The 49,487-nt window shown below is 44.9% G+C and carries 50 protein-coding genes and 1 rRNA gene; 33 read left to right on the plus strand and 18 right to left on the minus strand.

All coding sequences use genetic code 11. From position 1 onward, the window contains the following. The first annotated feature begins 21 nt into the window (after nucleotides 1-21). The 5 genes from rrf (at nucleotide 22) to tsaD (ending at nucleotide 2,828) form a co-directional block, all read left to right on the plus strand. A 5S ribosomal RNA gene (gene rrf, locus ERX35_RS10430) occupies nucleotides 22-136 on the plus strand. 162 nt (nucleotides 137-298) lie between these two features. Further along, nucleotides 299-760: a tRNA (adenosine(37)-N6)-threonylcarbamoyltransferase complex ATPase subunit type 1 TsaE gene (gene tsaE / locus ERX35_RS10435; protein ID WP_149459837.1), complete on the plus strand. Its 462-nt coding sequence runs from the start codon at nucleotides 299-301 to the stop codon at nucleotides 758-760. Further along, nucleotides 741-1,397 (plus strand): tRNA (adenosine(37)-N6)-threonylcarbamoyltransferase complex dimerization subunit type 1 TsaB, encoded by a 657-nt coding sequence (gene tsaB / locus ERX35_RS10440; RefSeq protein WP_149459838.1) that lies wholly within the window; start codon nucleotides 741-743, stop codon nucleotides 1,395-1,397. Before tsaE ends, tsaB begins: the two co-directional genes overlap by 20 nt. A gap of 11 nt (nucleotides 1,398-1,408) precedes the next feature. Beyond that, on the plus strand, nucleotides 1,409-1,837 hold the full coding sequence (rimI, locus tag ERX35_RS10445; RefSeq protein ID WP_149459883.1) for a ribosomal protein S18-alanine N-acetyltransferase: 429 nt from the start codon (nucleotides 1,409-1,411) through the stop codon (nucleotides 1,835-1,837). Next, on the plus strand, nucleotides 1,830-2,828 hold the full coding sequence (gene tsaD, locus ERX35_RS10450; RefSeq protein WP_149459839.1) for a tRNA (adenosine(37)-N6)-threonylcarbamoyltransferase complex transferase subunit TsaD: 999 nt from the start codon (nucleotides 1,830-1,832) through the stop codon (nucleotides 2,826-2,828). Before rimI ends, tsaD begins: the two co-directional genes overlap by 8 nt. A gap of 245 nt (nucleotides 2,829-3,073) precedes the next feature. Here tsaD and ERX35_RS10455 read toward each other — a convergent pair whose 3' ends face one another. Then, a complete protein-coding gene (locus ERX35_RS10455) occupies nucleotides 3,074-4,996 on the minus strand; it encodes an ABC-F family ATP-binding cassette domain-containing protein (protein ID WP_149459840.1) in 1,923 nt (640 codons plus the stop codon). A 152-nt stretch (nucleotides 4,997-5,148) separates the two neighbouring features. Here ERX35_RS10455 and ERX35_RS10460 point away from each other — a divergent pair, with 152 nt between their 5' ends. The 5 genes from ERX35_RS10460 to ERX35_RS10480 all read left to right on the plus strand — a co-directional run bounded on the left by ERX35_RS10460 (nucleotide 5,149) and on the right by ERX35_RS10480 (nucleotide 9,239). Further along, a complete protein-coding gene (locus ERX35_RS10460) occupies nucleotides 5,149-5,781 on the plus strand; it encodes a redox-sensing transcriptional repressor Rex (RefSeq protein WP_149459841.1) in 633 nt (210 codons plus the stop codon). A gap of 11 nt (nucleotides 5,782-5,792) precedes the next feature. After that, a complete protein-coding gene (tatA, locus tag ERX35_RS10465) occupies nucleotides 5,793-5,990 on the plus strand; it encodes a twin-arginine translocase TatA/TatE family subunit (RefSeq protein ID WP_149459842.1) in 198 nt (65 codons plus the stop codon). Between the two features lie 53 nt (nucleotides 5,991-6,043). Beyond that, entirely contained in the window at nucleotides 6,044-6,802 is a 759-nt protein-coding gene (gene tatC, locus ERX35_RS10470; RefSeq protein ID WP_149459843.1) for a twin-arginine translocase subunit TatC, read from the plus strand. An 84-nt stretch (nucleotides 6,803-6,886) separates the two neighbouring features. Continuing rightward, nucleotides 6,887-8,356 carry a glycoside hydrolase family 32 protein gene (locus tag ERX35_RS10475; protein WP_149459844.1) on the plus strand — a complete coding sequence of 490 codons (1,470 nt, stop codon included), beginning with the start codon at nucleotides 6,887-6,889 and terminating at the stop codon, nucleotides 8,354-8,356. A 13-nt stretch (nucleotides 8,357-8,369) separates the two neighbouring features. Then, nucleotides 8,370-9,239, plus strand: a complete 870-nt coding sequence (locus ERX35_RS10480; RefSeq protein WP_170234615.1) for a MurR/RpiR family transcriptional regulator — start codon at nucleotides 8,370-8,372, stop codon at nucleotides 9,237-9,239. A gap of 85 nt (nucleotides 9,240-9,324) precedes the next feature. Here ERX35_RS10480 and ERX35_RS10485 read toward each other — a convergent pair whose 3' ends face one another. Together ERX35_RS10485 and ERX35_RS10490 are read right to left on the minus strand one after the other, a co-directional pair. Beyond that, nucleotides 9,325-9,960 carry a nitroreductase family protein gene (locus ERX35_RS10485; RefSeq protein ID WP_149459846.1) on the minus strand — a complete coding sequence of 212 codons (636 nt, stop codon included), beginning with the start codon at nucleotides 9,958-9,960 and terminating at the stop codon, nucleotides 9,325-9,327. A gap of 35 nt (nucleotides 9,961-9,995) precedes the next feature. Continuing rightward, on the minus strand, nucleotides 9,996-10,847 hold the full coding sequence (locus ERX35_RS10490) for a VOC family protein (protein ID WP_149459847.1): 852 nt from the start codon (nucleotides 10,845-10,847) through the stop codon (nucleotides 9,996-9,998). 235 nt (nucleotides 10,848-11,082) lie between these two features. Between ERX35_RS10490 and ERX35_RS10495 the strand changes: the two genes are divergently transcribed. Then, nucleotides 11,083-12,096: an LPXTG cell wall anchor domain-containing protein gene (locus ERX35_RS10495; protein WP_149459848.1), complete on the plus strand. Its 1,014-nt coding sequence runs from the start codon at nucleotides 11,083-11,085 to the stop codon at nucleotides 12,094-12,096. A 56-nt stretch (nucleotides 12,097-12,152) separates the two neighbouring features. Here the strand turns inward: ERX35_RS10495 and ERX35_RS10500 are convergent, their stop codons facing one another. Further along, on the minus strand, nucleotides 12,153-13,850 hold the full coding sequence (locus ERX35_RS10500; protein WP_149459849.1) for a M3 family oligoendopeptidase: 1,698 nt from the start codon (nucleotides 13,848-13,850) through the stop codon (nucleotides 12,153-12,155). Nucleotides 13,851-13,959: 109 nt separating this feature from the next. On the opposite strand from ERX35_RS10500, the gene ERX35_RS10505 reads away from it, so the two are divergent. Next, a complete protein-coding gene (locus ERX35_RS10505) occupies nucleotides 13,960-15,384 on the plus strand; it encodes a phosphate--AMP phosphotransferase (RefSeq protein WP_149459850.1) in 1,425 nt (474 codons plus the stop codon). 51 nt (nucleotides 15,385-15,435) lie between these two features. On the opposite strand, the gene mroQ is transcribed toward ERX35_RS10505, so the two are convergent. Continuing rightward, nucleotides 15,436-16,203, minus strand: a complete 768-nt coding sequence (gene mroQ, locus ERX35_RS10510; RefSeq protein ID WP_149459851.1) for an intramembrane glutamic endopeptidase MroQ — start codon at nucleotides 16,201-16,203, stop codon at nucleotides 15,436-15,438. A gap of 172 nt (nucleotides 16,204-16,375) precedes the next feature. On the opposite strand from mroQ, the gene groES reads away from it, so the two are divergent. Beyond that, nucleotides 16,376-16,660, plus strand: coding sequence for a co-chaperone GroES (gene groES, locus ERX35_RS10515; protein ID WP_149459852.1), 285 nt, complete (start codon nucleotides 16,376-16,378; stop codon nucleotides 16,658-16,660). Nucleotides 16,661-16,711: 51 nt separating this feature from the next. Continuing rightward, entirely contained in the window at nucleotides 16,712-18,331 is a 1,620-nt protein-coding gene (groL, locus tag ERX35_RS10520; protein ID WP_149459853.1) for a chaperonin GroEL, read from the plus strand. Between the two features lie 93 nt (nucleotides 18,332-18,424). Here the strand turns inward: groL and ERX35_RS10525 are convergent, their stop codons facing one another. The 3 genes from ERX35_RS10525 to pgaC are packed head-to-tail and all read right to left on the minus strand — an operon-like array spanning nucleotide 18,425 to nucleotide 21,791. Then, complete coding sequence (locus tag ERX35_RS10525; RefSeq protein WP_170234616.1) at nucleotides 18,425-19,468, minus strand: acyltransferase family protein; 1,044 nt, start codon at nucleotides 19,466-19,468, stop codon at nucleotides 18,425-18,427. Beyond that, nucleotides 19,465-20,640 carry an intercellular adhesin biosynthesis polysaccharide N-deacetylase gene (gene icaB, locus ERX35_RS10530; RefSeq protein WP_246143164.1) on the minus strand — a complete coding sequence of 392 codons (1,176 nt, stop codon included), beginning with the start codon at nucleotides 20,638-20,640 and terminating at the stop codon, nucleotides 19,465-19,467. The genes ERX35_RS10525 and icaB overlap by 4 nt, the downstream gene beginning before the upstream one ends. After that, nucleotides 20,592-21,791: a poly-beta-1,6-N-acetyl-D-glucosamine synthase gene (gene pgaC / locus ERX35_RS10535; RefSeq protein ID WP_246143165.1), complete on the minus strand. Its 1,200-nt coding sequence runs from the start codon at nucleotides 21,789-21,791 to the stop codon at nucleotides 20,592-20,594. The genes icaB and pgaC overlap by 49 nt, the downstream gene beginning before the upstream one ends. Nucleotides 21,792-22,198: 407 nt before the next feature. Here pgaC and ERX35_RS10540 point away from each other — a divergent pair, with 407 nt between their 5' ends. Together ERX35_RS10540 and ERX35_RS10545 are read left to right on the plus strand one after the other, a co-directional pair. Beyond that, nucleotides 22,199-23,809: an SgrR family transcriptional regulator gene (locus ERX35_RS10540; RefSeq protein WP_149459855.1), complete on the plus strand. Its 1,611-nt coding sequence runs from the start codon at nucleotides 22,199-22,201 to the stop codon at nucleotides 23,807-23,809. Between the two features lie 11 nt (nucleotides 23,810-23,820). Next, on the plus strand, nucleotides 23,821-25,425 hold the full coding sequence (locus ERX35_RS10545; protein ID WP_149459856.1) for an ABC transporter substrate-binding protein: 1,605 nt from the start codon (nucleotides 23,821-23,823) through the stop codon (nucleotides 25,423-25,425). 31 nt (nucleotides 25,426-25,456) lie between these two features. On the opposite strand, the gene ERX35_RS10550 is transcribed toward ERX35_RS10545, so the two are convergent. Both ERX35_RS10550 and ERX35_RS10555 read right to left on the minus strand, forming a co-directional pair. Continuing rightward, complete coding sequence (locus ERX35_RS10550; RefSeq protein ID WP_149459857.1) at nucleotides 25,457-26,767, minus strand: PepSY-associated TM helix domain-containing protein; 1,311 nt, start codon at nucleotides 26,765-26,767, stop codon at nucleotides 25,457-25,459. A 255-nt stretch (nucleotides 26,768-27,022) separates the two neighbouring features. Next, nucleotides 27,023-27,121, minus strand: coding sequence for a type I toxin-antitoxin system Fst family toxin (locus tag ERX35_RS10555; RefSeq protein WP_149459858.1), 99 nt, complete (start codon nucleotides 27,119-27,121; stop codon nucleotides 27,023-27,025). 126 nt (nucleotides 27,122-27,247) lie between these two features. Between ERX35_RS10555 and ERX35_RS10560 the strand changes: the two genes are divergently transcribed. Further along, entirely contained in the window at nucleotides 27,248-27,895 is a 648-nt protein-coding gene (locus ERX35_RS10560; RefSeq protein ID WP_149459859.1) for a metallophosphoesterase family protein, read from the plus strand. A gap of 13 nt (nucleotides 27,896-27,908) precedes the next feature. On the opposite strand, the gene ERX35_RS10565 is transcribed toward ERX35_RS10560, so the two are convergent. Then, on the minus strand, nucleotides 27,909-29,057 hold the full coding sequence (locus ERX35_RS10565; RefSeq protein WP_149459860.1) for a low temperature requirement protein A: 1,149 nt from the start codon (nucleotides 29,055-29,057) through the stop codon (nucleotides 27,909-27,911). A 38-nt stretch (nucleotides 29,058-29,095) separates the two neighbouring features. Beyond that, the gene (locus tag ERX35_RS10570; RefSeq protein ID WP_149459861.1) at nucleotides 29,096-29,326 is read right to left on the minus strand and encodes a hypothetical protein; all 231 of its coding nucleotides are present in this window, start codon (nucleotides 29,324-29,326) and stop codon (nucleotides 29,096-29,098) included. 160 nt (nucleotides 29,327-29,486) lie between these two features. On the opposite strand from ERX35_RS10570, the gene ERX35_RS10575 reads away from it, so the two are divergent. The 8 genes from ERX35_RS10575 to ERX35_RS10610 all read left to right on the plus strand — a co-directional run bounded on the left by ERX35_RS10575 (nucleotide 29,487) and on the right by ERX35_RS10610 (nucleotide 36,996). Further along, a complete protein-coding gene (locus ERX35_RS10575; RefSeq protein WP_149459862.1) occupies nucleotides 29,487-30,683 on the plus strand; it encodes an NAD(P)/FAD-dependent oxidoreductase in 1,197 nt (398 codons plus the stop codon). A gap of 152 nt (nucleotides 30,684-30,835) precedes the next feature. Next, the gene (locus ERX35_RS10580) at nucleotides 30,836-31,672 is read left to right on the plus strand and encodes a nuclease-related domain-containing protein (RefSeq protein WP_149459863.1); all 837 of its coding nucleotides are present in this window, start codon (nucleotides 30,836-30,838) and stop codon (nucleotides 31,670-31,672) included. A 140-nt stretch (nucleotides 31,673-31,812) separates the two neighbouring features. Continuing rightward, nucleotides 31,813-32,310 (plus strand): hypothetical protein, encoded by a 498-nt coding sequence (locus ERX35_RS10585; RefSeq protein WP_149459864.1) that lies wholly within the window; start codon nucleotides 31,813-31,815, stop codon nucleotides 32,308-32,310. 53 nt (nucleotides 32,311-32,363) lie between these two features. After that, on the plus strand, nucleotides 32,364-34,433 hold the full coding sequence (locus ERX35_RS10590; RefSeq protein ID WP_149459865.1) for a HelD family protein: 2,070 nt from the start codon (nucleotides 32,364-32,366) through the stop codon (nucleotides 34,431-34,433). Nucleotide 34,434: 1 nt separating this feature from the next. Next, nucleotides 34,435-34,911, plus strand: coding sequence for a DinB family protein (locus tag ERX35_RS10595; protein ID WP_149459866.1), 477 nt, complete (start codon nucleotides 34,435-34,437; stop codon nucleotides 34,909-34,911). 51 nt (nucleotides 34,912-34,962) lie between these two features. Then, nucleotides 34,963-35,574, plus strand: a complete 612-nt coding sequence (locus ERX35_RS10600; RefSeq protein ID WP_149459886.1) for a LysE/ArgO family amino acid transporter — start codon at nucleotides 34,963-34,965, stop codon at nucleotides 35,572-35,574. 13 nt (nucleotides 35,575-35,587) lie between these two features. Then, a complete protein-coding gene (locus tag ERX35_RS10605; RefSeq protein ID WP_149459867.1) occupies nucleotides 35,588-36,037 on the plus strand; it encodes a GNAT family N-acetyltransferase in 450 nt (149 codons plus the stop codon). Between the two features lie 59 nt (nucleotides 36,038-36,096). Beyond that, nucleotides 36,097-36,996, plus strand: a complete 900-nt coding sequence (locus ERX35_RS10610) for a nuclease-related domain-containing protein (protein WP_149459868.1) — start codon at nucleotides 36,097-36,099, stop codon at nucleotides 36,994-36,996. Between the two features lie 123 nt (nucleotides 36,997-37,119). Here ERX35_RS10610 and ERX35_RS10615 read toward each other — a convergent pair whose 3' ends face one another. Continuing rightward, nucleotides 37,120-37,674, minus strand: coding sequence for a thioredoxin family protein (locus tag ERX35_RS10615; protein WP_149459869.1), 555 nt, complete (start codon nucleotides 37,672-37,674; stop codon nucleotides 37,120-37,122). Nucleotides 37,675-37,926: 252 nt separating this feature from the next. Between ERX35_RS10615 and ERX35_RS10620 the strand changes: the two genes are divergently transcribed. Then, nucleotides 37,927-39,156: an aminopeptidase gene (locus ERX35_RS10620; RefSeq protein WP_149459870.1), complete on the plus strand. Its 1,230-nt coding sequence runs from the start codon at nucleotides 37,927-37,929 to the stop codon at nucleotides 39,154-39,156. Between the two features lie 44 nt (nucleotides 39,157-39,200). Here the strand turns inward: ERX35_RS10620 and ERX35_RS10625 are convergent, their stop codons facing one another. Further along, nucleotides 39,201-39,905: a PepSY domain-containing protein gene (locus ERX35_RS10625; RefSeq protein ID WP_170234617.1), complete on the minus strand. Its 705-nt coding sequence runs from the start codon at nucleotides 39,903-39,905 to the stop codon at nucleotides 39,201-39,203. Nucleotides 39,906-40,026: 121 nt separating this feature from the next. Between ERX35_RS10625 and ERX35_RS10630 the strand changes: the two genes are divergently transcribed. Further along, a complete protein-coding gene (locus ERX35_RS10630) occupies nucleotides 40,027-40,440 on the plus strand; it encodes a DUF2188 domain-containing protein (RefSeq protein WP_149459872.1) in 414 nt (137 codons plus the stop codon). Nucleotides 40,441-40,453: 13 nt separating this feature from the next. Here ERX35_RS10630 and ERX35_RS10635 read toward each other — a convergent pair whose 3' ends face one another. Together ERX35_RS10635 and ERX35_RS10640 are read right to left on the minus strand one after the other, a co-directional pair. Continuing rightward, nucleotides 40,454-41,104 (minus strand): HAD family hydrolase, encoded by a 651-nt coding sequence (locus ERX35_RS10635; RefSeq protein WP_149459873.1) that lies wholly within the window; start codon nucleotides 41,102-41,104, stop codon nucleotides 40,454-40,456. Nucleotides 41,105-41,108: 4 nt separating this feature from the next. After that, nucleotides 41,109-42,149 (minus strand): NADH:flavin oxidoreductase/NADH oxidase, encoded by a 1,041-nt coding sequence (locus ERX35_RS10640; protein WP_149459874.1) that lies wholly within the window; start codon nucleotides 42,147-42,149, stop codon nucleotides 41,109-41,111. Nucleotides 42,150-42,337: 188 nt separating this feature from the next. On the opposite strand from ERX35_RS10640, the gene ERX35_RS10645 reads away from it, so the two are divergent. From ERX35_RS10645 to ERX35_RS10655, 3 genes are all read left to right on the plus strand, one after another. After that, on the plus strand, nucleotides 42,338-42,712 hold the full coding sequence (locus tag ERX35_RS10645; protein ID WP_149459875.1) for a GntR family transcriptional regulator: 375 nt from the start codon (nucleotides 42,338-42,340) through the stop codon (nucleotides 42,710-42,712). Continuing rightward, the gene (locus ERX35_RS10650) at nucleotides 42,705-43,802 is read left to right on the plus strand and encodes a DUF1648 domain-containing protein (RefSeq protein WP_170234618.1); all 1,098 of its coding nucleotides are present in this window, start codon (nucleotides 42,705-42,707) and stop codon (nucleotides 43,800-43,802) included. Before ERX35_RS10645 ends, ERX35_RS10650 begins: the two co-directional genes overlap by 8 nt. Nucleotides 43,803-43,881: 79 nt before the next feature. Then, complete coding sequence (locus ERX35_RS10655) at nucleotides 43,882-44,640, plus strand: NUDIX hydrolase (RefSeq protein ID WP_149459877.1); 759 nt, start codon at nucleotides 43,882-43,884, stop codon at nucleotides 44,638-44,640. A gap of 474 nt (nucleotides 44,641-45,114) precedes the next feature. Here ERX35_RS10655 and ERX35_RS10660 read toward each other — a convergent pair whose 3' ends face one another. Then, nucleotides 45,115-46,152 carry a C45 family autoproteolytic acyltransferase/hydrolase gene (locus ERX35_RS10660; protein WP_149459878.1) on the minus strand — a complete coding sequence of 346 codons (1,038 nt, stop codon included), beginning with the start codon at nucleotides 46,150-46,152 and terminating at the stop codon, nucleotides 45,115-45,117. A 154-nt stretch (nucleotides 46,153-46,306) separates the two neighbouring features. Between ERX35_RS10660 and ERX35_RS10665 the strand changes: the two genes are divergently transcribed. The 3 genes from ERX35_RS10665 (at nucleotide 46,307) to ERX35_RS10675 (ending at nucleotide 47,801) form a co-directional block, all read left to right on the plus strand. Then, entirely contained in the window at nucleotides 46,307-46,510 is a 204-nt protein-coding gene (locus ERX35_RS10665) for a helix-turn-helix transcriptional regulator (RefSeq protein WP_149459879.1), read from the plus strand. Then, nucleotides 46,507-46,725, plus strand: a complete 219-nt coding sequence (locus ERX35_RS10670) for a hypothetical protein (RefSeq protein WP_149459880.1) — start codon at nucleotides 46,507-46,509, stop codon at nucleotides 46,723-46,725. Before ERX35_RS10665 ends, ERX35_RS10670 begins: the two co-directional genes overlap by 4 nt. A gap of 278 nt (nucleotides 46,726-47,003) precedes the next feature. Then, complete coding sequence (locus ERX35_RS10675) at nucleotides 47,004-47,801, plus strand: hypothetical protein (protein WP_149459881.1); 798 nt, start codon at nucleotides 47,004-47,006, stop codon at nucleotides 47,799-47,801. Between the two features lie 40 nt (nucleotides 47,802-47,841). On the opposite strand, the gene ERX35_RS10680 is transcribed toward ERX35_RS10675, so the two are convergent. Further along, a complete protein-coding gene (locus tag ERX35_RS10680; RefSeq protein WP_149459882.1) occupies nucleotides 47,842-49,362 on the minus strand; it encodes a M4 family metallopeptidase in 1,521 nt (506 codons plus the stop codon). Nucleotides 49,363-49,487: the final 125 nt, after the last annotated feature.

The raw sequence follows: 49,487 nt of genomic DNA on the forward strand, positions 1-49,487 counted from the left end.
GGGTATAATTCACCCCATCTGTCTGGTGACGATGGCAGAGAGGTCACACCTGTTCCCATACCGAACACAGAAGTTAAGCTCTCTAGCGCCGATGGTAGTTGGACTGACGTCCCGCGAGAGTAGGACGCTGCCGGGCAGAAATATGCGATGAGCCGCACCGAGACCGTTCAGGTCTCTTTTTTTTGTGTTCTTTTAATGTGTCCTGCTTCGCACACAGGAGAACGCCACCATAAAAGTGTTTTAATCATCATATTAGATGTTACAATAGATATTATTAATTAACGTAGGTGAATCATTGATGAAACTGATAATTAACTCTTTAGAAGAAATGAATATATTCGCAGCTCGCCTTGCTAAGCGTGCAGTGCCTAATGACGTCTATTTGTTAAAAGGTGACCTTGGAGCTGGTAAGACGACTTTCAGCCAGTTCTTCGGCAAAGCGCTCGGCGTAGCTAAAACGATCAGCTCGCCGACATTTACCATCATCAAATCATATGACGGCCGCATGCCATTTAACCATATGGACTGCTACAGACTGGAGAATAGTGACGAAGACCTTGGATTTGATGACTATTTTTACGGTGATGGTGTTACGCTGATCGAATGGCCGCAGATGATTGAAGAGTTTCTGCCGCCCGGCTACTTAACGATAACGATTGAACGAATTTCCGACGATTCCCGCCAGGTGACTGTGACAGCAGAGGGAGTACACTACAACAAATTACTGGAGGCACTGAACGATGAAGTTACTTCATATTGATACAGCGAATCAGCCCTTATCCGTGAGTGTGAGCGATGGCATCGAAGTGCTGGCTGAATTCAACAGCGCAAAGAAAATCAACCATTCTATCACGTTAATGCCGGCTGTTGATTATGTCATGAACTATGCGGGTTTAGAAATGAAAGATTTAGAAGGCATTGTCGTCAGTAAAGGACCGGGCTCATATACCGGGCTTCGCATCGGCGTGACTGCTGCTAAGACACTTGCTTATACATTGAATATACCGCTCTATGCGGTATCGTCATTAAAGGCGCTTGCGGCAACAGTGAGAATGCATGAATTTCTAGTGGTCCCTGTCATCGATGCGAGAAGAGATGCGGTTTATACAGGTATTTACCGCTATAAAGGTGTGACTATTGAAACGATTAAAGAAGACAGCTATATGACGATTGCTGAGCTGAATGGCTACTTGAAAGACCAGCATCTGCCGTATTTATTCGTCGGTATGGATGCTGTGAAGCTTGAGCAGCAGTTAAAAGGACCTGTCTTCTACTGCATTCCGCGGAGTGTGGAAATGCGCCGGTTGATTGGTGATGCAGTCGACGTTCATACATTTGAGCCGACTTACTTAAGAATATCGGAGGCTGAACGCAATTGGCTGAACAACCAGGGTTAACCATCAGAAAAATGACAGTTGGCGATGTCCCGGCAGTCTATGACATAGAACAGCAGAGCTTCCCGTCCGGTTCATGGACGATGGATGCATTTTACCATGAGCTTGAAAAAAATGAATTCGGTCATTATTTTGTTATGACATTAGACGACCAGGTGATCGGTTACCTTGGCCTCTGGATTGTCATTGACCAGGCACAGATTACGACGGTCGCTATAGCTGAGACGCTTCGAGGCTGTGGTTATGGTCAGCTGCTCCTTGAGTATGTCATGAACTACGCGCGGATGACGTGTGAGATGATGAGTCTTGAAGTGCGTGAGGAAAACGCTGCGGCAAGACATGTCTATGAAAAACTAGGATTTTCGTACGGCGGCCTGAGACGTGATTACTATGGTCCCGGCCAGGATGCGAAAGTGATGTGGGTGAGGTTAAAAAATGAATGATATAACAATTCTTGCAGTGGAAACGAGCTGTGATGAGACAGCAGTCAGTATCGTCAGAAACGGCCGTGATGTGCTCAGTAACAGTGTGAACAGTCAGATAGAGTCACATCAACGATTCGGTGGTGTTGTACCTGAAGTAGCAAGCCGTCATCATGTCGAGAACATTACAATGGTGATTGAAGATGCCTTGAAAGAAGCACAATTGACGATGGAGGAGATTGATGCAGTCGCTGTCACGGAAGGGCCCGGCCTGATCGGTGCCCTGCTTGTCGGCATCAACGCAGCGAAAGCTCTAGCCATCAGCCATAACAAGCCGCTTATTCCTGTACATCATATCGCCGGCCATATTTATGCCAATCATATCGTAGCACCGCTGAAGTTCCCGCTGCTTGCCCTTATTGTGTCAGGCGGTCATACGGAGCTTGTCGTGATGCGTGACCACTTAAACTTTGAAGTGATCGGCGAGACACGTGACGATGCAGTCGGAGAAGCTTACGATAAAGTGGCGCGGACGATCGACCTGCCGTATCCAGGCGGTCCTCTTGTCGATCGCTTAGCGGCAGAGGGAAAAGACACATTAAACTTCCCGAGACCCGTGCTGGAAGGTTATGATTTTAGTTTCAGCGGCCTGAAGAGTGCTGTCATTAATACGCTGCATAACAAAAAGCAGAAAGGTGAAACAGTGAAGCCTGAAGACGTGGCAGCAAGCTTCCAGGCAAGTGTGGTCGACGTGCTGAGCAAAAAGACATTTGAGGCACTTGAAGCTTATGATATTAAAGAACTGATTGTCTGCGGCGGCGTGGCAGCGAACAGTGGACTTAGGAAGCGATTAACAGCAGAAGCAGCAGCGCATCATGTTGAGCTTCATATTCCGCCGCTGAACTTATGTACGGATAATGCAGCCATGATCGGTGCCGCCGCTTATTTCCTATACCGGCAGCAGCATTTTGCAGATTACAGCCTGAACGGCAGAAGTTCACTTGATTTATAAGGCCAGGAATTAATTTTCTGGTCTTTTTTAGTATAAATTCTGGTGATTGAGTCAAATAGAACATACGTACCTGTACACAAGTTGTTAACATATTGTGGATAACTTTTGAAGGAATAACTATTTTACACGAAAGGATACGTATGAAATTTTCAGATTTCTGTGGATAACTAGAATAACTTTGTGGATGGCTGACAATATCGCATCTTTCCTGTGAATAACTTTGTGCACAAAAAAAGAACCGGCAATTACTCCGATTCTTCAAGCAGTGCTTCAAGTTCTGCCCACTGTTCTATCGCTTCTTCAAGAGTGGACTGGGCTGCGAGCAGCTGCTGATGAAGTTCGTAGCTCCGCTGGCTGTCATTGAACACTTCCGGCAGCGTCAGCGTATGCTCAATGTCTGCAATGAGCGTTTCCTGGGCCGCCACTGTTTCCTCCAGCTGCTGGAGAGCGCGCTCCATTTTGCGGCGTTCTTTCCGTGCCTGCTTGTTGTCTTCATAGCTTGATGTTTTCGGTGCAGCAGCCTGCTCTTGCTGGTCATATGCTTCATGAGCGGCACGTTCTTCTTCTTTCTCGATGAAATAAGTGTAATCCCCGAGGAATAATGCAGCGCCTTCAGCAGTGACATTGAGTACTTTCGTTGCGATACGGTTGATGAAGTACCGGTCGTGAGAGACAAACAGCACAGTGCCCGGGTAGTGAATCAATGCTTCTTCAAGTATTTCCTTGGCAGCGATATCCAGGTGGTTGGTCGGCTCATCGAGTATGAGGACATTGTTGTTCTCAAGACTCAGCTTCGCCAGCTGCAGCCGTGCTTTTTCGCCCCCGGATAAGTCGTTGATCGCTTTCTTCACATCGTCCTGCACAAACAGAAAGCGGCCGAGCACCGCACGGACATCTTTCTCCGGCATCGTCGGATAATACTGCCACAGTTCTTCCAGCACTGTGTTCGATGAACTGAACTCGGCCTGCTTCTGATCATAATAACCGATAGTGACGTTCGCACCGTATTTAATATGGCCGCTAATGGCCGGCAGCCGCTTCGCGATTGTCTTGATCAATGTCGTCTTGCCGATACCGTTCGGTCCGATGACAGCGATCGCGTCCTGTTTCTTGACGTCGAATGAAATCGGGGCTGTAATCGGTGTCTCATAGCCGACTTCCAGCTGCTCCGCGCTCAGCACATCATTGCCTGATTCACGGTCAATGTTGAAGTTCAAGTTGACGGAATGGTCATCGAGCTTCGGCGCTTCGATGCGTACCATCTTCTCCAGAACTTTCCGGCGGCTCTTCGCCATCCCTGATGTTGACGCACGTGTGATGTTCTTCTGGACGAATGTCTCCAGACGTTCAATCTCTGCCTGCTGCCGCTCATATTCTGCAGTCATCTTATCGTAGAATGCATCGCGTTCGATAATGAACTGCGAATAGTTGCCGACATATTTTGTGACACGTCCAAGTGCCACATCATAGACCGTCCCGACGACTTTATCGAGAAAGTAGCGGTCATGTGAAATCAGAATGATGGCGCCTTTATAAGTGAGCAAGTAGTTTTCGAGCCACGCCGTTGTCTCCATGTCCAGATGGTTCGTCGGTTCATCGAGCAGCAGAAGGTCTGGTTCCTGCAGCAGCATCTCAGCGAGTGCAAGACGCGTCTTCTGGCCGCCTGAGAAGTTATCAATCTTCTGATTGAAGTCTTCTTCTCTGAAATTCAGACCGGTCAGGACGGTCTTGATTTTATGGTCGTATTTATAGCCGTCCTCTGCTTCGAAAGCCGCCTGCAGCTTCTCATAGTCAGTGAGCTTCTCCTGATATTCGGCGGAGTCCGCCTTGTCGCTCTCATCACTTAAATATGCGGCTATGTCCTGAAGTTTCCGTTCCATGGCCACTAAGTGCAGAAACGGCTTCATCATCGCGTCATAAACTGTCCCGTCAGCATCAAGTGTCATCTGCTGGGTCAAGTAGCCCATCCGTATATTTTTGGCGAGCATGAGATGACCGCTGTCGTAGCTTTCGACGCCTGCCAGAATTTTCATCAATGTTGTTTTGCCGGCACCGTTTCTCCCGACAATAGCCACGCGGTCGTTAGATTTAATTTCAAATTTAACATCGGCAAACAATGTGTCGCCGGAAAATGATTTAGTGAGTTGACTTGCCTGTAAAAGAATCATGATTTCCACCTCTCATCCATTTTACATGAATAACGGATGAGTGGGAATCTGAAAGCGTGTCACATAATTTTCACTTAGTAAACAGGGGCATTACATGGTATAATAAATTGCTGTGAAGTATATCACAATACATTAGAAACTGGGTGATCGGGATGTCGAAAGAAGAGATAAAAATTCCTAAAGCCACCCTGAAACGATTACCGCTTTATTATCGATTCGTGGACACATTGTATAATTCCAATGTCGACCGCGTCTCGTCCAAAGAATTAAGTGAAGGCCTGCAGATTGACTCCGCGACCATCAGACGGGATTTCTCATATTTTGGAGAACTCGGCAAGAAAGGGTACGGCTACAATGTAGCGTATCTGCTCAATTTCTTTAAGACGACTCTGCAGCAGGATATGATAACAAAGGTGGCAATCATCGGGGTCGGTAACCTTGGGACTGCCTTAGTGAACTATAACTTTACGGTCAGTGACCGGATGAAGATTGAAGCGGCATTTGATGCAGATCCCGCGGTTATCGGAAAGCATATCGGTAAAATTGAGGTGCAGGACATTGAGCGCTTCGAGCAGATAATCGAAGCGCAGGATATTCAGATTGTCATATTGACAGTGCCCGGCACTGCCGCACAATCATTAGCAAATCGTGTGACAAAATCAGGGATTAAAGGTATATTAAACTTTACACCAGAACGTTTGACCGTACCGAGCGGCGTACACGTCCATCACATTGATTTAGGTATCGAATTACAGTCTTTAATATTCTTTATGAAAAATCATTAGGAGGAAGAAACATGTTCTTAATTACTACATTAGGATTTGCTTCACCAGCGATTCTTGTATTCCTTGGTGTCATTGCCTTGATCATATTTGGTCCTAAGAAATTGCCGGAATTCGGACGCGCGATGGGTTCATCGCTGAAAGAATTCAAAGATGCGACAGACGGCATTATGAAAGACCACGATAAAGACGATAAAGACGTTCGTAAATAAGTTGAAAACGGCAGCTTGTTGCCGTTTTTTTTATGGGGAGGGAAATACCTCGAATGAGTAAAGACGATTTAACGATAATCGAGCATTTGGAAGAGCTGAGAAAGCGGCTGATGATCATCGCCTACTTCCTTGTCGGTGGTGTAATGGTCGGCTTCTTCTTTGGTAAGCGCGTCACAAAGTTTCTGACGAAGGATGACCTGCCGCCGGAAATCACATTGCACTACTTCAAAGTGACCGATCCTTTGACCATCTATATTACGGTGATTATGCTGATTGCCATCATTATTATTTCGCCGGTCATTCTTTATCAAGTATGGGCCTTTGTCTCGCCCGGCCTGCATCCGAAGGAACGGAAAGTCACATTGAGCTATATTCCAGTCAGCATCATCTTGTTTTTGATTGGTCTGACGTTCAGCTACCTTATTATCTTTCCTTACATGATTCACTTCACGATTGGACTGGCAGCCGATATGGGGGTCAATCAGCTGATCGGTGTCAGGGAATATTTCAATGAGCTGCTGAAATTCACTATTCCTTTCGGCTTCGTCTTCCAGCTGCCGATACTGCTGTTATTCCTGACAAGGCTCGGCATCATCACGCCGGTCATTTTAAAGAAGAACCGGAAATATGCATACTTTGCGCTCATGGTTGTAGCAGCGATTATCGCACCGCCTGACGTCATGACGTATGTGATCTTCGTGCTGCCGATGATTGTCCTGTATGAAGTCAGCATCCAGATCAGCAAAATCGGCTACCGTCAGTATTTGAAGGCGGAGCAGCAGTTACTGCAGGATGAACTCAATAACGATTAAACCATCTCAATCTCGGGATGGTTTTTTTGTGTCTTCATGCTAAAATTAAGTAAACAGTACAGCAGAGGGAAAGAGGCGGATTAAATGGAATGGACGAGAGAGATGCGTTACAGGAAACTGAGCGACGTGCCGGAAGAAGAATATTTGAAGCTGCTTGATGAGACGGACCGTGCGCCGTGGCGTCAGCACTTCCATATTCAGCCGCCGACCGGTCTGCTGAACGATCCGAACGGTTTTGTTTATTATAAGGGCGAGTATCACTTGTTCTATCAGTGGTTTCCGCTCGGTGCCGTGCACGGCGTTAAATACTGGTATCATTTGACGTCACATGATTTAGTCACGTTCAAAGCGCACGGCGCTGCACTCGCACCTGATACTACGTTTGATTCTCATGGTGTCTACAGCGGCTCAGCTATTGTTGTAGATGAGCAGCTGCACGTTGTGTATACCGGTAATCATCGCACTGCGGACTGGGAACGCATCCCTTATCAGCTGGTGGCAGTGCTCACGTCTCAAGATTTTGTGAAGCGCGAACAGCCGATCATTAAAGGACCTCATACAGGTTACACAGAGCACTTCCGTGACCCGAAAGTATGGTTCGACAACGGCAGTTATTTTGCGGTCATCGGTGCACAGCGGCTGGATCAGACAGGGACTATCGTCGTCTACCGGTCGCCTGACTTTAAAGACTGGGAGTTCGTCTCTGAGCTGAAGACCGATTATACCGACTTCGGTTATATGTGGGAATGCCCCGACTATTTCGAGCTGGATGGCCACGACGTTATACTGTTCTGTCCGCAGGGAGTCGAAGCGGATGGGGAGCAGTACAAAAATATTCATCAGTCCGGCTACCTGCTCGGTACGCTGGACAAAGAGACATTTCAGATGACACATGGTGACTTTATTGAACTGGATCATGGCTTTGATTTTTATGCACCGCAGACGACGCTCGCTGAAGACGGCAGACGTCTGTTGATCGGCTGGATGGGACTGCCGGACACTGCTTATCCGACTGATGCGTACAACTGGGCGAACTGCCTGACGATACCACGTGAGCTGACAGTGGAAGACGGCCGGCTGCGGCAGCGTCCGCTTAAAGAGTGGCAGAAACGCAGAGGGACTGTTGAGACAGCGGAAGGGTATGCGATGAAGCACAATATTAAGCTGCATCCTTACGAAGGAAACTGCTACGAGCTGCTTGTCGATATCATTGAGAATGAATCAACAGAATTTTATATTGAGCTCCGTGTCTCTAAAAAGGAATCGACGCTGCTGAGCTACAATCAACGCGAACGCCGTTTCACACTTGACCGGTCGGAAAGCGGACAGCTGGCGGGAGACGAAGATACGAGGCGGTCTGTTGTGCTGGAGCATGATTTAAGGCACATCCAAGTTTTTATGGATGAATCGAGCATTGAGATTTTTCTGAACCATGGTGAGCGCGTGATGACTGCGCGTATTTTTCCGGCCGGTGATGCGCGCGGGATCCGAACATCGACAGAATCAGGGCAGGTTTATTTTAAGTTTACGAAGTATCAGCTCTTGCAGCACTAGAGGAGGCGGCACGGTGTTTTCTGTACTGGTAGAGATTGCTGAACGGCGACATGCATTGACGCAAGTAGAGAAGCGCATTGCAGACATAGTCGTGGAGCATGCTGAATGGGTGACGCAGGCGACGATTAAGCAGCTTGCGATTCGTGCCTCAGCAAGTGAAGCTGCGGTCGTTCGTTTCAGTCGGACGATCGGACTGCGCGGCTTCCGTGACTTGAAAATCCAACTGGCACGTGAGCTTGATGGTCCGGTCGGTAGCCAGCAGGGAATGACTTTATCTGACCCCGTGGATGAACGAATTGCTAAAATATTTCAGCAAGCTGTTTATGCACTCGACAGAACTGAGAGATTAATAGAAGCGGCAGCTGTCCAGGAAGCAGCGGTCTGTCTTAAAGCAGCAAGTTATATACTGCTTGTTGAAGCGTGTGATTCAGTAGTGATGACTGTCTTCAAACAAAAGCTCGCACATCTTAATAAAAGAACAGAAGTAGTGCATGACAAAGGAGCTGCGGCAAGCGCGATAGTTCATATGTCTAAAGGGGACGTCATATTTACAGCTGAGCGGACGGAATCTTTCGAAGAACTCCTGAGCTATGCGCGAAGTAAAGAGGTACGAGTTATAGCACTTGGTCAGCCGTCCTATGCTGATATTAAACTGCTGACTTATAAAGAAGAGGATAATTATCCTATGCTGTCGATGACTGAATACTTGACACAAGTTGTAGTGATTGACTGTGTGTTTGCGGTCTTATGCGGGCTGATGGAGGAAACCGTCATGCATTACATAAGCGGTCTTGAGGAAGTGCAGGGCATCGTTGCAGCAAAGGGCCGCCCGGACGAAAATAGCCGGGAGAATATTCGCAAGGGACCGCTCAGGCGAAAATAGCCGGGAGAATATTCGCAAGGTACCGCTCAGGCGAAAATACTTGCAGACGCCACAAAAAAGCCGCTCAGCTGAGCGGCTTTTTAAACTATTTCTTAATGATTAGACGGTTTTCGACAGGTAAAATGTCTTTTGGACCCGGCTCTGACCCGATAGAGCCGAATGGCATCTGGGCAATCAGGCGCCATGTTTTTGGCAGGCTGAATGTTTCGTAGACTTGTTCGTCGATGACACCGTCATAGTGCTGTAATGACGCGCCTAAGCCTTTAACGGCGAATGCAGTCCAGATGGCATACTGGTGCATAGCATTTGTATGCTCGCTCCATTGCGGAAACTTGGCAGCGTAGCTCGAAAATTTCTCCTGTAATCCCTTGACGACTCCTGTGTCTTCAAAGAATAAAACAGTGCCGTAAGCTGCTTTGAAACTATTGATCTTCTGTTCAGTTGCTGCGAAGTCACGGTCTGCACCCATTACCTCCTGCAGCGCATCTTTTGTTAAGTCCCAGAGTTTTTTATGGTTATCGTTCAGCAACAGTACGATACGTGTGCTCTGTGAATTGAATGCTGATGGTACAAATTTAACTGCCTCTGTTAAAATCTTTTCGATTTCAGCATCTGATATAGGAGATTTCGGTTCTAAGTGATACACTGACCGTCTTTTTTCCATTGCCCCTTCTAAATGCTTGTATTCCTGCTTGTCATCTTTTTTGTTAAATAAACTCATCATAATCACTCCTTCAATAGATTATCAGTATACGGCTACTGTTTGAACATGACCCGGATTCCAATGCCGTTCGGATCTCTTACAAGTTCTGAGTTCCCGTCTCTATCAGTAGTTAATCCTAATTCCGTCAATTTATTTTTAAAATATTCGAAATCCTCGAAATTCGGGAAGTTGATTTCATATTTACGGAGGCCGGGATCATTCAGTTCAGCTGTATCTTCTGCCCGTCCCCATGTATTCAGACCGAGATGGTGATGATAACCTGCGGCACTCATAAAGGCTGCCTGACTGCCGTACAAAGTCATGACATCAAGACCGAATACATCTTCGTAAAACTTAATCGTCTCCGGTAATTCTTTCACCGATAAATGAACATGCCCCATCACTGTATCAGGGTGAAGCCCGTTAAACGAAGAGTCGTCATTCGCATCAAGCACGCCCTGGTAATCCATCTCGACTGTTCCCATATTGATGAAGCCGTTATCGTCATACGTCCACTCCATACTTGGCACGTCGCGGTATATTTCAATGCCGTTCCCTTCAGGGTCCTGCAGATAGATGGCCTCTGACACAAAGTGATCGCTTGCGCCGCTCAGCGGATAACCGGTGTTGATTAAATGCTGGAAGACATTGCCGAGCTCCGTGCGGGAAGGCACAAGGAAAGCCATATGATAAAGGCCTGCCTGTCGTGCTTTACGCGGTGATGTTGTTTCATAAAGATAAAGCAGCGGCTGTTCACCGGTGCCGAGCATCGTGTACTGACTGTTACGCTCTATAACTTTCAACCCGATAATATCAGTATAGAAGCGAATAGAATTATCCATGAAATTCACGTTTAAATGTACAGCCCCCATATGAGTGTCAGTCGTAAAAAATTTAGTTTCCATATTGACTCCTTGATATATATTTTATACTTACTACTTACAATATTATCATTCATCCAAAAAGTAAAGTCGTAACTACAGATGCTTATTACAGCATTTTAACTATTAATTAAATAAGGAATAAAGATATTGCAGTCGTATATATATTATTAAGAATAGATAACAATACCGGAACTTCACCCTATTCCTCAGCGCTATCTTATATAATTAGTATAACCATAAATTGGAGGAATTAATTATGCATAAGTTTAAATACTCTATTTGTCTGACAGTGCTTTTTTCCGGTGCGCTGGTAAGTTCAATAACTTATGCTGCAGAATCTGAAAATAATACAGTGCCTGCTGCGGGCGAAGTAGCAGCGACTGAAGCGGCAACTGGAGAAAACAAAACCGTCGTATCGTCTGAAGTGCCGCCGGTAAATGTTACTGAAGCAGCGGCTGAGCCAGTCACTGAACAGCCGGCAACTGAGTCAGCATCAACGGAGCAGCCGACGACAGAACGTCCAATGACGAAGTCAGAAATGATGGAATCGGTACCAGTAGAAGCAGCAACGTCTGCTCCTGCAGCGGCAGAACCTCAAATGACCGAATTTCAGGAAACCGAATCAGTAGTAGTGGAAGACAGCACAGCAGAGATTGAAGTGGTGTCGCCTGAAAATCTGCCTGTGAATTCTTCTGAGGAGGCGGCATCTGCGCCAACGACCGAACCGGCTACAGCTGAAGTGCCGTCTGTAGAACCTTATTCAGCTGAAACGCCGTCTGTACACAGTGAACAGTCAGTGCCTGAGCAACCGGCATCGACTGAGCAACCAGCATCAAATGAGCGGACGGCTCCAGAAGGAACGGCTGAACCTGCGCGTCCAGCTGAACCGTCGACACCGGCAACAATTCGGCCGGGTAAGTTCTCGCCGGTTGAGGGAGAATCTTACTACCGGTCTCTTGATCATAAAGTGAATCAGCTGGTCACTCAACAAGTCCCCGGACATCAGGCGGGAACAGCAAAAATCGCTGAGCCGCACGTTGAAAAAAAAGCCGCTGAACAGCAGCCTGCCGGAAATCCGCCCGTTGTACAGCAGTTCACTGAAAAAATGCCTGCTGAACAACAGGCTGCTGAACACAAGGAAGTTCATCAAACGAGCGGAACACAGCTGAAACAACTACCGGACACCGGACAACACACGAATTTGCTATGGGCAGGAGTGAGTCTGTTATTCGCAGGCCTATTATTCCTTCGTAGATCGTTCATCCATTAATCAATCACATATAAAGCGGCAGGGATTCACAAGAATCCCTGCCGCTTTTTTGTGTATTAAAACTGTGAGTCGTCGATGCTGTCGATATAATCTTCAAGATAGTCGACAACTTCTTTAAGTGTTCCCTGCTCAAATGGTGATTTTAATCCCGCTTCTTTGACAAGTGCATTGAACGGCATGGAGCCGCCTAATCGGCAGAGATTCAAATAATCATGCCATGCACCATCGAAGTCTTCACGGCTGCGCTTGAAGAACTGGAAGGCGCACAGTTGAGCAAGTGTATAGTCGATATAGTAGAACGGCGAGCTGAAGACGTGTCCCTGGCGATGCCACAAGGAACCTTCTGACAGGGGATAAATACCATCATAATCACGATGAGGTAAATATTTCTCTTCAAGTTCCGTCCAGACGCGGCGGCGTTCTACAGGGGTCATACCAGGGCGTTCATAAACTCTATGCTGGAACTCATCAATGGCAGCGCCGTACGGCAGGAAATGAACAGCGTCGCCGATGTGCTTGTATTTGAACTTGTCGGCATTGGCGAAGAATAAGTCCATCCATGGATACGTGAAGAACTCCATGCTCATAGAGTGAATTTCGCATGACTCATGGGTCGGCCATAAGTAATCAGGTACTTCAAGGTCACGTGATGAGTACACCTGGAACGCATGACCCGCTTCATGCGTCAGCACAGTAATATCATGATCCGTCGTGTTGAAGTTCGCGAAGATGAACGGTGCATTGTAGTTATCGATGAACGTGCAGTAGCCGCCTGCTTCTTTGCCTTTTTTAGCTTCGATGTCAAACAGTTCCCGCTTCATCATGAAGTCGTAGAACTCACCAGTTTCAGCACTGAGCGCTTCATACATTTTGCGGCCGTTCTCTAGAATAACAGCCGGTTCATCTTTCGGGTTTTCGTTGCCGCTCAAAAAGACGATGACTTCATCATAAAATTTCAGTTTGTCGACACCGATGCGTTCAGCCTGACGGTCGTACAGCTTTGTTGCAAGCGGAACGACATGGTCTTTAATCTGTTTCCGGTAGCTGCTCACCATCGTCTGATCATAGTCGATGCGCTGCATCCGCATGTAACCGAGCTCGATAAAGTTCTCGAAACCGAGCGTCACGGCAATTTTGTGGCGCACTTTGACGAGACGGTCATAAATATCATCGAAGGCATGGAGATTGGTGCTCATGAATTCCTGTACTTTTAATGCAGCCTCTTTACGGACAGCACGGTCAGTCGACTGCGTATAAGGTGCCATCTGTGCAAGGTTCAGCACTTTGCCGTCGTAGTCAATTTCAGCGCTGGCAATCAGCTTGGAATATTCGCTGCTGATCTTGTTCTCTTCATTGATCAAGTCTTTGACGTCATCTGAATAGGAATTGACGACGTTGTAAGCGAGGCTGAACAGCTGAGAGCCGAGTCGCTCTTCCAGTTCATCCTTGAATGCGCTGGTCGTCAATGCTTTGAAGTAATCGGCTTCAAGTGCTGCAAGTGCTGCTGCATGATCGTCAAAATAATCGCGTTCATCGGAATAGAACTGGTCATTCGTGTCGATCGATGCACGGATCATCGCTAATGAATAGTTAGTGTTAATGTCGTTGCGGATTTGATTCAGCTCTTTGATCACTGCAAGCTGAGCCTCTGCTGATTCAGCAGCAGAAAATTTCTCGAGCAGTATGTCAAAAGTCTGCTTCGTCGCACCAAGGTCAGGGCGCTGATAAGTATAATCTTTAAAAGTTGTAGTCATCGATATCCTCCTTTGTTTATCTTCTTTAATATTACAATAGTTGTTCGGGATTTGAAATATATTTCAAAAGGTGTTATATGTTATTATGGAACGAAAAGGGGATGATAGGATGACAAAAGTAAACGAAGAATTAGCGTTGAAAGCAGCAGAGCTTGTCCGCTTGACTCATGAGGCGAAAATTCCGGTCATGGTTTTGTTTGAAGGGGTAGCGGCATCTGGGAAATCACGGCTTGCTAACGAACTGCTGCTGGCGCTCGATGCGAAGTATACGCAGTTCTATGCGACTAAAACTCCGACGCCTGAAGACTTGCGCATGCCGTTTCTGTTCCCTTACTGGACCAACCTGCCTGCAAGAGGTGAAGTAACTCTTTACTTCCGCAGCTGGTATGCGAGTCTTCTCGACTACGAATATCATGGCTTTAAAAAAGATATTTACAAAGACTATCAAGTGCTGCAGCAGGAAATCGAAGGCTTTGAAAAGCTGCTCATCAATGACGGCTATGAAATCATTAAGTTCCATGTGGAAATCAGCGAGGATAAGCGTCAGGAGCACATCGAGAAGACAAAAGAAAATCCACTGACACGCTGGAAGGCTGAAGAATTTGAGCATGCTATTCCGAAAGAACTATACGAGAACGGCATGAAGGAACTGATCAGCAATACCGCTGATATTTCGCCGTGGACGACGATCAACTATACAGAACGTACGCAGGCCATTAGCGAGATGTACGAAGTGATCATCGACAGACTGGAAAAGGCACTGAAAAAGTATAAGAAAAAGAAAAAGCCGGAAGTGGACGGCAAGTTCACCGCGGATTTCACGACAGACCTCTTTGTCGATACAGAAGACGACATGTCCAAAAAAGACTATAAAGAACAGCTGCCTGCACTGCAAAACCGCATGCGTGAAATTCAATATGCACTGTATGAGCAGAAAGTGCCGCTCATTCTTGTGTATGAAGGAATGGATGCTGCCGGTAAAGGCGGTAATATTAAACGCGTGCGTGAAGCGCTGGACCCGACCGGCTACGAAGTGAACGCGATATCAGCGCCGACTGAAACAGAGCTTGCCCATCCTTATTTATGGCGCTTTGCAGTTGACCTACCGCGAACAGGACACATTGAAATCTTTGACCGCAGCTGGTATGGACGCGTGCTTGTCGAACGTGTGGAAGGCTTTGCAAGTACGACTGAGTGGCAGCGGGCTTACGAAGAGATTAAGGAGTTTGAGAAGAGCCTGATTACTGAAGGGGCAATCATCATTAAATTTTTCCTGGTGCTGGATAAAGATGAGCAGCTGAAGCGGTTTGAAGACCGTGAGAAGACGCCTGATAAACAGTGGAAGATCACTGATGAGGACTGGCGCAACCGTGAGAAGTGGGACATTTATCTGGAAGCGAGTAAAGATATGATCGAAAAAACATCAACGGATGATGCGCCGTGGGTCATCGTTCCTGCCAACAACAAAAAAGCAGCCCGGATTAAAGCGCTGAAAACAATCATCGGGCACTGCGAGAAACGGCTCAATATTTAACCCCATACAAAAAACGCCAAGTGAGAGCTTGGCGTTTTTTTATGGATTTGATTACAGCCAGTGTTTAACACTCAGCCAGATGAACTGTGTAGACAGTTTTGCTTTTTGTGCGGCCTGCTCAATCTGGTCACTGAAGACGAGCTGCATGAGGACAACGAATGTGTTCATCGTCATATGGGCGACAATCGGCACGATAATGCGTCGCGTCGCTACATATAATCCGGCAAAGACGAATGCCATTCCCATGTAAATCAATGTATGGTCGACATCATTATGCGCAGTCGAGAAAATCAGACCGCTGATTGCTCCGGCAACAATGAAAGCGGCAGCACGTGGTAACTTAATCAGTTCGTATAGTTCTCCGAAGATAACTTTGCGGAAGACAAATTCTTCCAATATCGGACCGACGACAGAAATAAGGACGATGAACACCGGGAATTTCCGGGCAATATCCAGTATATTCGTCGTATTCTGGCTTTCAACCGGCTGATTGAAAATATAGACGTTGATCATATTCATGATCATCTGCGCGAACAGCGCCAGGAACAGCCCGGCAACCATCCATATAATCGTATAGCGCCAGCGTTCTTTCGGCGAGCGCTCCAATGCTGTTTCATTGATAATGGAACGGTTGACAAAATAGACAAGAATAGCGGCGATGATAAACCCGCCGACTAGAAAGGGAATGGTTTTTGCGTACAGTTCATTAGGTGTTAATCCATCATTTTGATAGATCAGCAGGGGGATGAGTGATGACAGCTGTGACGCTGCGTAAATCAGGACAATCAGAATATTGGCCCAGAGACGTCTAATTTTCATGGTTTGCTCCTTTATGACAAGATACTGTCTTATTGTACATTAAATTCTGTGACGCGTAAAAAATTAATGCAGCAAAATAATTGCTTTTTTGACCTTCTTTGATTATTATTTAATTGTTAGCACTTCACATGACAGAGTGCTAGGTCATTTTACAATCTGAGGAGGAAGTATCGTGTTAAAACCATTAGGTAATCGTATCGTAGTTGAAAAAACTGAAAAAGAACAGACAACAGCAAGTGGTATCATCCTGACTGAATCGGCAAAAGAAAAGTCAAATGAAGGTACAGTCGTTGCTGTAGGACCTGGACGTTTACTTGATAACGGGACACGGGCTGAAATGGAAGTTTCAGTAGGCGACCGCGTCGTTTATTCTCAATATGGTGGTACTGAAGTGAAGCTTGGAGAAGATAAATACTTAGTACTGACTGAAGAAGACGTACTTGCAATCGTACAATAAAACTTTAAAATTTCTAAATATGCTTACTATCAAATAGGAGGAATTATTAGAATGGCAAAAGAAATCAAGTTCTCAGAAGATGCTAGACGTTCAATGCTTGCAGGTGTTGATAAATTAGCAGATGCAGTCAAAGTGACTTTAGGACCTAAAGGACGTAACGTTGTTTTAGATAAAAAATTCGTCGCACCATTAATCACAAATGACGGTGTAACTATCGCGAAAGAAATCGAGCTGGAAGACCCTTACGAAAATATGGGGGCGAAACTCGTTGCAGAAGTAGCGAATAAAACCAACGAAATCGCAGGGGACGGTACAACAACAGCGACAGTTCTTGCACAGGCGATGATTCAGGAAGGCTTAAAAAACGTCACAAGCGGTGCGAACCCGGTCGGCATCCGTCAAGGAATCGACAAAGCAGTCGCTGTCGCTCTTGAAGAGTTAAGAGCAATCTCTAAAGAAGTATCAAGCAAAGAAGAGATTGCGCAGGTCGGTGCTATCTCAGCTGCTGACGAAGAGATCGGTCAGTTCATCTCTGAAGCGATGGAGAAAGTCGGTAACGACGGTGTCATCACGATTGAAGAATCTAAAGGCTTCAAGACAGAGCTTGAAGTTGTAGAAGGGATGCAGTTTGACCGTGGTTACGCGTCACCTTATATGGTCACAGACTCAGATAAGATGGTAGCAGATTTGGATAACCCGTATATTTTAATCACAGATAAGAAGATTTCTTCATTCCAGGACATCCTGCCGATTTTAGAGCAGATTGTTCAAACATCACGTCCATTACTGATTGTCGCTGAAGATGTCGAAGGCGACGCACTGACTAACATCGTCTTAAACCGTCTGCGCGGCACGTTCACAGCAGTCGCAGTGAAAGCACCGGGCTTCGGTGACCGCCGTAAAGCCATGCTTGAAGATTTAGCGATACTGACAGGCGGCCAGGTCATCACTGATGACTTAGGTCTTGAACTGAAAGAAACTTCAATCGACATGCTCGGTACAGCAGCGAAAGTCCATGTCACTAAAGACGATACAACAATCGTTGAAGGTGCAGGCGACTCAAGCAACATCGACGCACGTGTCGGACAGCTGAAAGCACAGATTGAAGAAACATCTTCTGAATTCGACAAAGAAAAACTGCAGGAGCGTTTAGCGAAGCTTGCAGGCGGCGTGGCAGTGATTAAAGTCGGTGCCGCAACAGAAACAGAACTGAAAGAGCGTAAACTTCGTATCGAAGATGCACTGAACTCTACACGTGCAGCAGTAGAAGAAGGTATTGTCGCAGGCGGTGGTACAGCATTAGTATCCATCTACAACAAAGTTGCTGAAGTAGAAGCAGCAGGCGACGTCGCAACAGGCGTCAAAATCGTCTTGAAAGCATTAGAAGCACCGATCCGTCAGATCGCTGAAAATGCAGGTCTTGAAGGCTCAGTCATCGTTGAGAAAATCAAACACGCTGAAACAGGTGTCGGTTACAATGCAGCGACAGACGAATGGGTGAACATGATTGAAGCGGGTATCGTGGATCCGACTAAAGTGACACGTTCCGCATTACAGAACGCAGCATCCGTCGCAGCGATGTTCTTAACAACAGAAGCAGTCGTCGCAGACATCCCGGAGAAAGAAGCAGCACCAGACATGGGAATGGGCGGCATGCCGGGGATGATGTAATATACACAACAAGAGATGTCCAGCCGGACATCTCTTTTTTGTTTCAAGGTGAATCTATAGAAGAACAACGAGTGGCCGGTAAATGGTCACTCGTTATAGTTTGTAAGGCTGCTTGCCGATAACGTATTTGAATATCGGGAAGTCACGGAGCAGTGTGCCGACACCGATGCAGCATCCAAGGACGATGATGATTGACGTCGAGATGAACAGGATGGTATGTTCCTGGAAGCGTGATGTATAGTTGTAGACAGCATCGAGTATCAGTGGGTGGAACAAGTAGATGAAGAATGAATAGGCGCTGATCTGGGCGGCTGTTTTGGGCATAAATGAAGTCATTGTTGTACTGACTCTCAGCATTAATAGAAACATGCAGGCAGTGAATAAAATAGTCGCATAGTTAAAGCTGCTGACATCCCAGTAATCGTGCTGCTTGATGACTATGAACAGCATATAGGAGGCAATGGCCATGATGATGACAACTGTCGTATGTTCTTTGACGAATGTCAAAAAGCGCTCGTAATTCAGTCCGATATATGAACCGATGAAATAATAGCTGATCCATCCAAGTATGAAAGTATCGGGGCTGAGCGGATAATAAGCGGCCATAAACTGACGGAAAGGCTCAATCGTGTTGTGGGCGAATAAATAAGCGGTATTGACAGCGAAAGCAGCGACGACCGCTAATTTAGAGCCCAGCAATCCCGGAAAGTATTTGTAGACAATGAGATTCAAGAGAAAGAACTGGACGATGACGATGACGAAGTAACCGTGCCAGTTGCCTGAGACAACGGCAAACATGAATTCATGCCAGTAAGTGTGACCGTTCGCCTGGCTTTCACTTAAGCTGTAGAACAAGCCGATGATTAAATAAGGGACGACGATAAAGCTGAACCGTGAGGACAAGTAATTTTTAGGCAGTGCTGCTTTATAGTTCATCGTGACAAGCAGCTGTGACAGCATGATGAATCCCGGTGTGCCGAAAATAATGGCCATTCTGATCCAGTAGATGACTTTGATCTGTTTATCGTCCGGCTGATAGTTCAATGTATATTCTGTCAGTATATGTGTCGTGATGATTATTAGACAGAAAATAATCCTTAAATAATTCAGCTCTGTCTTCGGCGTCTTTATATTCATTGAAATCCCTCCCATGTTTTGACAAGTGTATTGAATGAATCGTCATTGATCAAAATGCGCGGGAGATAGTAATCGTCGCTGTCAGGAGTAATGACATCGTCTTCCAGCGTAAAGCCGTACGTCAGCTGAGTCTTTTTGAGCTCTTCAATCACTTCATCATCAATCTGACCATAAGGATAAGCCATCGCTGTTACGTTACCATTTAAGTTTTCTGCCAGATAATCTGTACTGTTGTTGATGTCCTGCTGTATAGCGGCCTGATTTTCCGGTCTGATGAACATCGATGTTTTTTTGACTATCGAATGCAGTTTGTCTGTGTGCGAGGCGAATGTCCATAACCCCGAGTCCTCCATCGCTTTTAAGCCGCTATAATCTATCATCTTTAAATTATGGAAGTTCGGATTGCCGACTTCTCCTGTAATGACAAAGCCGGTAGCAGGTACATTATATTTTTTGAGTATCGGCTGCGCATTTTTTTCAATGGTGGAATCCATGTCATCGAAGTTGATCCAGACGCAGCGGGCAGGAAAATGCCCGGATTCCTTATAGCTGAGCAGTTCATCAAGGGTTACAAAACGTGCATTGTGAGCGGTCAGCCATTTCAGCTGGTTGTCGAATGATTGATCAGTAATGCTGTAAATATTAAGCTCCTTGCTGTTGGACAGCAGCATCAGCATGCTGTCAATAAAGTTCTGCTCACGGACACGGTGATAATTTAAGCCGAGACAGGCATTTTTGTCTGCCGGCAGTTTCTTAACAGCTGCTGCTGAATCGTTGACGATTAATGACAGCACAAGGAGCAGCAGTAGCATATTAAAGAACTTCTTTGCTGCGCCGCGATACTGATCCGACAGCAGAGAACGGCGTCTTGATTGAGAACTGACTGAACGTTGTCGTCTGATGCAGATGAACGTTAAATATAAGGTGATCACCACGGCAATCAGCGTGAAAAGTCTATATAAGATGATGATTTGATCGCGTTCGATATTCAGCATCGTTCTGATTAACTGGATGAGATAAGTGTCTGTGTTCAACAAAGTTGCCGCTAAGACGGCTATTACCATAAAGCAGTAACTCCATAAAATCGCTGAGCACAGTAAAATAAATAATTCACGTATCCAGTTCAGTCTTGATTTGACCACTGGATACTGCCTCTGTCTGGACTTGTCCATGTCGCAAACACTCCTTTCTTACGCTTCAATGCTTTAGGTAGTGCAAATACGACGACGACTGCATTGATCAGCCAGTAGAACGTTGGATACCAGCTCAGGAAGAACAAGTAACCCCAATGATGTTTTTCGTATCTGCTGTCAATTAACATGGCGATGGAGAACTGAACTAAGTTGGTGACAGTCATCAAAAATGCTGAAAGTATGAAAATGGAAAAGTGATATTCATAGTAGTAATAATCCAGGAAGTTAAAACTTAGGAGAGATGCTGCTAAAGTAAATAACGTACTGTACACCCAGATGATTGATAACACTTGTTCAAAATACAAAAACCATAAAGGGAAATTGAATTTTGATACAACGCTCTTAAAGTCTCTTAACAGTACTTCGTGACCGCCCTGAGCCCAGCGCACACGCTGCTTCCAGAGACCTGACAGTGTTTCCGGGACAAGCATCCAGCATAAGGCGCGCGGCTCATAGCGGATGCCGTAGCCGCCTGTGTGGAATTTCCAGGAGACGGCGATATCTTCAGTAATCATATCGATATCCCAGAAACCGACATCTTCCAGCGCTTTTTTGTTAAATAAAGTGAATACGCCGGAAATCGTATTGACGTAACCGTTCATCGTCTGCGCCCGTTTGATGCTGCCGATCATGCTGGCATATTCAACTGTCTGTATTTTTGCGAGCAGTGAGGACTTATTACGTATTCTTGGGTTGCCGGTCACTGCCCCGAGCGTTGAATCATCAATTAAATGTTTAATCATATAATACGGCGCGTCATCATCCATGATTGTATCAGCATCAATACACATGATGTAGTTGTAGCGGGCGGATTTCACAGCTGTATTCAAAGCTTGAGCTTTCCCTTGGTTGACTGTTAAATCGATGAACTGGAATGTATACTGCGTTTTCAGTTTTTTAATAACGGCGGATGTCTGGTCTGAACTGCCGTCGTTAATAATGATGATTTCTTTCTTCGGATAGCTTAATGACTGAAGATTTCTGATGGTCTCTTCAATTGTCTCAGCCTCATTGTAACAGGGCACTAAAAATGTGATGCCTTCCTCGCTTGACATCTGCTGCTTCCATTTCAGTTTTCTTTCTATAATCAAGTAATAGAATAAAGAGCCGATCACCCAGAAGAGCGCCATAGTAATGGGGTAGAACAACAGGAATGCACCGAATGCATTAATTAAGGCTGTCAAATAGAATCATCTCCTTCTAGTCAATGGATTGTATTGAAAAGCAGAATCATTAATGAGATTTAACTTTCCATATGAGAATAGTAATATTTAAAATAAATAATAAAAAGTGTCATATCTATTCATAATGTCTTCTTTTATACATTAAAATAATGAATTAATAAAAGATAGAATTAAATATCTTACACTATATGCTAATAGTATTTTATAATTTTAATAAAGTATCCATTGACAACTATAAAATATGAGCCGTTCTTTTATCTTGTAACAATATATGGTTTAATAGTTAGATTATAAGGTATGAGTTATTATGTAGATCGGCTCTGACATGAAGAGCACAGATAGAGGTGTTTATTATGGATATTAAATTACTGCTGCTTAAGGACTATATTGCAGGAGCTAATCGCACAAGAGAACAAATCGCAGAATACTTGAATGTTTCCAGCAGACAGTTAACACGTATGCTGAAAAAATGGGAGAATGAAGGTCTGATAGATTACAAAGCAGGAAACGGCAGAGGGAATAACTCGAAAATAGACTTTAAAATGGATGTAGAAGAACAAGTGATCGACTATTTTTTCGGTGCTATAGAAAAGAAGTCTATTGAAGAAATTACGCAACTGTTGAAGCTGCCATTGCCGCAGCGGGTGAAACGACAAATCCATACAGTGATTAATGACGCTGTCGCTAATGCGAGAAATGAAAAATGCTATATCTACCCTGACTTCAGTTATATGGAATACATCTCATTCATACCCTCCTCATACCATCCGCTGACACTACTGGATCCCAACACTTCACTGATCATTGTTAACACGATGAGCCGGTTATATCACTTCAACGAAAAAGGAGACATTCAGCCGTTTCTTGTCATCTTTGAGGAATGGCATGAAAATATTTTAACGCTTCATTTAAAACGGAATGTAAAATTCTCTGATGGAACGGTCATGAATGCAAGATGTGTGGCCACCTGTCTTAACGAGCTGATTACCCATGAACGCTATAAGAGGTTCTTCAGTACGGTTGAATGCATTAAGGCGAGCGGGCTCTATACTGTTGAAATCACCGGCACGCAGCATATTGATTCCATCCGCGAGAAGCTGACGACTTTGCCTGCTAGTATTTATAAAGAGAAAGAAGGAGAATACATTGGTACCGGACCGTATTGTATCGCTGAGAGACAGCGGGACACCTTGAAACTTGAGTCCAATCTCTTCTATTTCAACAATACAAGTGATATTACGACTTTATGGCTCACGACCGATAAAGAGGAATACAACGATTTTTTGAAGGCACGTCAGTTCACCGAGCTCACTGCTGATGAAGTGGTCAGTATGGAAAGTTTTATATTTAATCCCCGGAGTGACAGACTTAATATTAAGCAGAGACGTTATTTGTCGCTTCGGATAATGGACTACTTTGCGCAGCAAGGTGGCACTTCGTCCTGTCGGCTCTTCGACACATATTTGTCTGCTCTTGAGAGAATACGGGACAATGAAGTGATATTTAGTGACGCTGTTAAAATATTGGTCCGGCAGGATTCAGACCATCATTTAAAGCTGACAGATTATTTACAAAGCGCAGGCATTCCGCTTGAAGTCGTGATGACCTCGTCACATGATTTTAAGTATATGCATCTGGATGACTCGGATGCCGATATCATCGGTATGAATGAAATATATGAACCGGACCGATTATTCTATGGCTGGCTGCAGTGCAGCAAATTCAAAGAGTGGTTCAAAGACATGGCCTGCAGTACGAAGCTCCGATATATATACACTAACCGTCACGCGGCATACTGGCCTTATGCAGAGCGGATGTACGGGGACTACTTAATGAAGCAGGCATTGTTTATTCCTGTCTACAGAATAGAGCATCATTATCGCTTTCCTTCTTCGTTTAAAAATGTCAGACCTGGTCACTTTGGTATTGTCGACTACAGTAAGATCATTGTGACAGCAGCATAGGAGGGATAGTTATGATAGACACGCGGTTATTGATTGTTAAACGGTTACTGGAGCAGCATGAATTTGAGATGAATCTGTTTGCTGAAGTGCTGGGATTATCAGGAAGGCAGTTATCAAGACTGCTGAAAACATGGGAGGATGCAGGTTATATTGAATATTATCCCGGGCAGGGGCGGGGCAATAAATGTCATCTCGATTTTCTCATCGATATTGAAAAACAGCTGTTTTTTGAAATCGTCAATCACGATAAAACGATGACTTTGGCAGAAATCAACGAGCTCTTATCGCTCCCCTGGAGCATCACAGTCGTTGAATCACTGAAAGAGCGCTTGATGGAGCAGTACTTCCATCCGGATGATAAGCCGCTGGAAGTGACAGTCATGGATTATGTACCGACCATTCCTGTCACGCTTCATCCGGCCTACTTGAAGGAACTGGGCGGTATTCAAATTTGTCTGCAAGTCTTTGAGACGCTGTACAGAGTAGATGAAACTGGAGAAATCGTCTATCAGCTGCTGCGCTATGATGAATGGCAGGATAATATTCTGCATCTTTATTTGAAGAAAGGCATTCTCTTTAGTAATGGCAGTTTACTGACGAGTGAGCATGTCAAATATGTGCTGCTGATCTTAAAAGAGCAGAGCGAATACCAGTATTTATACCAATCACTCCTGTCCATTGAACTATTTGATGACACTCATCTGGCACTGACATTTGTTGAACCGTGCAATAATATCAAATATATGATGGCAGAAACGTTCAGTTCAATCTATAAGCTGGAAGAAGGAGAACTATTAGGCACCGGACCTTATTATATTCATAAGCATGAGACAACTGAAATGGTATTAAAAGCTAATTATTACTATAAACCTATCAATCCGGACGTCAAGACCATCCATTACTTTGCCCGGGGGCATCGCACCGTTGACCAGAGCATGAGTCTGATGAAGGCGAAAGGGATGACGACCCAGCTGTGCTATGCTTTTAACGAGCTGCTTGTGTTTAACCCGCTTGCTGATAGATTATCATTGAGACAAAGACGATTTATCAGGCATATCATTCTGCAGGCCGTCAGCCGGCTGGAACTGCCCGCTGCCCTCTATACATTGTCATCAGCTTATGAAGAGACGACGATGGAAGCACCGGAGTTTTGTCATCCCGTGAAAATTTTAGTGGATGATATGTCAATCAATGATATTCATTTCATAGCTGAAATATTCAGCAATCATCATATTCCTGCTGAATATATGAAGTTGACGCATGAACTTTATTTACGCACTAATCTGGCACATATTGATGTAGATTTAATATGGATGTATGAAGCGCTTCATCAGTCGCAGCCGCTCTTGACCATCAATTTACTGACACAGAGTAAATTCAAGGAATGGTATCAGCTGCTGACAACGTCAAAAGAATTTCTCAGTACGATTAAAAATATGTCTGCAAAAGCGTCAAGAGGTTATGCGGCGCAGCTTTTTGAGCAATGGGTGGAGCAGGCGTACGTTATTCCACTTTATATCAGAAAGCGCGTCATTTACTTTCCGGATGCACTGAAGAACTTTCAATGTTATCACTACGGCACATTTAAATATGACCGGATGATTGTCACAAAATAAGCGTGGTCAGTAGACCACGCTTTATAATATATTATATGGTTAATTGTTTTTTCTTTCTGCGTACGAGGAGCAGTATGATTTCTATTACAGCAATAACCAGCACTGATAAGCCGAACAAAGGCATCAGTATTCCCATGATAAGCAGCAGCGCGGCAAAAATCCATGAATAACGGTTATAGCGCTGCGCGCGCGGACTTGATAAGCTGCCCCGCACTTTGCGCATCAAGTAAATGTTAATGCCGTAACCTGCAATAACTAATAAGGCACTAGTAACGAGCAGATTGATAAGCTGATTGATGACACCGAACAGCTGACCTTCATGAAGAGGAATGGAGATCGCAATTAGTTTGGCGAGAATGCCGTAATCAGCAAAATCAAAAATCGCAAGTTTCATACCGGAGTACTGGTCGAGGTGAATCGTCCGTTCATCAAACGGGCTTGCGTCGAGTCCTGTGACGCCTGTAGCACTGTTGACTGATAAGACGTAAGTGCCTCTGTCATCCATCGGCACACTGATGGAATACGGTCTGTGGAATGATTCTTCTTCTGCCAGCTGGACGACGCGGCTGAGCGGCAGCCGGGCGCTATGAGCAGCTGTGGAATTAGTATGCTCATTCCTCGTCGCCCAAGGAATTTCATTATTTGACACAGGGGCTATCTTTTCAGCTTCCGGGAAGCCGATGACCGTATGGTCGACCGCAAAGCTGTAAATTTTATCACCGAGATAACCTGACCATGGCAGTCCTGAAAGAATGAGCAGTGTAAGCGGCAGGGCGAATACCGTACCGAGCAGTGCGTGGAATTTCGCTTTGTTTTTGCGGTCGATCTTGGACTTCGGCTGCGTTAAATATTTCTTGTAGAACGTCATAAATAATCCGGTCGCTATAAGAAATAACGTCCAGCAGGCAGCAAGTTCGACCATGTAATTGACAATAGTGTTGCCCGTCAGCAGATGAGAATGGAATTCTCTTGTGATATTCGAGAATAATTGGGCAGGATTAAGCGCAGCCTGAATATGGTTATGATGATCAAGATAGATGACTTTGCTGCCGTCATCAGGTCCCATCAATGTGATGCGTGTGTTATAGTGTGCTTTCGGGAAGCTGACTTTCATCACATGCCAGCCGGGATATTTCATTTCGATATCATGCAGACCGGCGTCTAACGACTGCTTTGGCTTACCGGTCTGACCGAACAGTGCGTCATGGTTCACGACCTGCTCTACTTGCGGATAAAATAAATATAAAATGCCGCTGATACTTAATGTGATGAGCAGAGGGGTGATAAACAATCCGGCGTAAAAATGCCAGCGCCAGAAAATGTTATTGAAGTATTTCGTCATAAGTGTGGAACTCCTTTTTCACAATCTTAGGAAATCTTACCATAATCGCTATAGTTATTAGCAAAAAGATTGTGAAAAAATAGCGACAGAAATTTTACAGAGTTATGTATTTTAGTAGAACGGCTGCTGGAAAAGTAAAATGGCATCATCATAGCTTTTATGCTATAATAAAAGCGAACAGGATTCATTCAGATAACACCAAATCCCAGGTCGAGTGCGAGTCGACCTGGGATTTTTTGTGGTGTTGTCGTCAATTTACTGATCCTTATCCCGATGATTCAGCCAGTAACCGAAATAAGTGATAGCGATTCCGCTCATCAGAGCAGGAATCAAGCGAACAAGGATTTCATCCATTATAACACCTCCTCCCGCTAATAAACGAGGGTGACGACATAGCCATTATAACATAAAATAGAACGCATGTTCGCATAAAATAGGGGTAATTTAATGATAACAACTAATAAAAGGATGGATTAACCAATGAATTACTATATTATAGGAGATGTCCACGGCTGCTATCATACACTGAAAAAAATTCTTAAACATTGGCACCCGTCGCAGGAGCAGCTGTTATTTGTCGGTGACTATATTAATAAGGGCCAGCATTCAAGGCAGGTCGTCGCGCTGATCAGAAAACTGCAGCGGCAGTATCCTGATACGGTGTGTCTTAAAGGGAACCACGAATATGAGATGGTCAAATACATCGAAAGTCATACACCGTTGCAAGAGATGAAGGATAATTACCGCAATACATTGAAGGACTATGACCTGCTGCATCGTTATCAAGACGACGTCAACTGGATGAAAAACTTACCACTGTTTTATGAGAACAAAGCGATCTACGTTTCTCATGCCGGTGTGAACTTCTTAGGTGTCAGAAAGTTCAAGGAAGATTCATGGTGGAGTGTGCTGCGGTTCCGCGGGAAGCTGAAGCGGATGAAGCAATTGCAGGTCATCGGCCATACACCGACTTTGACAGGACGACCGGAATATACAGAGAAATTTCACAGCTTGAATATAGACAGCGGGGCAGGTAATTTTACTGCGCTGTCAGCCGTGCTGATCAGTGCTGACGGCCGCCTGCTGCGCACGTTCACTGAGAAAGTAGAACAAGACGATCACCGGTAAGGTGGTCGTCTTCTTATTCCTGAGGATATTTTGTGCGGTAAATATAAGAAGAGACAAAAAATATAGATACTGTAATGATTGAAGTTGAAATCGGCAATGTATACGGTGCGTCCTTCAGTAAATATTCTATAAAAAAGCCGGCGATGAGTATAGCAGTCATAATGACAATCATATGCTTATCGTGCTTAAAATCTTCATGAGAATAATTCAAGGTCAGCAGCAGTCCGGTGAAATAACAGCCGAGCGCACCGTACATCAACTGAACTTTGAACAGGTTCGTGACATCATTGTTGGCGTCAAGAATAAGTGATGCGTTGACCATGCCAAGACCAATCAGTATAAAGAAATGAGCGATAGTCAGCGTCATACCAGAGGCGTATCTATCATAGCTGATCAACCGGTTTGTCTTCATCCAGTAAGAGCCGAACAGAGAGACAATAATCAAAAATAATAAGAAATCTGTATATTTAATATCATCAATCTTGAATATTTTAGTCAGTCCAATAATGGTCTCACCGAACATAATAATGGTCAGCAGCGTATAGCGTTCAACCATATGCGGCACGTTAATAGCTGACTGCTTCAGCTTTTTTGTGAAAGGCATCGGGAACACGCAAGCAGTCACAATAGCAAGCCCGAAGAAGATGTACATTAACGGAGAAGACAATACAATCGAGAAAGTCGCAAGAACAGCACTGATCAGCATCGCTGTCCCGAAAGTAATGGCTGCGAATCTGTCTTCATCTGTGATTTTATCGAGCAGACTTAGAAAGAACTGCAGACTGGTTGAAAAATACAGAATCGCGATGCAGATATTAACCGCATCAAATACTTCTGAAAAATGCTTGTCCAGGCTGATAGCGAGGAAAATAGCGATGAACATATTGAACAGCAAAAACACGACGTCCTTTGGTCGGAGAGCGCCGAACCGGTTTGTGTAAGCAGTCTGGTATGACCAGACTGAATAAAACACAAGCGTCATCACAATATATTTCATAAAGCTGTCGAGCGGGATATCACCATTTTTGCCGTTAAGAATCGTGTGGGATATTTGTGCAATAGCAAAAACATAAACCAGATCATAGAAGAGTTCTGTTAGTTCCACACTCTTTGTTTCCTCTTCATGCCTGTCTGTTAAATCTTCGGCAAAATGCTCTTTCATTGCTGACCCCCTTTTGAAAAAATCAATGTGAACTGATCTTAAAAGTGATGAATATCTTTAGGTGTCAATTTTAAAATTTTGTCGACATTGATAGCTGAAAAAGTATCGCCTTCTTTAATAGATAAAAATCCGTTAGCATTACGGTCAAATTTTGCGATGAAGTTGTTGAAAGTGATGCTTTCGTTAGTCGTCAAACGTTCAAAATGACTGAGAGTGACTCCATCTTCCATTAAAACTTCAATGTGTAAGTATTCATTACTTTCTGACATGATTTCAAGCTCCCTTAACAATAGATTTGTTAGTTTATACCCTAAAAAGCTTATATTATACATATAATCCTCTCTAGTAATTAGTTACTACAAATTACTAGAGAGCAGTAGTCATGTCAAACAATGGGGTATATAATTGAAAAGCGAGGAGGGGAACTTAATGCTGCATAACGGAGAATTATTCTGGCCGAAGACTTACTATAACAAACATTATCCAGCGCTTGACCATGACGCGGTCTGTGACGTTCTTATCGTGGGCGGCGGTATGAGCGGTGCGATAACCGCATTTACGATGGCACGCGCTGGCTATCGAACGATTATGATTGATAAAGAAACGATTGCCGGAGAAAGTTCGGCAGCTAATACAGGACTGCTGCAGTTTATGAGCGATAAACCGCTTGCTGACTGTATTGAAGATTTCGGTGAGGAAGACGCATACGAATTTTATGAGCTGTCATTCCGCGGTATGAATTATATCCGTGAACTATGCACAGAACTGCCTGCTGATGTAGAATTTCATGACCGTGATAGCGTCCTTTATGCTTCAAAGAAACGGCATGATAGTATGTTACGGGCAGAGTATATCGCCCTCAGGAAGTTCGGCTTCCCGTGTGAGCTGTTGACTGGAACGGAGCTGTACAACAAATATGGTATTTCTCGGTCGATGGGGCTTGTGACGCATTGTGACGGAGAAATTAACCCGTACGTATTTATCCAGCGTTTAGTTGAGAAGGCGGTATCGGACTACGGGCTTAAGGTTTTTGAACGGACTGAGCTGCTGAACTGGAGAAGCGACGGAGAGGAAGTGCGCTGTGATGTCACTCGTCACCATATTACAGCGCAGCACGTTGTTTATGCTGGGGGCTATGCGGATAATGAGTTCGTGAAGGCGATCAAGAAGAAGCGCTTCGTCCGCTCTTTCGCCCTTGTCTCCAAGCCGCTGAGCAGTAATCAGTTCTGGGCTGATAAGGCGATGCTCTGGGAGACAGCGAGACCTTATCTATACATCAGGCATGTAGAAGGCAACAGAATTCTAGTCGGCGGACTTGATGATAATAACAGAAGAATCCCTTCTAAACGACTGATCCGTAAAAAATCCCGCCGGTTAATCCGTGAGTTTCATAAGTTATTCCCGACGATTACGCTGGAAGCGGCTGACTGTTACGGTGCGCGGTTCGGTGAAACAAAAGACGGGAAGCCGTTTATCGGAGAAGTGCCGGACATGCCGAACTGCTACATGCTGCTTGGTTACGGCGGCAATGGAACAGTCTATTCGGCATTTGGAGCAAAATTGCTGCTTGAAATGATACGCGGAGAAGAGAATCCTCAGCACCGTTTATTCAAACTGGAGCGATAACCTGACACTGCTTGAGTCAGGTTATTTTGTTTGCTTGAGAAAATCCACTTCTGTGTTAACTTTAAGTTAACATATGGAGGTGTCCAATGATTATTAAAAGTTTAGCAGATATGAAGAGCTTATCATAGTATCAGGCACTGAGCGGCCGCACAATGTTAACCGAGCGGCAGCAGGCAGAATATTATAAAGCAGCAGCAGGATTTGCCGGGGAAAGAAAGTTCTTTCAAATGATTGAAAGCTTGCAGGAATGCATAGTGTTATGGGATGTTGCGCTTGACTGGCAGTATAAAGGAAGTGCGCAGTTTGATTTTCTAGTCATTCACGGCAGCCGTTTAATTCATTACGACGTGAAGAATGTCAAAGGTCATTACGTTCTGACCGGCGATAACTTGAAATCATCGTTCGGATATTTGATGAAAAACCCGCTTGGCCAGCTGCTGAGGGCGGACGGAATATTGAAGGCACATGCCGACAGTTACAGCTCTCACTATGAAGTGGAAAGTTATGTCGTCTTTATTAATGAAGACTTTCATTTTTCGGGTAATAACGATAATGAACACTGGCTGTTTCCCGGGCAGTTGAAACGTCATCTCCGTGAGCTGGAGCGTGCGAATCATCTGAAGCATGACAATATTGGTCTCGGCAATTATTTGCTGTCTTGTCATAACCCCCATGATCACATACTGCCGGTTAAAAGTGAGTTCTCGGCAGTCGCCCGGGGTATGAAGTGCCCGCAATGCTGCAAGCTTGTAGAAGTGACGTTCAAAGGCCGGCGGAAGTTTCGATGTCCACTATGCAGTCGGACGACTTTGTATCATGCGCTTCTTGAATATAATTTAACTGAACTTTATTATTTGAAGGGCAGTCCTTTTCATTTAAAGGAAGCAATGGCCTGGTGCGGTAACCCTTCACGAGCAAGCGTATACCGCGTGCTGAAATCAAAATTCAAGTCAACCGGCCATACAAAAGGCACGAAATATTATTTATAAGCCATAATTGCATCACAAGCGCGAAAGTTATGATGCAAAAAGCAGTAATTGCATCACAAGTACGAAAGTTATGATGCAAAAAGCAGTAATTGCATCACAAGCGCGAGAGTTATGATGCATTTCCTGAAAGGAGGGGCGCTATGACAACGTCTTTGCAGCGAGAAGTCAAGCAGCTGATGTACGGGGAAGGTGCATCTGCTGCAGGATTCATTATATTATGGGGCATTACTGCTGTTATTAATGAAGAGGCACGCAGTTATTTATTGAATCCGCTGTACATCGTTCCTTTGCTGACAATCTGCATCATACTTGCGGCCGGGAGCTATTTCTGGTCGATTATGAACAGCTGTATTAAAGAAAAGCGACCCGTAAGATTGACTGCTGCACAGCGCAGCCGGTTCGCTTGGCTGCACCGGCTGATTATTATAGCGATGATCACTGCGACTATACTGATGGTCATCAATCTGCCGGTCAGTCAGCCGCTGCTTCTGATACTGATCTATAGTTTTATGTGGCTTGAATACATCAATTATTTTCATATGAGATTGTCTTATTTATCACCGCGTGAATTCAAACAGCTCCTGATCCATAGAAAGCCGGCACGTTCACAGTTATCGCGGGCACTGCGGTCAAAATAGCTGTATCTCACTGCGTAATCCGCTAAAATAGTAATACTGCAAAGGAGGATGTTATGGTTTCAAAAGATAAAGAAGCACTGCATCTTGAAGGTGTCATCAGCCTGATTGATGTCATACATGATGAACTGACAGGTGAACTGTCCAGAACGACCGGCGAGTTGATTGAAGAACGGCGTCACGCGCTGGCCGAGCTTGGTTCTGAGATTTCCGATGATACACAGATTGAATATTCACAAGTACTGCCGTCGCTTAAAATGCAGGAAGAGATTCAAGTCAACCGGCAGGATGTTGCCGGCAGCTTAAGTAGAATGAAGGACCGTCCTTATTTCGGAGCGGTGACCATTACTGATGACGATGCAGGCCGGGAAAAGCTTTACATCGGCCTTAACAGTTTAAAAGACCCATCGACAAACGATTTAATTATATATGACTGGCGGACGCCGGTCGCAAGCACGTACTATGCCAATCACCTTGGACCGGTGACTTACAATGTACCGGATGTCGGCGCGAGAACGGTCGATGTCAATGAGCGGATCCAGCTGGTCATTGAAGACGGCAGACTGCTGGACGTCTTCGATTCTGAACTTTATATCGGTGATGATGCACTGCAGCATCTATTGGTGGACACGGCGAAAGACCGGATGAAAGCCATCGTCTCGACAATCCAGCAGGATCAGAACGAGATTATTAGGCAGACGTCTGCTAAAGATATGCTTGTGCTCGGACCGCCGGGCAGCGGAAAGACGTCCATTGCTATGCAGCGGATTGCCTACTTGTTATATTTGCACCGTCATAAAATGTCGGCTGACAATATGCTCTTCATCACACCGAATGAAATGTTCGGTGACTATATCGGTGAAGTGCTGCCGGAACTTGGAGAAGCATCAATCAACGCGACGACGTTTTTCCGGCTCCGCTACAAGCTCGGCCGGCGCAACGAATATGAGACGCTGTTCAAGCATATTGAACGGATGAGACATGCCGGCGCTGAAGAGCAGCACGACTTTACATTGAAATCATCCGAGGCAATGCTCGCTGCGCTCGACCGGACGATCGCGCAGCTTGCCGAGCGTGAACTGAAGTTCAGAACAGTGCGCATTAAAGAGGAGCCTTTTGCTACGACTGAAGAACTTGAATATTTGTTCTATGACAAGTTCAAGTCATCACCTATCGATACACGGCTTAAGAAGATTCAAGTCGAGCTGACACCCCGCTACCATAAGGCACTCGATAAAGCGATCAAAGAGCGGACGAAAGCACTGAAAAAAGTGCATACGTATATCGGTACAGATGATGAGCTTGAACGTCGGGCAAAGCAGGAGATGACCAAGCAGTTCAGAACGCTTAAAAATTATATTGCGCATCTTCAGTTCGTCAATATTGAGCGCATTTATCTCGATACGTTGAAACGGCTGGATAGCGGCACAAGAAACCGGACGATGGCGGCGCTTAAAAATAGGGCACTTAACTATGAGGACATCGCTCCGCTGCTTTATCTCAATGTTATGATCAAAGGGCTGCAGAAAGAACCGAAAATCCAGCACTTGATTATTGATGAAGTCCAGGACTACAGCCCGGTTCAGCTGGCCTGCATTTCAGCTGTTTTTCCTAACGCGAGAAAGACAATGCTCGGCGATAAGCATCAACTCGTTCATCCGTTCCCGGTCAATACGCTGGACCAGTTGAATGCCATTGAACTGACCAAATCATACCGGTCTACTGTTCAGATCACAGAGTTCACAAAACAGCTGATTGATAATGATACGACTGAATCACTCGGTGTGCAGGGCAGGGAAGTAACATCTATTTCTTTTGAAGCTTTCAAGGAGCAGTTGAAGACACTTGATTCCGAGAGTGCTGCTATTATCAGCCGGGATGCAGCTCACGCTGAAGCGATTAACGCGGCACTCGCTATGCCGGACGTCACTTTGCTGACGCATGACCAGTTCATCTTTACGAAAGGGAAGCTCATCATGCCGAACTACATGTCAAAAGGCTTTGAATTTTCATATGTCTTCATTATTGATTATGACGGGTATGATCAAGAGCAGGACAAGTTTCTGCTTTATACGCTCGCCTCAAGAGCGACTAGAAGTTTGACGCTCGTCGGAAAAGAGGATTGATATGCAGCCACCATTAAACCCGATATTCAGCCAGATCAAATTTCAGGTCGAGTGTATTAAAGAACTGATGCACTGTGTCAGCTTCTTCTCTATGGAGCAGGAAATCTATCCCGGGGGCCGGACGTGTCTTGAACTGCTGAGACATATTGTGCTGCTTCCGGAAGCAGACTACAGATTGTCACAAGGTGCAGCGGAAGAAGAAATCCGGCAGTTTTATTTTTACTGGGAGAAAGAGCTGACAACGATTGAAATGCTGGAAGCGCGGCTTGACTTGAGCTTCATTATGTTAGAGGATGCGTATAAAGAGCTGGAACAGGAAGACTTGGTGCGCAGATCCCGCAGTTACTGGGGGACGGCATACAGTCAGACGGAGTGGCTGCTCACTATTTTGACGCATTTAAGTCATCACCGCAGCCAGCTGTTCAGCTTTCTGAAAGTTGAAGGAGAAGATCTTCGAACGATTCAATTATTTGAATGATAGACATCTTGAGAGATGTCTATTTTAATGCGCTCACTGGAGGTTACTATCGTGCTGCAAGCTGTATTACATGCATTTTTACTGGCCATCGGGCTGATTCTGCCGCTTGGTGTGCAGAACATCTTTGTGTTTAATCAAGGGGCGACACAGCAGAAATTTGCTCGTGCACTTCCCGTGATATTAACAGCGGCGCTTTGTGATACGCTCTTGATCAGTCTCGCCGTGCTTGGTGTATCGGTCATTATTGTGAGTATGCCTTCACTGCAGATCGCGCTTTATATCGTCGGTATCATATTTCTCCTTTATATGAGCTGGTCAATATGGACAAGTGCTGTGACGGCAGAAGAAGGAGCGCCGCTGTCAGCGAAGAAGCAGGTGTTGTTTGCTATGTCGGTGTCACTGCTCAATCCTCATGCGATCATGGATACAGTCGGCGTCATCGGGACGAATTCAATCGCTTATGACGGTGCTGAAAAATGGGCGTACACATTGACGTGTATCGCTGTGTCATGGCTCTGGTTCTTCATGCTCGCTGTTGCCGGCAGAAAAGCAGGTCATATTGATAAAGATGGCAAACTGCTCACTGCTATTAACAAGCTGTCGGTATTCATCATCTTGATCGTGATCGTCATGCTGGTGAGACAGCTTATGGAATTGATTTAACAGGGGGAAGAAGATGATTATAACGAAAAGGCTGACCATCCGGCCGCTTGACAAGCAGTTAATCGATGACATGACAGCGGATGAGCCGGTGCAAGAGCGATTTTTGAACCATGTCGAGAAGCTGTCGATCGACCCGACTTTGACAGGATGGGATGTGTGGATTGTGCAGCTGAAAGACGGCACTTATATCGGTGACATCGGCTTTAAAGGGAAGCCGGATGAATCACTGGAAATTGAAGTAGGATACAGCTTTTTGCAGGACTATCACGGACAGGGCTATGCGACTGAAAGTGTCAGTGCGCTGCTGGCTGATGTGTACGCACGGAATGCAGCTTTAACCGTGAAAGCAGAGTGTTTTAAGGATAACCCGGCGTCGCAGCGCGTGCTCGAGAAGCTCGCGTTTAACGTCACAAGTGAGAGTTCTGACATAATATACTGGGAGAAAAAGTTAACATCTTATTAATAATAAGATGTTTTTTATTTTGTTATATTATAATAAAATATAGTGAGAGGAGGTGTCATTTGTTACTAAAATCATGTGACGTACCTTATCGACTGAAATATTATGATGCGCTGGTCGGACGGGTCAAGATGACTGATAAGCAGTCGAAAGACTATGCCATCTATCAGTCGGGCTATCAAGGTGAGTGGTCTTTTGCTGAGCTGATCAAAGCATATAAGCATGCAGTCGTATTATGGGACGTTTCGCTCAATAATCGTTGTGGTGAAGCGCAGTTTGATTTTATTGTAATCCATGATTATGTCGTGACGCATTATGATGTAAAGAACTTCAAAGGCTCATATCAGTTGCAGGGAAATATGTTTGTCTCCAGGACAGGCAGCAAAATTAAAAATCCGGATACGCAGCTTGCTGTGGCACATGCAGTACTGGAAAGTGAAATAAAAAGTTATGACTGGCGGTATGAAGTCGAAAGCTATATTGTATTTATTAATGAGACGTTCCATCTTGATGGCAGTAAGAAAGAACAGTGGCTGTACAAAAGTCAGCTGAAACATCACCTTTCTGCTATCGACAATCCGCATCCTATGACCGAACATAATATGCAGCTTGGTAACCATTTACTACAGAGACATCAGCCAAACCCTCATTTGAATATGCCCGTTAAAACTGAGTTTAGCAGTATAGCCGGAGGTTTAAAATGTCCGTTGTGCAGAAAGCGGATAGAGATTCTGTTGACCGGCAAAAAATATTACAACTGCCCGGCATGCATGAGAGTCTTTATGAGAAAAGAAATTTTGTTGAGAAGTCTGCAAGACCTATATTACTTACAAGAAGTACCCTTTAGTATTAGTGAGGCTGAGGAATGGTGTCAATTATCCAGCCGGACAACACTTAAAAGGCTGCTGCGAGAATATTTCAAATCTACAGGACAGAAAAAATCAGTGAAATACTATTTGTAGAACAAGTTCAAAATTGGCCCACAAATCAAAATGTGGACCAGTTTCACTCAAAAAGTGGCCCACAAATCAAAATGTGGACCAGTTTCCCGGATAAACAACAACGAGCCGTCACTCAACTGTCAGCTATGCATGGACGAGTCGGTCAACGATAGATTGATACACTTCCTGCCAGAACTCCGGCGTGTTTTTATATTTGTCGTGAATGACTTGATGTTTTTCTTTGCTTTTCTCGTCGAAAGTCGGGTCTTCTTTAGCAGGCAGGTCGCTCCGTGTTTCAGTGACAAACTCCTGTACTTTCTGAGCACGCGGCCCCCAGACAGCTGTCTGATGATAGTCATTATCCATGAAGACGAAAATAGGAATAGCGCGGGCTGTGCCGTTTGTCAAATACTGATCGATTAAATCAAGGTTTTCATCACGCAGGACAAAGCGCACGTCGATGCCTGCTTGTTCTGCGATTTTCAGCAGTACTGGAATAGTCATCATTGCATCTCCGCACCAGTCTTCAGTGATGGCGATTGCTTTCAGGTGTTTATCGGTCACGGATTCAAGACGTGCATCTTCCGGCAGTTCGAAGTTGTCGTAGATCGTCTGCATCTCTTCTTTATTCACTTCCATCTGATTGATATAGTCATCAGCTGTCAGTCCGTTCTCAAAATAAGTCTTTAATTTTGTCATGATGATTCCTCCCTTGTATTCAATCCCATTATAGCAATGCCGATAAAGCTCTCAAAATAATCTGATTTTTCATTGATTTTGCGGTAAATACGGATGAATCTTCATTGAAGGCCTGATAATCTTAAGACAGCTAATTTTTTCATACTGCAAGTCTCCTTCAGGACCAGTACGCACTGGTCCCTTTTTTATTTTTTTCTCCTCATTTATTTCGTTTTCCGATATAATATAATTAAATGACAAAGGAGTGATCGCATGAATTATGAAGAAAAAGTAAAAAAGTATGCTGAATTAGTCGTTAAAGTAGGGCTTAACGTGCAGCCGGGCCAGCGTGTTGTACTGAATGCAGATATTGATGCCATTGACTTTGTACGTGAACTGACACGTGCCTCATACGCAGCAGGTGCAAAAGAAGTCATCCAGAAACTGTCAGACGGTCCATCGCTGCAGATGAAGTACGAGCACGCACCAATTGACGTGTTCGAAACAGTAGAACAGTACCGCATCGATGAAACGAACGCTTACGTTGCAGAGCGCATTGCTAACTTAAAGATTTATTCTCAGACACCTGAACTGCTGAAACAGGCGGATCCCGCTAAAATCGCGGCGTCTGCCAAGGCGCTTGGTGAAGCAAACCGTGACTATGCACGTGCGGTCGGGCGTTATGACTTTACATGGAGCATCGTAGCATTTCCGAATACAGCGTGGGCGGAACTTGTGTTTCCTGACTTAAAAGGCGAGGAAGCGCGCATGAAGCTGCTTGATGAAATGATCAAGGCAGTGCGTGTGGACCAGGAGGACCCGGTCGAAGCTTGGCGGCTGCATAATGAGAAGTTAAACGAGAAGGCACGCGTGCTCACTGACAAAGGTTATGATAAGCTGCACTACAAGTCCGAACGGACAGATGTTGAAATCGGTCTGAACAAAGGCCATATTTGGCTTGGTGCGAGTGCCGTCAATGCTGATGGTGTGGAAATTCAAGTGAACATGCCGACTGAAGAAGTGTTCACATCCCCTGACTTCAGACGGGTGAACGGCGTGATCGGCAACACAAGACCGCTGAGTTACAACAGTGCGATCATCGATGACTTCAAGCTGACATTCAAAGACGGTGTCGTCACTGACTTCGAAGCGGGGCAGGGCTATGAAGTGCTGAAAAATATGCTGGACAGTGATGACGGTGCACGACGTCTTGGTGAAATCGCGCTTGTACCTGACGATTCACCGATATCGAATTCTGGCGTGTTGTTCTATAATACATTGTACGATGAAAATGCATCATGCCACGTCGCACTCGGCCGCTCATTCCCGAATGCGATCGCAGATGGTAAATCATTATCAAAAGAAGAGCTGACGGCACGAGGAATGAACAGTTCAATCATTCATGTCGACTTTATGATCGGCGGCCCGGATCTTTCAATCGATGGTGTCAAGGAAGACGGCACATCAGAACCGGTATTCCGCAATGGCAACTGGGTGATTTAATAACAAACCCCGCAGATACGTTTCAGTGTCTGCGGGGTTATTATTTATTCCTCTACGTGAGTTTCTCCTTCATACGGGTCGACCATAACAGTTTTTTCTTTGCTACCGTCCATCAATTTGAACTCATAGACTGGAATGTTATCTTTTGATTCAAGCGTCCATTCTTTGATTTTAGCGTCTTTACTTGTTTTATTCTGTGCTTTTGTCAGTGCTTCGTCGAAAGACAGCATCTTGTCATAGTTGAATGTCTGTTCGTCTTTAGCTACTGCATCTTCTTTAGAGGACAGCAGTTTCTTATCTTTCATGGAATAGGTGTATACCATATTTTTATTGTTTTCATTCTGACCGATTTTATAGACCCACTGGCCGTTATCATTTTCAAAATCGATATTCGTCAGTTTTCCCTGCTTGTTGTCATTTTGCAGCTGTTTAATGATGTCATCAGGCGTCGCAGTGATCTCATCTTTAGAGAGCAGCATCTTGTCCTCGCTGTCTTTACTTGATGAAGCTTTCTCGTCATCTTTCACAGCGTCATCTGCATCGTCTTCATCATTGGCATTGCTGTCTTTTGTGACATTCGCAGCTTCATTCTTTTTGACTGCATCTGATTTATTCGCTTCTGAAGAATCAACTTCTGATTTATTTTTATCGTCCGGACTGGTTGCTTTATCATTACTGTTATCTGCATCACACGCTGCAAGAGCGAGACCAGCAGTCAACAGCAGGCTTAGTATTTTAAATTTCATCATCATATCCTCCTGTGTACTTTTACTAAACTCATAACCTCTTTCAATTACCGCTAAACTTTATTGTGAATAACTGGCAGCAAAAGTGGTATAGAACAGTATAACTGAAAGGGGCGGATCATTAATGTGGACTACTCAGAATTATCCGGACAGCTGGAAGAACCTCGATGAACTGGAACGCAAAAAAGCGTTTGATATCGGTAACGCGATGCTGACGAATGGTTACAAAGAAGCGGATGCCATTCCGATTGCAACAAGTCAGGCGGAAAAATGGTATAAAGATGCGTCTGTTGATGAACTGAAAGAACTGAAGAACAAGAAAGTCTCAAAGCACAGTAAAGACGCATCGGCGAATCCCGAGCTGATGGATGAAGATGTTGAAGTGTACTACGAAGAAGATGCGTGGAAAGTGAAAACTGTGAGTGCAAAGCGTGCGAGCGGCACTTTCAGCACGAAGAAAGAAGCAGTCGACCGGGCAAAGGAAATCGCCGGCAACAAAGGCACGAAAGTGATACAGCATAATAAAGGAGAGCAGTAGACTGCTCTCCTTGTTAATGTGCTTTTAAATAATCGCCGAGTTCTTCAACGGACTCCACGACTGTTACAGGTTGTTCATTTTCCAGTTCAGCAAGACTACCGTAACCATACATGACGCCGATTGCATCCATGTTATTTTTGCGGGCGCCGACTAAATCATGCTTTCTGTCGCCGATCATCACACAGTCATGGACATCGAGCTGATAGCGGTCGACGACAAACTTGATGACTTCATCTTTATGGACTCTTGTACCGTCAAGCTCACTGCCGGCGATAGCATCGAAATAACCATCCAGCTTGAAGTGCTCAAGTATCTGCTCTGCAAATACGACAGGCTTACTCGTAGCGACAAACAGATGACGTCCTGCTGACTTCAGTTCCTTGAGCAGCTCTTCGATGCCTTCGTATACTTTGTTTTCATAAAGGCCTTTGTCCGAAAAATATTCCCGGTAGTAATCAACCGCCAGATGATTTCTGTCACCAGTCAGCTGGTAAGTGGATTCATAGCTTTCACTGAGCGGCGGCCCGATAAAATGTTCCAGTTCGTCGTTATGCGGAGCAGCGATATCGAGCTTGCCGAGTGAGAAGATGATGGAGTTTGTAATACCAAGCTTTGGATCTGTTAACGTGCCATCAAGGTCAAATAATATATTTTTATACGTCATAGCCCTATCTGATGCCCCGTTCATATTGTGTTGGAACGATGATTTCATCTCTCAGCTGTTTGATGGCATGAATCGTCCAGTACGGGTCATTCAGCATACCACGGCCGACTGCGATTAAATCAGCATCATTATTTTTCAATGTCATTTCAGCGACTTCCGGTGTGTCCAGTATGCCGACTGCGATAACTGGAACATCAAGTTCTTCTTTGAAGCGGCGGGCGAACGGTACTTGGTAGCCTGGATAGTTGCCGGGCTTGTCGCTGCCGGCCGGTGCTTCTCCGCCTGTTGAAATATCGAATAAATCGACGCCTGCTTCTTTATATTTGCGGCCGAGTTCAAGAGCATGGTCCACATTATAGCCGCCGTCCATATATTCACGGGCAGATATTCTGAACATCAGCGGCATATCTTCCGGCATGACTGACTTAACGGCTTTGATCACTTCGACGCCGAACAATGATAAGTCACGGCCGTAGTCATCGTCACGTTTGTTGATGCCTGGTGAATGGAACTGATGGATCAAGTAACCATGGGCGCCGTGTATTTCGATCGAATCAAATCCGGCTGCAACGGCGCGGCGCGCGGCTTCCTTATATTTATCCACCATCTGCTTCACTTCTTCAGTGGACAGCGCTCTTGGATAACGTGTCTCGCCGAACTCCGAATGAGCTTCAACCGGCATTTCTGACGAGCTGACCGGTGTTTTAATGTGTGTCGCTTTACGGCCGGCATGCGCAATCTGGATCGCTGCTTTGCTGCCTTGTGCATGAATGACGTCTACGAGCTGCTTGTACGCTGGGATCTGGGCATCATCCCATAGTCCAAGGCAGTTGGCAGTAATTCTGCCGTCCGGCTCTATATTGGTCATCTCGACGATAATAAGGCCGGTCTGACCGACAGCCCTGGATGCGTAGTGGACAAAGTGCCAGTCATTCGGTGTGCCATCTTCCTTTGTGACAGAATACTGGCACATCGGCGGCATGACCACGCGGTTTTTAAGTTCCATATTCTTATATGTAAAAGGTGTGTTCAATAAAGTCTTCATCATCATTCCTCCTATACCGTTTATTATAGTAATGAATAAAGCAATATAACATGAATATGCTTGAAGATTTTAAAGTTACAGTTTACACAATGAGGGAATAGTGTTATACTATCAGTAGAACAGTTGTAACATTCCTAATTTTTTGCTTGTTATTCTGTTATATAAATAATAGAACAGGTGGTGACATAATGTATATAGAACTCGATGATCAAAGCAGCACCCCGATTTATCTGCAGCTGGCCAATCAGATTATCCGGGGCATTGCGAACAAAGAGCTGGTGCCGTACGAAGCGCTGCCGTCCGGTCGCATGCTTGCAGGCGACCTCGGGATTAACATGCATACCGTGAACAAAGCCTACCATTATCTGGAGGATAAACGCTTTATTCAAGTGCAGCCGAAGTCGGGTGCCATGATTCATCCGGAAGCGGTGAGAGCGGCCAGTGCCAGTGAAGTACAGTTACTGAAAGAACGACTGCAGCCTATTATAGATGAAGCAAGATGTCTGCGGTTATCTAAAGAAGCCATCTATCAATTAATCAAGGAGTGTGAAAATGATGATTGAAGCGATAGTCACAAGTTTGATTATAGGGGTGACAGGCCTCGTCATACTGTTATCAGGACGCTTCGTTAAACGTAATATGTTGTTTTCCGTGTACGTTCCTGACAATTACCGGAAGGAAGCTGAAGTAAGGGACATCATCAAACAGTTTAGAGTGCAGGTCATTACAGCGGCAGTGCTCAGCGCCATGGTCAACTTTATCGTCATGCTGTCTGCCGGCCATACAGCGGTCATTATATTGATGATGCTGCTCAATCTGCTGCTCATCATAGATGTACTGTTGTACAGGAACGCCAATGAAAAGATGAAGGCACTGAAAGAGAGAGATGACTGGATGGTCGGTGTAAAAATGCTGCGGACAGCAAATACAGCTGCCCGGGATGATCTTGCACTGCTGCCATGGCAGATTTATTTAATTCCATTCGCGCTGCTGACGCTCAGTGTGATTTACACGGCGCTGAACTATAGTCATATACCAGACAGAATAGCGGTGCACTGGAACATCAATAATGAAGCGGACCGCTGGGAGGACAAGAGTATCGGCACTGTATTCTATTCAGGGCTGCTCGGTTACGGCATTCTTCTGCTGCTGATAGCGGTCAATTCAGCCATCAGCTGTTTTCCGATGATGCTTAATCCCGCAGCGAAAGAGGCGTCACAGCAATATGAGAGCAGCGTGAGAAGAAACAACAGCTATTTGATGTTTATCATCGCTGTTGTCGTGTCACTGATGTTCAGTTTTATTCTTGTGCAGCCGTTATTGTTCCCGCCGGGCTATATGCCGGGTTATGTCATGCTGGTGATGATTGCCGGCATGATTATCCCGATTGTTCTCAGTATCATTTATCAGTTCCGTGCAGACAAAAAGTACCGGGAAACTGCAGCAGTAGTCGATAAAGCACCTTATCATGATGACAGTAACTACAAATGGGGCTTGTTTTACTACAATAAGCAGGATTCGAGCGTCTGGGTGCCGAAAGTTTCGCAGTTCGGGATGACGATGAACTTTGCACGGCCGGAAGCACTGCTTATTTCCGCTGTAATTCTTATTGTGACGCTGCTGCCGATCATTTTATTATTTATTTTCGGCTAGCCGGCAGCGCGTTATTACATGCAATCAAGGCCAATCTTTCCTATAATAAGTTCAAGACCATAAGATTGGGCGTGGGAATATGTATGAAGTGAAAACAGAAGTCAAGATTATTCCGGACGGATTTGAGTCAGTGAACCGATTTTTTCATGACCATGTATTCCGCAGTTATATTGAGCTCGGTGCAAAGCTTAGAGGACGCTGGGTGGACGCCGACTGTACACTGATTACAGAAATATGGGCATTCCATGATAAAAATCATTATCAGCAGTTTTTTGAATTGAGAAAGAAGACATCTCATTACAAGAACAGCGTAGCCGAGAAACTGGCTAATGATAAATGGATTATCTCGAAGAAAGAAACACATATGGAGCCGACGGGTAATTACTTCCAGCCGCTGCACAGTGTATCAGCAAGTGTGTTTGCACAAAATGACAAAGGCGAGACACTGCTTGTCAGAAGTCTGCATAGAAGCGATACACTGGAACTCCCCGGCGGTATGGTGGATCATGAAGAGAGCCTGACAGAATGTGCCATCCGAGAGACGAAGGAAGAAACAGGACTCGATGTGGAAATATTAGGACTTGTTTATATTTCGCACAACGTGTCTAACGGTATCATAGCGTTTGTCTTCCACGGAAAAATTACAGGCGGCCAAATTGCAGACTATGAAGAAGAGACAAAGGATGTCGGCTTTTACGATACATCTGAACAAGCGATTGACCGTTACGTTAAACGCCCCGATTTCAAGGAACGTATTATCGAATCACAGAAATTGAGTTATCTTCCGCTCGATATTATGACAAGCAGACCTTACAATCTTGTCGAACGCCTGAACTAAAGAAGTATAGCCAAAATAAACGCCCTGCAGTAGTGGCGAACTGCAGGGCGTTTATTATGACTTTTGAAGGCCGCTTCTCACTGATTTTCAGTCGGTTGGACTGGATTTTGGCCTTCAGGAGCTGTTTGAAGGCCACTTCTCGCTGATTTTCAGTCGGTTGGACTGGATTTTGACCTTCAGGAGCTGTTTGAAGGCCACTTCTCACTGAATTTCGGTCGGTTGGACTGGATTTTGGCCTTCAGGAGCTGTTTGAAGGCCACTTCTCACTGATTTTCAGTCGGTTGGACTGGATTTTGGCCTTCAGGAGCTGTTTGAAGGCCACTTCTCACTGATTTTCAGTCGGTTGGACTGAATTTTGGCCTTCAGGAACCGTTTGAAGGCCACTTCTCACTGATTTTCAGTCGGTTGGACTGGATTTTGGCCTTCAGGAGCTGTTTGAAGGCCACTTCTCGCTGACTTTCAAGAAAAAATCCATTATTCACTGGCGAATTTAAGAGTTGTATCAAGCTGGCCGGTCAATTCGGTCAGCGGCAGCGGTCCGCCCTGCAGCCACTGACCGAAATCAAGTTCTGTCGGCTCTGTATCACCGCCGAGCGCTATCCAGGCCTTCAGCTCCTTCGGAAAATAGCAGCTTGTGTGGATGGTGCCGCTCCAGCTGGAATATTTATCACTGAAGATGCCGGCAGTCGAACTGTTCATAGCATTAAATGCCTCGGCTGCAGTTAATCCGCTGTTGACCTGCGCAGTCATCGCGGTCATTCTGTCATAAGAATCTGTCAGTACTTTTCGGTTTTCATGAGTGAGGACTTCGAAGTGATTGGTACAGTAATGGTGTTCTCTTATATTAATATCCCGCGGTGTCACTTCTACAATCTGTGTGATACCTTTTTTGTCGAGCACAATATAGGAGAAGCTTGAGCGGTGGGGAATGGACTGCAGCAGCTTGACTGCTTCTTCGACATCTCTGCATGTCTCAAGTATCAGCCGGCCGATCATATAGCAGACGAAGCCGTCACCCGGATTTTTGCGGTGCATGAAATTGTAGCCCATCGTCAAACCGTGTTCATTGATGCCGTCCATCCGGCCGGTCACCCGCGAGACAGGGGCCATCGTCGCATAACCGCCGTCATCCGGTTGAAAGAATGTCAGCCGGCCGTCGTAAGTCGCTGGATGATAGTCATAATTACGGACAAGAAAACCTTCGGCAGTAAAGACAGAGCACCCGGAGTCTTTCGCATAAACTCTATAGCCGCCGAAGTTCTGCAGCACTTGTTCAAGTCCCATATCAAGTGAATCTTGAAGCCCGATTAATTCATCCCATATATACGGTGCAAACTCATTGAACACTCGTCTTGTTTCCTCTATATCCACATCAAACCGCGGTCGTCTGATCCGCCATTCGCGGGCGCGGTTTTTCATCATCAGTGTTCCTTTAATCCATTCTCCCTGGGCATAACCGAAGTCATAATGACTGCCGCGGAATTCTGTAATGCTGCTTGTAACGTCCTGCATATGATCACGCCTTTAGCCTTTTATATATATTCTAACATAATTGATTTGACTATCATAACAAACAAATTGACTATTGTATTTGTCAAATTGTAAAACATATATTACAATAAAGATAGATTCAATGAATTCTAGTGAAAAGAGATGTGAATACATTATGAAAAACAGGCTGAAGGAACTGCGGGCAAGAGATGGCTTTAATCAGACAGAGCTCGCAAAGCGGGCAGGCGTATCGAGACAGACAATCAGTTTGATTGAGCGTGATGGTTTCATGCCTTCTCTGTTGACGGCAGTTAGAATCGCGCGGATTTTTGAGGAACAGATAGAAGACGTATTTATTTTTAAGGAGGATGAACTATGAAAAAAATGTGGAAAGGCTTTTTGATTGGTGCTGTGATTGGAGGGATTTTCGGTATGCTGTTAGGCGGGGGGCTGGATGCGATTAATTTTCTAGCAGCTCGTTTCGACAGTGAAATGAAAGCAGGAGCCATCATCATTATTATTATGGCGCTGGTACTATATATAACGCTTTCCATGAGAAAGTTTAGAACGACAAATAACCTTCTTCAAAGTTGATTCTCGCTATTTACCAGATTGCTCAAGGTGAGAACCAGATTATAGGGATGCTGCTATTTGCGGGTATGTTGATTTATTCAGCTGTTAAATATTACAATAAAGCTAATGAATATAATAAATAATAATGCTGATGTTGCCCGTGCATGAGTAACCGAAAGTGATAATATGGTTTAAAAGTCCTGCAAAGCGGGACTTTTTGTCTGATTTCTCCGTCTCCAGCCCGCGTCGGTTGACTTCACTCCTGATTTTTACTAAGGTAGGCGGTGAGGAGTGATAGTATGAGAACGTTGGAACAGGAGAAGGATCTCTTCTTTATTGATGGTTCAACGTACGATTTACTGACAGAGGAATTAAAGACGACCGTTGTATGCCCGAAAGATGAATTTCGCGGACATGCCATCTATAAAAACTTTCATGTGAGCAACTGCCATAGAACGTGGCGCATTTCAGATTATGACTATGTGATTGCTGCACAGCCCGGCTGGTACGAAAGTCTGCCGGCAAGTAAGCAGCAGCTTGTGTTCAATGAGCAGAAACGGACAGGTTCCTGCATGCTGATCGGCAGTACGCTGATCACACAGCGCTTCTGGTCACGATTGACAGCAGCACAGCAGCAGGAAGTCATCAGTCTTTACGATGAACCGATAGAACAGCTGGATGTGTCAGGGCTGCCTGACCGTTTCACACGTCTGCACGGCGTATTTCCTGATGAGCACGGTGGTAACTGTTTCGCAGCGGCTCTGTACGGTGTGACGGACGAAGAAACAATTCTTAATGAGTGGATGCATGATCAGATGTTCACTGACATGCTGACCCGTAATCACTATATACAGACTGATCAGCCGGAAAGTGACAGCGTCATGGTATTTGTCCGTGATGGTGTCGTCGTCCATGCATGCTATATGATTGATGACGACTACTGCTTCAATAAATCAGGACAGATGTTCTACAATCCATGGCATATCGCCCGCATTGACAAAGTGAAGACCGACTGGAAAGACTGTGAACTGGTCTATTACAGTTCAGCCGGGAAAGCAAATATGGCAAGGACTAACAAACAAGCTTGTTACGCTTAAACGACAAAAAAACCGGATCGGCTGACCCGGTTTTTTTTGGTTAGTTGACGCCGACTTGGCTCCACGCATTAGCCACAGTTGAAGCATCTGTTGTGCCGTATAAGTCAGTCGCTGCTCTTACTAAGGAAGCTTTAGCGTCTGCGAATGATGAATTAGGTGTTAAGTAGTAAACTAAAGCACGGTAGTAGATTTTCTCTGATTTTGCTTTGCCGAGTTTCGTTACTGTGTTGTAGAACGCTTTGTTCGGGATACCGCTGTTTGTATGAACGCCGCCCCAGTCGCCGGCCTTTGTGTTCGGCAAGTATTTATAATTGTTCATATGAGAAGGCTGGCCATAAAGATCTGGATTCGACATGCTGCGCAGTGCATCACCGCTCTTGTTCGGTGTATAGACATCTTCACCCATTAAGAAGTCAGGGTCTACAAAGTAACCGAAGACATCTGAGAATGATTCATTCAATGCACCAGGCTGATTCTCATAGACAAGTCCTGCTGTTTTTTCAGTGACCGCATGTGTCAGTTCATGAGCGATGACATCATTGGCACCTGATAACGGGGAGAATGTCACGCCGTCTCCGTCACCATAAACCATCGATTCACCGTTCCAGAAAGCATTGTTGTAGTTGGTGCTGTAATGGACGATAGAGTAGATAGGTGCACCCTGATTATCGTAGGAATCACGGTTATGGACATTTTTGTAGTAGTCATAAACCTGGTCAGCATAGTAATGCGCATCGACTGCTGCACGCTGTGCTGGACTTGTGAAATATTTGTCTGAATCCGTCACGATAGAATAGTTTGATGTCGCATTTTTAGCGTCATATGTCTCGATGTTACCAGTGTGCGTCATATCCGCTAAATAATAAGTGCCGTTCTCTTCATAGATGTTCAATGTTTTAGTATCGCCTTTGTTACCTGTACCGCTGCCGGTAGTCGGCCCGACGTCAGTCAGCGCATTCTGCTTAGCAACGACTTCGCCTGTTTCTGCATCAATTTGAACTTTCCAGTTGGCAGGCTGAGGTGTCAAGTAAATCAGCTGAACATCATAGACGAGTTTATTGTGCTCAGGGTTGACGACTAAATCTGCTTTTTTGACGACTTTACGACCTTGGTTTTTGACTGCATCTTTATCGACACCTGCAGCAGCATAAGCTTTATCGACCGCCTGTTCTGCTGTCAGTTTTTGAGTGTTGGTCGGTGCGAGTTCTTTCTGGTCAAGGTCACCGTTGACGAATGTCACTTGTCCTTCTTTATTGACGTGGACTTTAACTTCTGTGTTCAGTCCGACTTTGCCGTTAACTTTTGGCTTTAATGTATAGTGAGTGAAGCCGAGATCGTCTTGTTCAACTGAAACGACATCGTACTGCTTGTAAGTTTTCTTAACTTCTTTTGAACCAGGTAAATTTTTAAGTGTGTTTTTAGCTTCCTGTTTATTCTGTACTTTTTCAAGCTTTGTCAGTGCCTTTGAACCATCTGATTTCGCGAACGACTCATTCGCTGGAACAAGTGAAGCAAGTAAAGCTGTAGATAATACTGCAGGAACGATGAATTTTTTCGACATGTAATACACTCCTTAAATAGTGGTTTTTTAAAGCTAATTCTTATTATAATTATTTTGAATTGTTTGACATCTGTATTTTACGCAAATCTGTATAAAAGAGATGTTAACATTTCTTGATAATATGA

Source organism: Macrococcus equipercicus, from assembly GCF_004359525.2.
GTDB lineage: Bacteria > Bacillota > Bacilli > Staphylococcales > Staphylococcaceae > Macrococcus > Macrococcus equipercicus.

Excerpts from the sequence above, each read along its gene's own strand:
- tsaE (WP_149459837.1), top strand. The coding sequence starts at position 299 with ATGAAACTGATAATTAACTCTTTAGAAGAAATGAATATATTCGCAGCT.
- tsaB (WP_149459838.1), top strand. The coding sequence starts at position 741 with ATGAAGTTACTTCATATTGATACAGCGAATCAGCCCTTATCCGTGAGT.
- rimI (WP_149459883.1), top strand. The coding sequence starts at position 1,409 with ATGACAGTTGGCGATGTCCCGGCAGTCTATGACATAGAACAGCAGAGC.
- tsaD (WP_149459839.1), top strand. The coding sequence starts at position 1,830 with ATGAATGATATAACAATTCTTGCAGTGGAAACGAGCTGTGATGAGACA.
- ERX35_RS10455 (WP_149459840.1), bottom strand. The coding sequence starts at position 4,996 with ATGATTCTTTTACAGGCAAGTCAACTCACTAAATCATTTTCCGGCGAC.
- ERX35_RS10460 (WP_149459841.1), top strand. The coding sequence starts at position 5,149 with ATGTCGAAAGAAGAGATAAAAATTCCTAAAGCCACCCTGAAACGATTA.
- tatA (WP_149459842.1), top strand. The coding sequence starts at position 5,793 with ATGTTCTTAATTACTACATTAGGATTTGCTTCACCAGCGATTCTTGTA.
- tatC (WP_149459843.1), top strand. The coding sequence starts at position 6,044 with ATGAGTAAAGACGATTTAACGATAATCGAGCATTTGGAAGAGCTGAGA.
- ERX35_RS10475 (WP_149459844.1), top strand. The coding sequence starts at position 6,887 with ATGGAATGGACGAGAGAGATGCGTTACAGGAAACTGAGCGACGTGCCG.
- ERX35_RS10485 (WP_149459846.1), bottom strand. The coding sequence starts at position 9,960 with ATGAGTTTATTTAACAAAAAAGATGACAAGCAGGAATACAAGCATTTA.
- ERX35_RS10490 (WP_149459847.1), bottom strand. The coding sequence starts at position 10,847 with ATGGAAACTAAATTTTTTACGACTGACACTCATATGGGGGCTGTACAT.
- ERX35_RS10495 (WP_149459848.1), top strand. The coding sequence starts at position 11,083 with ATGCATAAGTTTAAATACTCTATTTGTCTGACAGTGCTTTTTTCCGGT.
- ERX35_RS10500 (WP_149459849.1), bottom strand. The coding sequence starts at position 13,850 with ATGACTACAACTTTTAAAGATTATACTTATCAGCGCCCTGACCTTGGT.
- ERX35_RS10505 (WP_149459850.1), top strand. The coding sequence starts at position 13,960 with ATGACAAAAGTAAACGAAGAATTAGCGTTGAAAGCAGCAGAGCTTGTC.
- mroQ (WP_149459851.1), bottom strand. The coding sequence starts at position 16,203 with ATGAAAATTAGACGTCTCTGGGCCAATATTCTGATTGTCCTGATTTAC.
- groL (WP_149459853.1), top strand. The coding sequence starts at position 16,712 with ATGGCAAAAGAAATCAAGTTCTCAGAAGATGCTAGACGTTCAATGCTT.
- ERX35_RS10525 (WP_170234616.1), bottom strand. The coding sequence starts at position 19,468 with ATGAATATAAAGACGCCGAAGACAGAGCTGAATTATTTAAGGATTATT.
- icaB (WP_246143164.1), bottom strand. The coding sequence starts at position 20,640 with ATGGACAAGTCCAGACAGAGGCAGTATCCAGTGGTCAAATCAAGACTG.
- pgaC (WP_246143165.1), bottom strand. The coding sequence starts at position 21,791 with ATGGCGCTCTTCTGGGTGATCGGCTCTTTATTCTATTACTTGATTATA.
- ERX35_RS10540 (WP_149459855.1), top strand. The coding sequence starts at position 22,199 with ATGGATATTAAATTACTGCTGCTTAAGGACTATATTGCAGGAGCTAAT.
- ERX35_RS10545 (WP_149459856.1), top strand. The coding sequence starts at position 23,821 with ATGATAGACACGCGGTTATTGATTGTTAAACGGTTACTGGAGCAGCAT.
- ERX35_RS10550 (WP_149459857.1), bottom strand. The coding sequence starts at position 26,767 with ATGACGAAATACTTCAATAACATTTTCTGGCGCTGGCATTTTTACGCC.
- ERX35_RS10555 (WP_149459858.1), bottom strand. The coding sequence starts at position 27,121 with ATGGATGAAATCCTTGTTCGCTTGATTCCTGCTCTGATGAGCGGAATC.
- ERX35_RS10560 (WP_149459859.1), top strand. The coding sequence starts at position 27,248 with ATGAATTACTATATTATAGGAGATGTCCACGGCTGCTATCATACACTG.
- ERX35_RS10565 (WP_149459860.1), bottom strand. The coding sequence starts at position 29,057 with ATGAAAGAGCATTTTGCCGAAGATTTAACAGACAGGCATGAAGAGGAA.
- ERX35_RS10570 (WP_149459861.1), bottom strand. The coding sequence starts at position 29,326 with ATGTCAGAAAGTAATGAATACTTACACATTGAAGTTTTAATGGAAGAT.
- ERX35_RS10575 (WP_149459862.1), top strand. The coding sequence starts at position 29,487 with ATGCTGCATAACGGAGAATTATTCTGGCCGAAGACTTACTATAACAAA.
- ERX35_RS10580 (WP_149459863.1), top strand. The coding sequence starts at position 30,836 with ATGTTAACCGAGCGGCAGCAGGCAGAATATTATAAAGCAGCAGCAGGA.
- ERX35_RS10585 (WP_149459864.1), top strand. The coding sequence starts at position 31,813 with ATGACAACGTCTTTGCAGCGAGAAGTCAAGCAGCTGATGTACGGGGAA.
- ERX35_RS10590 (WP_149459865.1), top strand. The coding sequence starts at position 32,364 with ATGGTTTCAAAAGATAAAGAAGCACTGCATCTTGAAGGTGTCATCAGC.
- ERX35_RS10595 (WP_149459866.1), top strand. The coding sequence starts at position 34,435 with ATGCAGCCACCATTAAACCCGATATTCAGCCAGATCAAATTTCAGGTC.
- ERX35_RS10605 (WP_149459867.1), top strand. The coding sequence starts at position 35,588 with ATGATTATAACGAAAAGGCTGACCATCCGGCCGCTTGACAAGCAGTTA.
- ERX35_RS10615 (WP_149459869.1), bottom strand. The coding sequence starts at position 37,674 with ATGACAAAATTAAAGACTTATTTTGAGAACGGACTGACAGCTGATGAC.
- ERX35_RS10620 (WP_149459870.1), top strand. The coding sequence starts at position 37,927 with ATGAATTATGAAGAAAAAGTAAAAAAGTATGCTGAATTAGTCGTTAAA.
- ERX35_RS10625 (WP_170234617.1), bottom strand. The coding sequence starts at position 39,905 with ATGATGAAATTTAAAATACTAAGCCTGCTGTTGACTGCTGGTCTCGCT.
- ERX35_RS10630 (WP_149459872.1), top strand. The coding sequence starts at position 40,027 with ATGTGGACTACTCAGAATTATCCGGACAGCTGGAAGAACCTCGATGAA.
- ERX35_RS10635 (WP_149459873.1), bottom strand. The coding sequence starts at position 41,104 with ATGACGTATAAAAATATATTATTTGACCTTGATGGCACGTTAACAGAT.
- ERX35_RS10640 (WP_149459874.1), bottom strand. The coding sequence starts at position 42,149 with ATGAAGACTTTATTGAACACACCTTTTACATATAAGAATATGGAACTT.
- ERX35_RS10645 (WP_149459875.1), top strand. The coding sequence starts at position 42,338 with ATGTATATAGAACTCGATGATCAAAGCAGCACCCCGATTTATCTGCAG.
- ERX35_RS10650 (WP_170234618.1), top strand. The coding sequence starts at position 42,705 with ATGATTGAAGCGATAGTCACAAGTTTGATTATAGGGGTGACAGGCCTC.
- ERX35_RS10655 (WP_149459877.1), top strand. The coding sequence starts at position 43,882 with ATGTATGAAGTGAAAACAGAAGTCAAGATTATTCCGGACGGATTTGAG.
- ERX35_RS10660 (WP_149459878.1), bottom strand. The coding sequence starts at position 46,152 with ATGCAGGACGTTACAAGCAGCATTACAGAATTCCGCGGCAGTCATTAT.
- ERX35_RS10665 (WP_149459879.1), top strand. The coding sequence starts at position 46,307 with ATGAAAAACAGGCTGAAGGAACTGCGGGCAAGAGATGGCTTTAATCAG.
- ERX35_RS10670 (WP_149459880.1), top strand. The coding sequence starts at position 46,507 with ATGAAAAAAATGTGGAAAGGCTTTTTGATTGGTGCTGTGATTGGAGGG.
- ERX35_RS10675 (WP_149459881.1), top strand. The coding sequence starts at position 47,004 with ATGAGAACGTTGGAACAGGAGAAGGATCTCTTCTTTATTGATGGTTCA.
- ERX35_RS10680 (WP_149459882.1), bottom strand. The coding sequence starts at position 49,362 with ATGTCGAAAAAATTCATCGTTCCTGCAGTATTATCTACAGCTTTACTT.